Here is a 56995-nt window from a genome sequence, read left to right as displayed (position 1 = left end):
ATCCTCAACGCAGACATCGACGCGTACATCTCGTTTGATAACGAAAAAGTCGGTGAGATGCAGGCCAACGGCGTGCTGCAAGCGGCGCCCAAGGGCAATTACTTCCTGCTCGGCGGCGCACCGACGGACAACAACGCCAAGGTGCTGCGCGAAGGCCAGATGAAGGTGCTGCAACCGGCTATCGACAAGGGCGACATCAGGATTGTCGGCCAGCAGTGGGTCAAGGAGTGGAACCCTACCGAAGCCTTGAGCATTGTCGAAAACGCCCTGACCCGTAATGACAACAAGATCGATGCCATCGTTGCCTCCAACGACGCCACCGCCGGCGGCGCGATCCAGGCCCTGGCCGCACAGAAGCTGGCGGGCAAGGTGCCGATCTCCGGCCAGGACGCTGACCTTGCGGCAATCAAGCGCGTGATCGACGGCACCCAGACCATGACCGTCTACAAGCCGCTCAAGCTGATCGCCACCGAAGCCGCCAAACTCTCGGTGCAACTGGCGCGCAGCGAAAAGCCGACCTATAGCTCGCAGTACGACAACGGCAGCAAGAAAGTCGACACCATCCTGCTCACCCCAACACCGCTGACCAAAGCCAATATCGACGTGCTGGAGAAGGATGGGTTCTACACCAAAGAGCAGATCGGCGGGCAATGACCGCCATGGCCGCCGACTACCTGCTGCAAATGAACGGCATCGTCAAAAGCTTTGGCGGTGTCAACGCCCTCAATGGCATCGATATCAAGGTACGCCCGGGAGAATGCGTCGGGCTGTGCGGTGAGAACGGTGCCGGTAAATCCACCTTGATGAAGGTGCTGTCGGCGGTCTATCCCTACGGCACCTGGGAGGGCGAAATCCTCTGGGACGGGCAACCGCTCAAGGCCCAGTCCATTCGCGAAACCGAGGCCGCCGGCATCGTCATCATTCACCAGGAACTGACCCTGGTGCCCGACCTGTCGGTGGCCGAAAACATCTTCATGGGCCACGAGCTGACCCTGCCCGGCGGGCGCATGAACTACCCGGCGATGCTGCAACGGGCCGAAGCCTTGATGCGCGAACTCAAGGTGCCGGACATGAACGTGGCGCTGCCAGTGTCGCAGTACGGCGGCGGCTACCAGCAACTGGTGGAAATCGCCAAGGCCCTCAACAAGCAAGCGCGCCTGTTGATCCTTGACGAGCCGTCCTCAGCCCTGACCCGCTCGGAAATCGAAGTGCTGCTGGACATCATCCAGGGCCTCAAGGCCAAGGGCGTGGCCTGCGTGTATATCTCGCACAAGCTCGATGAAGTGGCGGCGGTGTGCGACACCATCGCAGTGATCCGCGACGGCAAGCACATCGCGACCACCGCCATGGCGGACATGGACATCGCACAGATCATCACCCAAATGGTCGGCCGCGAAATGAGCAACCTCTACCCCACCGAGCCACATGCAGTGGGCGAGGTGATTTTTGAAGCGCGCAACGTCACCTGCTACGACGTCGACAACCCCAAGCGCAAGCGCGTCGACGATATTTCGTTTGTGCTCAAGCGCGGCGAAATCCTCGGCATTGCAGGGCTCGTGGGCGCCGGGCGCACCGAACTGGTGTCGGCACTGTTCGGCGCCTACCCCGGACGCTACAGCGCGCAGGTGTGGCTGGACGGCCAAATCGTCGATACGCGCACGCCGCTCAAATCGATCCGCGCCGGGTTGTGCATGGTGCCCGAAGACCGCAAGCGCCAAGGCATCATTCCCGACCTGGGCGTCGGCCATAACATCACCCTGGCTGTGCTCGACACCTATGCGCACCTGAGCCGCATCGACGCTGAGGCCGAACTGGGCAGCATCGACCAGCAAATCGCACGTATGCACCTCAAGACCGCCAGCCCGTTGCTGCCGATCACCAGCCTGTCCGGCGGCAATCAGCAAAAGGCCGTGCTCGCGAAAATGCTGATGGCCAAGCCCAAGGTGCTGATCCTCGACGAACCCACACGTGGGGTGGATGTGGGCGCCAAGTATGAGATCTACAAACTGATGGGCGCGCTGGCGGCCGAAGGTGTGTCGATCATCATGGTTTCCTCGGAGCTGGCCGAAGTGCTCGGCGTATCCAACCGCGTGCTGGTAATCGGCGACGGCCAACTGCGCGGTGACTTCATCAACGAGGGGCTTACCCAGGAACAGCTGCTCGCCGCTGCGCTCAGCCAACACCCTAATAATCGGAAGACCGCGTAGATGAATCAGGTCAAACAGCTTTTCACCCGCTACAAAATGCTCGCCCTGGTGATCGCGGTGGCGTTCATCTGGCTGTTTTTCAGTTGGCAGACCGAGGGCGGCTTCGTCACGCCGCGCAACTTGTCCAACCTGCTGCGGCAGATGTCGATCACCGGCATATTGGCGTGCGGTATGGTGCTGGTGATTATCAGCGGCGAGATCGATTTGTCGGTGGGTTCGTTGCTCGGACTGTTGGGCGGGCTGGCGGCGATTCTGGACGTGGTCTATCACGTACCGCTGCTGGCCAACCTCAGCCTGGTGGCGCTGTGCGGGTTGATGATCGGCCTGGCCAACGGTTACATGACCGCCTATCTGCGCATTCCCTCGTTTATCGTCGGCCTGGGCGGGATGCTGGCGTTTCGCGGGATTTTGCTGGGGATTACCGGCGGCACCACCATTGCACCGGTGTCGCCGTCGCTGGTGTATGTGGGCCAGGGGTATTTGCCCCACACCGTCGGTATCGGGCTCGGGGTGTTGCTGTTTGCCCTGACGGTATTCCTCACCTGGAAACAACGGCGCAACCGCGCGCTGCATGGTTTGGCCGCGCACTCGCTGATGCGTGATGGATTGCGCGTGGTGCTGATCGGTGCGGTGCTCGCCGGGTTTGTCACCACGCTGAACCGCTACGACGGCATTCCAGTACCGGTGCTGTTGTTACTGGTGCTGCTCGGCGTTTTCAGCTACGTCACTCGCCAGACCGTGTTCGGCCGCCGCGTCTATGCGGTGGGCAGCAATATGGAAGCCACGCGCCTGTCGGGCATCAATGTGCAAGCGGTGAAACTGTGGATCTTCGGCATCATGGGCGTGATGTGCGCCCTCGCCGGTCTGGTCAACACCGCCCGCCTCGCCGCCGGGTCACCGTCGGCGGGCAACATGGGCGAACTCGACGCCATCGCCGCATGTTTTATTGGCGGCACCTCGATGCGCGGTGGCTCGGGCACGGTGTATGGCGCGTTGCTCGGAGCATTGGTGATTACCAGCCTGGATAACGGCATGTCGATGCTCGACGTGGACAGTTACTGGCAGATGATCGTCAAGGGCAGCATTTTGGTAGTGGCGGTGTGGGTGGATGTGAGTACGCGGGCTGGAAGGCGCTGAGCAAGGGAAGGCGTTGTCTCCTTATCCAAGCGATCAATCATCGCTTGGACGATGATTCGGACTTTACTCAGGTTCGTGATCGCTTTTATAGGCGACCCACAGAGCGTAACCGGCCACCAGCAAAAGGTACGCAAATAGTACCAAAGCGCCCAACAGCTCAACGCTGTAGCGGGCCACTCCCGCGTCAAGTCCTATAACTTGCTCGTACACCCGAATCTTCGCTACACCGTCGCCATAACCGATGTAGACGCCCTGATCCCTTAGCGTGTTCAAGTCACCTTTGAAGTAAATCCAGAGCAGATACTCACCGTTTTGCACAATCGATGGAATCACCACACTGCTGACCGGCTCGGGCTTCACCGTGTCGCTACGCGAATCATCTCTGATTTGTACCAATCCTTTGGCAGGTAGCTTGATGTGCACGTCCTTGACGACCTTACTGCCGGTGTTCTTTAGATGAATAAGCAATCTCACCGGATAATTATCAAGCCCATTTTCGAAAGGCGTATTGAATATAGAAAGATAAGGGGACTGACTCATGTCAACTATCTTATCTATTTGCTCATGGTTGAGCGCACCATTGGCGATACTCTTGATGCCATCATACAGGTTGGTATACTTGAGCTTTTCAACCATACCGTCTAAGCGCTCAGAGAGTTGACGAGGCGCCTGCTGATAACGGTAGGACAGATCTGCTTCAAGTTTAGTGTCGTTCTTAAAAGCCACATAAATCAGCGTCGCGGATGCCAATGCCCCCAGCAACCCCACCAAAAATTTTCCAATTTTTTCCCAGCTCAACGTAATGCTTCCTTATGAAGTATTTAGCTTGATTCGAACCCTGAATGAGCGTGCCAAGTTCCTCTTTACGAAGCAAGCCAATAGGCTGCACTTGCACACTTGGCCATGGACGATTCGAAATATGGCGGGCAAGCAATAGCCCTTTGATCTGTAAACGGTCAGAGAAGATTGCCAAGACCACAGCTGATCGCTCGATCGAGTGCCTGACCGGCACAAAAGCCACAGCCCAAACGCGGTTAAAACGGTGGGAGGGGACTTGCTTCCGATGAGGGAGTGTCAGAAGCACATCTGTGACTGACCCGCCGCATCGGGAGCAAGCCCCCTCCCACATTTGTCTGCATTTCAACGTTAGGATGAGTGGCATTTGGTCATGGTTTTTAAAGGGCCAGCAAGGCGTGTCTCTTTAAATTGCAGGACATTTCCTAGACAATCCCTGCCGCCTTGTGCCTGCTGGAATCGGGGGCTAGTCTGCGCTCCGTCACTGCCAAATCAGTGATCGGGTTTAGTCGCCCGGCTTTAGAACAGGCGCATGCTCCCATGAGGCTTTATGGTGGCTGTGCGCAGGGCGCCCTCGGGCGCGCCGGGTTCCTGTTCTGACCGGTCGACTAACCTGCGTACAGCCGCCACCTTCGTTTAGTCGCGAAACGTGTCAGCTCCTTGATATTCAGACAGGAACTACACCATGAACAAAGTCCTACCCGACCCACCCATCGATCCCGCAAAAGACCGCGCCGCTTTCAACCGCGCCATCGACCACTACCTGCCCACCCAGGGCTTCCATTGCCTCAATGAAGACCTGAGCTTCGAAGACGCCCTGCTCTACACCGCCAGTTTGCTCGACAGCGCATCAGCCACCGCCCTGGATTGCGGCGAGCTCCTGCAAAGCCCCGAACGGGCGAAGATCCTGGCGGTGTGGCATTTGCTCGAAATTGCCAAGACCACGGTTGATCGCTCAATCGAGTGCCTGACCAACACAAAGGCGCCTGCCTAAACGCGGTTAAACACTGTGGGAGGGGCGGTGCGACGATTCGACTTGCCCCCGATGAGGGAGTGTCAGTAAGCACATCTGTGACTGACCCGTCGCCATCGGGGGCAAGCCCCTTCCCACATTCGTCTACATTCCAAAATCGGGATTAGACACCGTTACTGGGACTGATTTTTCCTTGGGTCATTGCGCGCAAAAACTATTTGTCCATAATGGACAAATAAGTTTAACCAGAGGCAACCATGTCCAATACCCCCCTCATCATCGACCAGGCCCAGGCCCGTACCTTGCTGGCTCAAATCGACGTGCCCGCTATCCTGCGCAAGCTGTTTCGCGAGCTCGCCGCCGGGCAGGCGGTGCAGCCGGCGCAGCAGTGGGTGGAGTTTCCCCAAGGCGCGGGAGATTTCATCAATTACCTGGGAGTGCTGGCAGAAGATGGCGTGTATGGCGTCAAGACCTCGCCCTACATCGTGCGTGAACAGGGCCCGCTGGTGACGGCGTGGACCCTGCTGATGTCGATGCACAGCGGCCAGCCGCTGCTGTTGTGCGATGCCGCTGAATTGACCACCGCACGCACGGCCGCCACCACCGCATTGGCAGTCGACGCGCTGGCGCCGCTGTCGGCGCAGCGCCTGGCGATTATCGGCAGCGGCAAGGTCGCCCAGGCACACCTGCGCTATGTGCAAAACCTGCGTGACTGGCAGCACATCCGCCTGTATTCCCCAAGCCTTGGCAGTGCCAGCGCCGAAACGCGCGCGCAACTCAACGCGCTGGACCCGCGCCTGAGCCTCGCCGCCAGCTGCGATGCCGCGCTGCAAGACGCCGATGTGATTCTGCTCTGCACCTCATCGGCAGGCCCTGTGATCGACCCGATGCGCCTGAGCAAGCCCGCGCTGATCACCTCCATCAGTACCAACGCGCCGCGTGCCCACGAAGTGCCTCCGGCGTGCCTGGAACAGATGCAGGTGTACTGCGATTATCGCCAGACCACCCCGGATGCGGCGGGCGACATGCTGATTGCCAGCGAACAGCACGGCTGGGATAAACGTGCGGTACTCGGCGACCTGCCCGAACTGCTCAGCGATATGGCGCAGCGCCCGGACCCTCAGCGCCATGTGTTTTTCCGCTCTATCGGCCTGGGCCTGGAAGATATTGCATTGGCCAATGCCCTGTACCAACGCCAGCGCTAATCAGGAGATTCACATGCACCACGCAGACTTCATCATCATCGGCGGCGGCATTGCCGGCGCGTCCACCGGCTTCTGGTTGTCGCAGCACGCCAAGGTGCTGGTGCTGGAGCGCGAAAACCATCCGGCCTATCACTCCACGGGGCGCTCGGCGGCGCTCTACACCGCTGCATACGGCACCCCGCAAGTGCGCGCGCTGACCCTGGCCAGCCGGGCGTTTTTCGACCAGCCGCCAGCAGGTTTCTGCGAACACCCACTGCTCACCCCGCGGGGCGAAATGACCGTCGATTTCACCGGCGACCCGGCCGAACTCGATAGTCAATACCTGAGCGCCAAAGCCACCGTGGCACAGGTGCAACGCTTGAGCGCCGACGAGGCCTGTAAACGCTTGCCGATCCTGCGCCGGGAAAAAGTCCACGGCGCAATCTATGACCCAACGGCGTGCGACATCGATACCGACGCCCTGCACCAGGGCTACCTGCGCGGCATCCGTCGCAACAATGGCCAAGTGCGCACCGACAGCCATGTGCTGAGCTTGAGCCGCGACATCGACGGCCTGTGGCACGTGCGTACCCAGGATGGGACCTTCACCGCGCCGGTCATCATCAATGCTGCCGGCGCCTGGGCCGACCATATCGGCGGCCTGGCAGGCGCGGCGTCCATCGGTTTGCAACCCAAACGTCGCTCCGCATTTATCTTCGCCGGCCCGGACGGCGTCGATGCCCATGACTGGCCGATGCTGGTGGCCCTTGACGAAGCCTTCTACATGAAGCCCGACGCGGGCATGTTCCTCGGCTCGCCCGCCAATGCCGACCCGGTCCAGGCCCAGGACGTGCAACCCGAAGAGCTGGATATCGCCATGGGCATCTACCAGATCGAGGAAGCCACCACCCTGACCATCCGCCGCCCGACGCGCACCTGGGCCGGCCTGCGCAGTTTTGTGGCCGATGGGGATTTGCTCAGCGGTTTTGACCCACAGGTACCGGGGCTGTTCTGGGTGGCGGCACAGGGCGGTTATGGCATCCAGACCTCACCGGCCATGGGCCAGGCCAGCGCTGCACTGGTGCGCGGCGAGCCGCTGCCCGAGCACCTCGTACAGTTCGGGCTGGACGCTGGTATGCTCTCCCCCGTCCGCCTGGAGCCCCTTTGATGAACACCGCTGAACACGACAACGTCATGCAGAACTTTCGTGCGATTGCCGATGCGATCGCCACGCTGTTCTTTCCCCATGCAGAGGTGGTCCTGCATGACCTGCGCACGCAAACCGTCGATTACATCGCCAACAATCTGTCCAAACGCAGCCTGGGTGACGACTCGTCGCTGGAGGACATGCTCGACGGTGACGTCAGTGAAGTGAATATCGGGCCTTATGAAAAGCTCAACTGGGACGGCCAGAAAATCCGCAGCCTGAGCACCGTGCTGCACGACCACAACGGACGCCGGCTGGCCGTGCTGTGCATCAACCTGAATATCTCACTGCTGGAAAACGCCAAGGCCGCGCTGGATCTGTTCCTGTCGCCGAGCAAGCTGATCGCCCAGCCGGACGCGCTGTTTCGCGATGATTGGCAGGAGCGCATCAACACCTTTCTGCATGGCTGGCTGCGTGAGCGTCAGTTGAGCCTGAACCTGCTGACCCGCGACCACAAACGTGAACTGGTGTTGGCGTTACACGCCGAAGGCGCGTTCAAGGGCAAGAGCGCGTCCAACTATGTCGCCAACGTACTGGGCATGGGGCGGGCGACGGTCTACAAGCATTTGAAGGAACTCAAGGGTTGAGCCCTTTCTGAAGACAGCGCCGCCCCCCTGTGGGAGCTCGACAGCTCCCACATTGACCGCGTATTTCCCTGGATCAGTCGCCGTAGATATCAGCCTTGAAGTACTGCTGTGAAATCTTCTGGTATTCACCACTGGCACGAATGCCGTCGATGGCCGCATTCAATTCGCTGACCAACTCGCCATTGCCCTTGCGCACCGCAATCCCCGCGCCCTCGCCCACGTATTTCGGATCCTTGAGTTCCGGCCCCACAAACGCGTAACCCTGGCCGCGTGGCATCGAGAGGAAGTCACTCAAGGGGATGGTGTCAGCAAAAATCGCGTCCAGGCGCCCTGCGGCCAGGTCCATGTAGATCTCTTCGTTATTGCTGTAGCGCTTGACGTTGATGCCCTTGGGTTCGAACACCTCGGTGGCATAACGGTCGGTGGTGGTGGCGCGCTGTACGCCGACGTTCTTGCCCTTGAGGCTGGCGTACTGGTCATCCACCACTGCGCCGTCCTTCATCACCAGGCGTGAGGAGGTGAAGTAGTATTTGTGGGTGAAATCCACCGACTTCTTGCGGTCCTCGTTGATGGTCATGGACGACAGCGCCAGGTCGATTTTCTTGACCTTGAGGGACGGGATCAAACCATCGAACTCACCTTCAACCCACACGCACTTGACCTTCATTTGCGCGCACAGGGCGTTGCCGATGTCGTAGTCGAAGCCGACGATCTTGCCGTCGCCGGTCTTGGACGCAAACGGTGGGTAAGCGGCCTCGATGCCGATGCGCAGGGTTTTCTCGGCGGCCAGCAGGTGGCTGGCAGCGAACAGACTCAGGGCCAGGGCGGGAATAAGGTGGCGTTTCTTCATGAGCGGGTTCTCGCGGGTTGTTGTTGGTTTGGCAAGAGTGAAGAAAAACGGACAGCAGCTGTTTTGTACTTATAATTCCATACTGGACTTTTATGCTCATCGCGTCAATTCAGAACAAACGCGTACGAAATGTGGGAGGGGGCTTGCTCCCGATAGCGGTGTTTCAGTCACATAGAGACTGACTGACACTCTGCTATCGGGAGCAAGCCCCCTCCCACACTTGGACTTACAGTGCTCGTGAGACCTTACTTCGACACCGGCATCGCAAACTCCGCGCCCTGTTCAATACTCTCTGACCAACGCTGCATGATCGACTTCTGCTTGGTGTAGAAACGCACCCCCTCAGTGCCGTAGGCATGCATGTCGCCAAACAGGCTCTTCTTCCAGCCGCCAAAACCATGCCAGGCCATCGGTACAGGGATCGGCACGTTGATGCCAACCATGCCCACTTCAATGCGCCGGGCGAATTCGCGGGCGATGTTGCCGTCGCGGGTGAAGCAGCTGACGCCGTTGCCAAACTCGTGGTCGTTGACCAGCTTCACCGCTTCGGCGAAATCGTTGACGCGCACGCAGGCCAGCACCGGGCCGAAGATTTCTTCGCGGTAGATGCTCATGTCTTGGGTCACGTGGTCGAACAGCGTGGCGCCAAGCCAGAAGCCGTTTTCCAGGCCGGGTTCGGTTGGCACGTAGTCACGACCGTCGAGCAACAATTGCGCGCCGGCCTGTACGCCCTGCTCGATATAGCCGCTGATGCGCTCCAGGGCGGCCCGCGAAACGATCGGGCCCATCTCGGCTTTCAAGTCGCGGCCGTCGGTAATGCGCAGCGTCTTGGCGCGCTCGCTCAAGGCAGCGATGACCTTATCCCCCACATCCCCCACCAGCACCGCCACCGAAATGGCCATGCAGCGCTCGCCGGCGCTACCGTAGGCAGCGCCCATCAGTGCATCGACGGTGCGCTCGATATCGGCGTCGGGCATCACCACCATGTGGTTTTTCGCCCCGCCCAGGCCTTGTACGCGCTTGCCGTTGCGGGCGCCGCTCTCATAGATGTACTGGGCAATCGGCGTAGAACCGACAAAGCTCACGGCCTTGACGTCCGGGTGTTCGATCAGCGCATCCACCGATTCCTTGTCGCCCTGCACCACGTTGAACACGCCTTTGGGCAAGCCCGCTTCACGCAGCAGCTCGGCCATGAACAACGAAGCGCTCGGGTCGGTGGGGCTTGGCTTGAGGATGAAGGTGTTGCCCGCCGCGATGGCGATCGGGTACATCCACATCGGCACCATCACCGGGAAGTTGAATGGCGTCACGCCGGCCACCACGCCCAGCGGCTGGCGCATGGTCCAGTTGTCCATGCCACGGGAGACCTGGTCGGAATGCTCGCCCTTGAGCAGGTTGGGAATGCCGCAGGCAAATTCGAGAATGTCGATGCCACGGTCGACTTCGCCCTGGGCGTCGGTGAAGACCTTGCCGTGCTCGGCGACAATGATGCGCGCCAAGTCATCCTTGCGCTCACGCAGCAGGTGCAGGTATTCAAACAACACGCGGGCGCGGCGGATCGGCGGGGTGTCGGCCCAGCCGGCGAATGCAGCCTGGGCGGCAGCGACGGCTTCGCCTACGGTCTGGCGGCTGGCCAGGGCCACGCGCGCGGTGACGTCACCGGTGGCCGGGTTGTAGACGTCCTGATAGCGATCATCGCGGCTCACGCGCTGGTCGTTGATGTAGTGCTCAATGGTCGTGGTCATGGCAATGGATCCCAGGTGGGTAGCGTTGGGACACACGATAGGCTTTTGATTTGTTCCAAACCAGAGCAGAATCCAGAACTTATTGTCCTTTTATGCGAACAATATAATCATGGAAAAGGCTGAGATCGAAGGGCTGTGGACCCATATCCACTGGCTGTCGGTGCTGGAAGAACAAGGCACCTACACCGCCGCCGCGGCACGGTTGGGGGTGAGCAAATCGGCGGTCAGCCAGCGCATCTCCGATCTGGAGAAAGCCACCGGTACGCGCCTGGTGACCCGCACCACCCGCAGCGTGCGATTGACCGAAGCCGGGCTGTCTTTGACCCGCGAAGTGCGCAGTGCCTATGCGCAGATTGCCCGCAGCTTCTCGTCGGTGCGCGACTCCGTCGGCGAAATTCGCGGCCTGGTGCGCCTGACCGCCCCCGTGGCGTTTGCCCGGCAACAACTGGTGCCGCACCTTTCCGGTTTTTTGCAGCAGTACCCGCAAGTGCGCATCCAGCTAGACGTGTCCGACGCCTTGAGCTCACTGGCGGCCGAAGGCTACGACCTGGCGGTGCGCCACGGTTTCCAGGTGCCGGAGACGCATGTGGCGTGGAAGCTGTGCGATACCACCTCAGTGCTGGTGGCTACCCAGGACTACCTGCAACGCCACGGTGAACCGCGAACCCCGGCAGACCTGGGCGCCCACAACTGCCTTTACTACCCTCGGGGCAGCGACCAACCGGCCTGGACCTTCGAGCGCGGCAGCAAAAATATCGAGCGCACCACCGTGCCCATCGCCGGCAGCTTTTCAACCAACAACAGCGAGGCCTTGCGCGACGCGGCGCTCAATCACTTGGGCGTCGCCTTGCTGCCGGACTTCAGCGCCCATGCCGCCCTGGCCAGCGGCAAGCTGGTGCAGGTGTTGAAGGGCTGGACGCTCAAGGGCGCGTTTGCCGATGAAATTTATCTGATTCGGCCCTACTCGCCCCATGTGCCCAGGTCCGTGACGGTGCTGGTGGGGTATTTGAAGGAAAAACTGTCAGGCGGGTTTCAATTCACTGGCGGCTGATGAAGGCTCGCTCCTACAGAGGACAGTGACCCAATCCTGTTGAATTCTTGCCTGATCCTCTGAACTTGAAGTCGATTGCATAGATAGCTGTTGCGCGGTGGTCTAGAGTTCGACGATGGGCGACGTACAGTCGCACCGCTCCTATAAGAATTTTGCAGCACCAACCGATGATCAGCAGGTGAGCCAGCCATGGAATTACGTATTAACCAAAAGGCCTATCAAGTCGAGGCCGAGGCAGACACGCCGTTGTTGTGGGTGATCCGCGACAACCTGGGCCTGACCGGCACCAAGTACGGCTGCGGCCTGGCCCAGTGCGGCGCCTGTTCGGTGCTGGTGGACGGCAATGTGGTGCGCTCGTGCGTGACGCCGGTAGCCGGGGTGGTCGGTCGCGAGATCACCACCATCGAAGCCATCGAGGCCGACGAGGTGGGCAAACGCGTGGTCTCTGCCTGGGTCGAGCACCAGGTGGCGCAGTGCGGCTACTGCCAGTCCGGGCAAGTGATGGCGGCCACCGCGCTGCTCAAGCACACCCCCGCTCCGTCGCAAGCGCAGATCGATGCGGCAATGGTCAACCTGTGCCGCTGCGGCACTTACAACGCCATCCATGCTGCCATGGATGGCCTGGCCGCCGGGAAGGAGACCGCCTGATGAATATGTCCGAGATCCTGCCCGGCGTTAAATTGGACGAGCCGATCAACCTGTCGCGTCGGCGCTTTCTCGCCAGTACCGCCGTAGGTGCGCTGGTCATCGGCTTTGGCTTGCCCCTGGGCTCGTCGCGGGTGCAGGCCGCCACCGGCGCTGCTGAACGCGGCACCCAAGTGCCGGCGTTCCTGGAAATTCGCCCGGACGGTAGCGTGCGCCTGCTCAGCCCCTTCATGGAAGGCGGCCAGGGCACCCACACCGCCATGGCACAGATCATCGGCGAAGAGTTGGATGCCGACCCCGCCACCTTCATCGTCGAAGCCGCCCCCCCGGGTGAAGCCTACGTGGTAATGGAAAACGGCCTGCGCATCACCGGCGGCAGCATGTCGGTGCGCATGAGCTACCCGACCATGCGCCGCCTCGGCGCCCTCGCCCGCGCCATGCTGATGCAGGCCGGCGCCGAGCAACTGCGCGTGCCGCTCAGCGAGCTGACCACCCAGCCTGGCCGCGTGGTACACGCCGCTTCCGGCCGCTCCGTGGGCTACGGTGAACTGGCCGGTCGTGCCCTCGATATGCCGGTGCCCGACCCCGCTACCATCACCCTGCGCGACCCTAGCCAGTTCCGTTGGATCGGCAAGCCGGTCAAACGCCTGGATGCCTATGACAAATCCACCGGCAAGGCGCTTTACACCATCGACCTTAAACTCGACAACATGCTCCACGCCGCCGTCCAGCACGCGCCGCGCCTGGGCATGAGCGTGGGCAGCCTGCGCAACCAGGCCCAAGTCGAGGCCATGCCGGGGGTGCATTCGGTTCATACCTTGCCAGGCGCCGTGGCGGTGGTGGCCGAACGCTGGTGGCACGCCAAGCGTGCGGTGGAGGCCATCCAGGTTGAATGGCAGGAAGCCTCTGCCGACTCGACCGTACGGGCGATGCCGGCGGATTTTTCCAGCGACAAATACCTCGACTTCCTCGCCGCCCAGCAGGGCCCGGCCCGCGATGACGAAAACCAGGGCGATGTCGCCGGCGCCCTGGCTGGCGCCAAGACTCGGGTCGAAGCCACCTACCATAACCAATACCTCAACCATGCCCAGCTGGAGCCGCCTTCAGCCTTGGCGCGCTTCAACCCCGACGGCACGCTTGAGGTGTGGCTGCCCAACCAGGCGCCGGATATGTTCCGCGCCGACATTGCCAAGCGCACCGGCCTCGCCACCGAGCAAATCACCCTGCACTCCCCGCTGCTGGGGGGCTTTTTTGGTCGGCATTTCCTGTATGACTCGGCTAATCCGTACCCGCAGGCTATCGCGCTGGCCAAGGCGGTCGGCCGCCCGATCAAGCTGATCTGGAGCCGTGAAGAAGAGTTCCTGCGCGATGTGTTGCGCCCGCTCGCCGTGGTGAAGTTTCGTGCCGCACTGGACGACAAGGGCCTGCCGGTAGCCATCGAAGCGGTGAGTGCCACCGAAGGCCCTACTGAAGCCCTCAGTGGCAAACAGGGCGAGCAGATCGACCCCACCGCCCTGGAGGGCCTGTCGGGCAAGAGTTATGCGATCCCCAACAAGCGTATTGCGCAGATCTACGTCAAGGGCGCGCCCATGCTCGGCTACTGGCGTTCAGTGGGTAATTCCCTTAACGATTTTTTCTACGAATCATTCCTGGATGAGCTGGCGGACAAGGGCGGTCACGACCCTTATGAGTTGCGCCTGCACCTGCTGCGCGACAACCCGCGGCTGACCACCTTGCTGCAAGCGGTGGGCGAGCTGTCCGGTGGCTGGAAGCGTGGCCCCTACACCGCCGAAGACGGCACGCGCCGTGCACGCGGGGTGGCCATGGCTTCGCCCTTTGGCTCTCACGCGGCGGTAGTCGCCGAAGTGTCGATCGAGAACGGCCAGGTCAAGGTTCACCATATCTGGGAGGCCATCGACCCGGGCAGCATCGTCAACCCGGCGATAATTCAAGCCCAGGTCAGCGGCGCGGTAGCCTTGGGGCTGTCGCAAACGTTGCTGGAGGAAGCGGTGTACGTGGACGGTATGCCACGGGCGCGTAACTACGACCTGTATCCGATCCTGCCGCCCTCGCGTATGGCGCAGGTCCACGTGAAGATCGTCGAGAGCGGCGAAAAGATGGGTGGCATCGGTGAACCGCCATTGCCCGCCGTGGCACCGGCGGTGATCAATGCGGTGGCACAGTTGACCGGCCAGCGCATCCGCAGCTTGCCGTTGAGCCGCCACACCTTCAGTTAACCCACAGGGAACGCCCATGAACAACCGCCGATTCGCAAGAACCGCAGGCTGGCTGGCGCTGCCCTGCCTGGTCGCCGCAGGCCTGCTGGCCTGGTACGTCACCCGCGAGCCCGCCTCGCCGTTTGAACAGCAACAGGCCACCAGTTTCGACCCTGCATTGGTCAGTCGCGGCGAATACGTCGCGCGGGTGAGTGACTGTGTGGCTTGCCACAGCCTGGCCGGCAAGCAGCCCTTCGCCGGTGGCCTGGAAATGGCCACGCCCCTGGGGGCGATCCACGCCACCAACATCACCCCCGACCGCGAGCATGGCATCGGCACCTACAGCCTGGCCGACTTCGATCGCGCCGTACGCCAGGGTGTCGCACCGGGCGGCCGCCGGCTGTACCCGGCCATGCCCTACCCGTCTTACGTCAAGCTCAGCGACGACGATGTGAAAGCGCTGTATGCGTTTTTTATGAAGGGCGTGCAACCGGCCAACCAGCCGAACATCCCCAGCGATATTCCCTGGCCACTCAATATGCGTTGGCCCATCGCCCTGTGGAACGGTGTGTTCGCGCCTACCGCCACCTATGCAGCCAAGCCCGGCCAGGACGCGCTGTGGAACCGTGGCGCCTACATTGTCCAGGGCCCCGGCCACTGCGGCAGTTGCCATACGCCGCGTGGCCTGGCCTTCAACGAGAAAGCCTTGGATGAGTCCGGCGCGCCGTTCCTTGCCGGTGCCCTGCTCGACGGCTGGTACGCGCCGAGCCTGCGCCAGGACCACAACACCGGCCTGGGCCGGTGGAGCGAGGCGCAGATCGTGCAGTTCCTCAAGACCGGGCGCAATGCCCATGCCGTGGTTTACGGTTCGATGACCGAAGCGTTCAACAACTCCACGCAGTTCATGCAGGACGAGGACCTGGCCGCTATCGCCCGTTATCTCAAGTCACTGCCCGGCGACCCGCAGCGCGACGGCAGCCCCTGGCAGTATCAGGCGGTGACAGCGAGCCAGGATGCGCCCGGCGCCCACACTTATGCGACCCGCTGCGCCTCCTGCCACGGCCTCGACGGCAAAGGCCAGCCCGAATGGATGCCGCCCCTGGCCGGCGCCACGTCGGCACTGGCCAAGGAAAGCGCCTCGGCGATCAACATCACCCTCAACGGCTCGCAGCGCGTGGTGGCAGCCGGGATGCCGGACGCCTACCGCATGCCGGCGTTTCGTGAGCAGCTGTCCGATCAGGAAATCGCTGATGTGCTGAGCTACGTGCGCGGAACCTGGGGCAACAACGGTGGCGCGGTCGAGGCGAAGGCGGTGAGCAAGTTGCGCGGGCATACTGACCCTGCGAGCAGCAGCCCGATCATCCTGCATATGCGCTGAGGGAAAGCGTGCAACGCCTCGGGCCATTGACGGACCGAGGCGCTGCATTACCGAAGAGAACAGTTACCGCGACGGCTATTTCCGATATTGGGCTTATAGCTAAATAGTTTTCTACTCAGCCTGGCAGGTCATCCGCACCGCGACTAACCTCACCTCAGTATCAGAAAGGACTCAACCCTGCAGCCAAGGAGGCTATCCCCGCCCAATATCATCATGATGCCCACCAACCTCGTGTTGGCACTCATAAACAACACTTTTAGTCTTATAAATGATGTAGGTCTGTGGGCGTTAAGCCGCTCACTCACTTGACAGTAATCAGTAAACAGGGCGCGAGGCGACCTGTTTGATTTCTGCGTTCACCATCGCCTCCGAGCAGTGCAATCAAGTTATGCAGTAAAAAACACTCTGTCGCCAAGAGACAGAGGTCAAACGTGCTCATCTCACATCATTGCTATAGCCGGAGATAACTATGAGACAAGTTCAAAAAATCACCGTCAATAACAAAGGCGGCTACGTATTTAACTTTAAAGTCCAATGGCTCCAGAGCGACGGCAAGTGGTATACGTCGCAATGGGGCAGCGGTGACTACCCGGTGGCGCAATCTCGGACTACACCGAATCTGGAAACGATCGGCGTACCCTCCGACGCGCTGGCTGTCACGGTATATGGGCATGCACTGGCTGGGTCATCAGGTCAAGGCACGCCGTTTGTGGGGTTTGCCGCCAACGGCCAGATAGCAACTTATGATGCAGTAGGAACAACCCTCATTGGTTTTGCAATTAACTTGATCGAATAAAACAAGCTCTTTACGACGGAATACCCGGAACCAACTTTTCGTGACTTGCCGTTAGAAGTTGGCGCCGGCCTCCCCGATTGCACATTCAACCCGTCTGACGTTAAAAATCACGTAACAGGAAACCAAAATGAAACAAGTCGAGCGCATTGGTTGCCTTAATAACGGCCTTTTTGTCATGAACTTCTCAATCCAGTGGCTGGATTCGACAGGCCAATGGCATACCTCCGAATGGAACAGTGGCAACTTCGAAAATGGTTTGTACAAGGTCAGCCCTTCACTTGCATTGCTCGGTATTCCCGCGGATGCAATTGGCGTCGCACCTTATGTGTCCGCCGTCGCTGGCATCCAGAATCAAGGAGAACCTTTAGTCCAGCCGGCCAACAACGGCAGGCTGGCCGCCTATGAAGTAACGGGCACGACCCTGAGTTTCAGGGTTCAGCCGCTACCGTGGAAAAACTGGGCTCAGAACATCGTCGACACCCTGGAAATCGATGGTCAATACTACTTCTCCCCAACCCACCTCGCAGAGCTTCAAGACATCGTTCGCCAGGCCGGCGTGGCAGGCGCGACAGTACGCGTATCGGGCCAACGACATGCACAGCCGGCCTTGGTTGCCGAAGACAATCGCATCGCCCCAAACCCCCTTCGCTGGCTCATCGACCTGTCCTGTTATGCAGACTTGGGTGCCCACGGGGATCAGTCGATTGTGCTCAACGCCAGGGAAAATACGATCACCGTGAACACTGGCGTTCGCGAGGATGAGCTGGATGCCTTCCTCACCGCCCATGACATGATGCTACAGACCGCGACCGCCGGCGGCTTCTTCAGCCTTGGCGGGATGACCGCCGTCGATGTCCATGGCGCCACCATCAGTGCACCGATTTTTGCGGAAACCGCCTCGGCGTTCACCCTCATGGGGCCGGACGGTCAAGTGCGTACCATTGATGCTCAGACGCCTGCAGTCGATGGATGGTCGCCTCTGCAGTTCACACGCGTCTCTCTGGGTGCACTGGGAATCGTCACAGCCGTCACCCTTGAAGTGTTGCCACGTCCGTGGGCCACGACACTGAACTCAGGCAAAGAAAAGAACATTGTCTGTGACAACGAGCAAGCATTCATCGCCAGGTTCAAAGCGCTGCTCACAGATCATGACCGCGTCGAGTCCTTTCTCAACCCCTACACCGACAACTTCCTGGCCTTGTGGTGGGACGTGGTTGCAGCTCCTGCGACACAGATCCCGAACCTGAAAAAAAACGTGCCCAATGCGTGCGCCCTCGCGGGAGAAAACGTGTTCGGCTCGCCCTATCTGATACCGTTTGAACCTATCGTCGAGCCTCCCCTTATCGCCGCTCAGTATGGCGGTAACACAACAATCGCAAGTGCGATCATTGATGCAGGGTTCCTCACGATCGAAACGCTCTTCGATGAAGCCGCGTCGGTCTACTCTGACTTGTGGCTGACCAAGGCATCGCGCGTCATTTTCATGTCTTACTTTATCGAGCTACCGGCGCTGGATGACAGTGGCCTGAGTAAAGCCTGGCAAGGGCTCGATGCGGTTAAAACACGTATCAAGGGCTCCTCCGACTTCCTGGTCGTTGCCCCGCTGGAGTTCCGCTTTGTCCGTGGCGGCGACACGGCCTTGGCCGGGACGTACACGCAAACCCCCAATGCCACTTTTGTAAACCTTGACCTTATCGGGTACGTGCCTGCCGTCGCAGCATCTGACTACCCGGGTCGCCTGCTGGACTTTTTTGCAGAGATCGAAAGAGCCTGGGTTGACCTGGGAGGGATGCCCCACACCGGCAAAATGTTCGGCTTCTATGATCCCGACCAACCCTCACAGACGTCCTCTGCCCCGTTCAATCCGGCCTTCTTGAAGAACCTCGCACAGCGCCGAAGTGAGAGAACCGACGCCTTCAACGCTTTTCGCAAGGTATGCGACCCGCAGGGAGTCTTTCACAACACTTTCGTTTCGACGCTGCTGGGAGATTAAACAATCTCAGGTGCTCTTTTACTTGCTTTGGTCCGCCTTGCCTTCCTGCATCTGTACGGAAGACTTGCTGCCGCTGGTATTGTCTTTGGTGGTGTTATCGGAACTGTCGAAACAGCCGTGGAGCATGAATGCACTGCAAAGGCCCAGGCACATATAGAGCTTCTTCATGAGGTTTTACCTTTAACGGATGGATAAGGCTAAGCGTCAGCCATATCAAATATGGCTGACGCAGGAGGTATGGGTTCAAAAAATAGAGGGAGGCCCTGACGAGTGGCTTGCCATCAACTCGCTAGCCTTTACGCACGACCAATTTGAGCTACCCTTGATCCGTTAAGGCCTGCTATCCGGTGACCCCGTGGACACGTTGACCAAAGCGCAAATCCAGCGCGCGCTTGCGAGGCGGCTGTGCAACTGCCGTGTCTCCTGCACGATCAATCCGGATAACAGCCTGTCGGTGACGGTGCTCGCGCCCGATGCCAACCAGTTCACCATCGCCAACATCAACCGTGCCCAGTATCACGGCGAGCCAGGGATCAATCGGCTCGTTCGGGAAATCCTGGAAGACATGGTGGTTTCGCGACAATCGTCCCGCCTCTCCTCCGTGGAGTAAACGCAAAAAACAACGAGGCTTGCCATGCACGCTGGTGCTGCTACCCCCTTGCAACGCGTCAAAATCGACTACCTTCAAGACACGCTGCTCGGAGTGAACCCCCTGTCTTGCGAGTGCATGGCGAAGGTCATGGAAGCGGGTGCGAGCGTGTCGCTGCAAATCCTGCCGCCGTGGCCGGAACAACTATTGAAGGCCCATACGGTTCAGATCAAAACCGAAGGCCGCACCTATCACGGCGTTGTCGTTGATGCCGGCAAGAACAACGCCAATGAACTGCTGGTGACCATCAAACTCCAGGGCTAGGGACTCGCTACAGATGGTCCCGGCCGGAATGCCGTCCTTGCCGTCAGGCCCCAGCAAACCGGTGGTGGCGACTGCTATTTGCACCGAACTGCACGCTTATGAAAAATGACCCGGTACGCTGAACGCTTGTTCCACAAATCGTCGCAAACCATGCGCCCCCCCTATCCGGTTGAACACCCTCCTCGGCAGGCTTTCTAGATGTTCTCGACAACTGCCCATGGAGGGAATCCCCGATGAACATTCACCGCCTGCAACCTGCACTGCCATCGCTGTGCCTGGCAATTTGCGTCGCCTCGTTGACAGCGTGCGCGGGCAACGACTCAGCCTCAAACGTGGTGGCGCCGGGTGATGCCAAATCGCCAGGCACGCGAGCACTCGATACCGGTGCCGCCCTGCTGCAGTCACGTCCGCCCATCGACGCGCTCAATGCCTACCTGGACGGCTTTCACTTCTACAACGGCCACCCCGACGTGCAGATGGAAGCGCACCACTACTGCGCCATCCTCAATGAGGAGGTGATCCAGTGCGTGATTTACGACGGCAACCGCAAGGACGCCAAGTTGATGGGCGTGGAATACATCATCAGCGAGCAGTTGTTCAACAGCCTGCCGGCACCGGAGAAAGCCTTGTGGCACAGCCATGTGCATGAGGTGAAGTCCGGCCAGCTGGTCGCGCCCGGCATTCCCGCGGTGGCCGAGCACGCGCTGATGGAAAAGCTGGTGCACACCTACGGCAAGACCTGGCACACCTGGCATACCGACCTGCACAAGCGCCTGCCATTGGGTGTGCCTCAACTGATGATGGGGTTTACCGCTGACGGCCAGGCTGATCCAAGGATGGTCGCCGAGCGCGATCAACGCCTGGGTATCGACAGCACCGAGAAGAAGCACTCTCGCGCCGATATAGCCCCACCGGCCATTGCACCCGGGGCGGATGCCTGGCGCCACGGCACGATCATCCAGATCGACGACCCTACCGCAACGCCTCACCGGCACTGACGGCGCCGCCGGGTCATCTGGATTGAACAATCATTGACCCGCGCTTGCCACACAAGAACACGGCTGCATTCGCCGCCCTTTGCATGAGGTATTGCAACATGTCTTACGATTATCAAGGCCCCGCCAGCATCATCACGGCTTCGCGTCACCTCGGAACCCAAGCAGATGAACGCCTCAACGAACACGTTGACGTAAATCTGACAGGTAGTGGTAAACCAACCCTGGTTCGCCTGGACTTTGACACTCCACTGCAGTGGCCCGGCCATCCCAATTTCGTCATGGTGAACTTGCCAGACGGTACCTCCGTCGGCGGTGTAATCGCCGAGATAGAGCGGCCCGCTGACGGAGCCGGGTGGGTAGCGTTTACCGTGGATGACTGACTGCCACAGCGCTGACAGCCCGCCATCGAATTGCCCGACAAGTTCTTTGAATTTTTTTTGACGTCAATTATCTGTAGTTCATGAGCATAGGGAGGCCTCATGAAAACCAACGAGCTATTTACCATCAAGTATCAACTTCACGGCGAGCCGAGGTCCTTTATCGTGCGTACGGCACGCATGAACAATGCTGAAGCATGGCACTGGGCCAGTTGCGATGCCGGCGTGGCGGTCATCCCCAGGTTCGGTCAAAACAACCTCAAGCGCGTGTCCAAGCCGATGGCGGAAAAATACGGCATTACCGATGTGCGCTGGTGCGGGGCGGAAGAAATTCAGTGGGCGGAGGGTGTCACACAATGAACAGTCAGGTGCTGGATTACACAATCAGTCAAAGGTGGGATGAGGAGATTGCGCAGAACACCCAGATGTTTTTCGAAGCGGATCGACTGGATGCGCAGGCGTATAACATCATCGAACACTACAGCGGCGATGCAACGACCTGGGCGCGCTTCACGGAGGCGAAGAAGCTTGCGGATGCGCAGCGGACTGCGGCTTATCGAGAGTGGATGCGTATACGGCGGGCTATGAGAACGTAGGAGCGAGCTTGCTCGCGAAAAACGTCAACGATGATGCGGATAATCTGGACGGACGCGGCGCTTGGGCGTCTTTCGCGAGCAAGCTCGCTCCTACAAAAAAGACACGCCCCGTCCGGGGCGTGTCAGTCAACAAAGCGTGGACTGGTTTGTCGCTATCGGGGCATGGGTGTCTACACACCTTTGGTGTGACGCCGGACCTGTGGGAGGGGGGCTTGCCCCGATGGCGGCCTAAGAGCCGACCAGGATGCTGGACTTTGACCGAGTACATATCCGTTATTTGAGTCACGGCTGCTATTGGTTCCGCTTTTACAGCGGGTCACTTTCGAAAAGCGCGAAAGTAACCAAAGCGCTCTTGCCCCACCACTCGGCACCTCGCCTAGGCTCGGTGTGCCCGTAATCCGCCATGGATTTGGGGGGCCGCCGCCACGCGCCATCCATGGCGCGGGGCGGCTAAACCGGCATCCCTGCCGGTTTACCCCCCAAATCCCTGTCGAATTCCGGCCAGCGTGGTTTAACGGGGCGCCTAAGATCAAGATCAAAAGCAGATCAAGATCAAGAGCGGCTCGCTTCGCATCGTGGTTACTGGTGGCTGCTACGAAGTTGTGTAGATACCCATGGCTATCGGGGGCAAGCCCCCTCCCACATTTTAGAGCTGCTTGAATCAGGGTTATGTGCCTGTTCAAAGAATCGGCTTGCCCCCCGTCACGCCATAGCGCTCGCCAGAGATGTAACTGCCTTCATCCGACGCCAGCAACACATAGATGGGCGCCACTTCCACCGGCTGGCCTGGGCGGCCCAGTGGCGTGTTGCCACCGAAATGCTTCACCGACTCCTCGGGCATGGTCGACACGATCAACGGCGTCCAGATCGGCCCCGGCGCTACGCTGTTCACCCGAATGCCACGCTCGCCCAGCATCTGCGCCAGGCCGGCGGTGAAGTTGGCAATGGCACCCTTGGTGGCCGCATAGGGCAACAGGGTCGGGTTGGGCATATCGGAATTGACCGACGAGGTGTTGATGATCGAACTGCCTTGCGCCATATGCGGCAACGCTGCCTTGCAGATGCGAAACATCGCCGTGATATTGACGTTGAAGGTTTTCACCCAATCCTCGTCGGGAATGTCCTCCAGAGACTTATAGGTCATCTGGAATGCAGCGTTATTGACCAGCACATCGATACGGCCGAATTTCTCGACGGTGTCATTGACGATCGCCGTGCACTGCGCCGCGTCGCCCAGGTCGCCGGGCAGCAACAGGCACTGGCGCCCTGCCGCTTCGACCCAGCGAGCGGTCTCCTTGGCGTCCTCATGCTCGTCCAGATACGACACCGCGACGTCCGCGCCTTCGCGAGCAAAGGCAATTGCCACCGCACGCCCGATACCGCTGTCGGCGCCGGTGATCAACGCAATCTTGTTGGCCAGGCGCCCCGAGCCTTTAGCTTTGCTCACCGCAATCCGGCACCGGGTCCATCTTGCGCTGGTCGCCCGGAACGGGCTGCTGCTGGGGATTGAAGGGTGGTGTTGGGTAGTGGTTCATCGGATTCCCTCCTGTGTATGGATACTGTTGCGAGGGCGTGCCGAGCGCGATAGTTCAGAGCAATTTTCATAAAATCGGATAACCGTTGCCGTGGGTTTGCGCCATTCGGGTAGGCGCATGTCCTCACGCACCGGGGACGGCTCATACCAAACACGACTTCTTTTAACCACTCATCTCGGATGCTCAATATCGCACCAGTAGTATGATAGGTTCACACAAAGATTCTTCTGGAGCCCCCATCATGGCCACTGTACGAAAAACCATCACCGTGACGGATCAACAAGATGGCTGGATAAAAGCACAAATCGAAGCAGGCCATTACACCAATGACAGCGAGTACATCCGGGACTTGATTCGTCGCGAACAAGATCGTAGCGCGCAAGTGGAGGCCATTCGCGCTGCGTTGCTTGAAGGTGAAGCCAGCGGCGAACCTCGGCGCTTTGATCCTGCGGCGTTCAAACAGAGGATGCTGGACGTCCATGGCTGAATACCGTCTTTGGCGCAATACCCTAAGACAGCTCCGGCTTGTGACCAAATCCGTAGTGGCTATCGACGGCGCAGTATTGAGCAGCACATGATTTACTTCAGGATCACTACGTATGGGATTTCAATCATTCGTATCCTCCATGACCGGATGGATACAACCCGCAAGCTATGACACCACGAACCGTCCACTCGGTAGAGTCGAATAGAGATCGAAATGGCTGACGCACAACTACCTCCCGCCACTCCCCAGTGGCTGATCCGCCAGGCCCAACCCGACGACGTACACGCCCTGGTTGAACTGGACGCCTACGCGGCTGCCCATGCCCACCGCCGCGTGTTTATCCACGACGCCGTGGTTAACCAGCAATGCCTGGTGGCAGTCAGCGACCACGCGTGCGCCGGGTACCTGGTGCTCACCCACGACTTTTTCGATCACGGCTTTATTGCCCTTGTGGTGGTATCACCGACCTGCCAGCGCCAGGGTGTGGCCCTGCGCCTGCTGGCGGCGGCCGAGGCGGCCTGCAAGACGCCGAAGTTGTTCGCCTCCACCAACGCCTCCAATCGCGCGTCCCAGGCATTGATGACAAAGGCCGGATTCATACCCAGCGGGCAGATCGAGAACCTCGACGAAGACGACCCCGAGTGCGTGTACGTCAAATTCCTGCGCTGATCTGCATCAGGCCCAGGCGATCACCCACGCCGCCAGGTAAAGGCCCACACCAAACACGCCATGATTGATCAGGCTGCGCAGTCGGTTCTTGCCTGGCGTCGGCGTCCTGGACGATGCAAACCCGGCCCCCATGGCCGGCTGTATCACAAACAGCGGAACGGCCACTGTCACAACACCCCACGCCAGTGCAGGTACAAAGGTCGGCGCCAGCAACCAGGCATCGCCTTCAATCCACACCAGCACCCACGCGAACACCACTCCGGTGACGTAATGCGCGATCCAACCCAGGGCTACTTCACCTCGAACGGGAAGCGCTTGCCCAATGCTTGAATGCGCAAATCGCCCCCGGCACGCATGGCCGACCCAACGCCCAACGAACGCAAAATTCAGGGTCGGAACGCCAAGCACCTTCATCAGCAGCATCCACATATCCATCACCACGGTAGCCCCTGCCCCCAACAACACCACCTGTGCAACCCCTTCCAGCGCTGTCATACCTACCTCTTAGTCATGGACCCATTCAACCTGCGCAGGCATCATAGAAGTTGAAGTCAACTTCAAGTCAATGGTCTGTCTATGGATATCACCGAGGTCGTCAAACGCACGGGCATTGCTGCCCATACGCTGCGTTTTTATGAAAAGAAGGGGTTGATTACATCGACCAGCCCGCCCGGTGCTCGCCGTCATTTCGCAGCAGCGGTCGTTGAGCAGTTGGCGGTCATCGCCCTCGGGCGGGCGGGTGGCCTGTCGCTGGACGAGATACACGCCATGCTGTCACCCAATGGCCAGGCCAATGTGGATAGAGCGGTGCTGCTGGCCAAGGCCGACGAGATTGATGCCACGGTCAAACACCTGCAGGCGATGAGCCGGGGCTTGCGCCATGCGGCCGCCTGCCCTGCCCCCAACCACGCACAATGCCCGACTTTTCGCCGCCTACTCACCATCGCAGCAGCAGGAACCTTCAAGCGCGGCAGCGCCGGTCTCGCCAGGGTTCGGCCTGCTCACTCAAACACTGAGGCACTATGATTCGCCACTTTCAACCTGCCGACCTGGAACCCGTCCTGGATATTTGGCTGCACGCGTCCATCCTGGCCCACCACTTTATCGACCCCCCCTTCTGGCATGACCAACTGGGCGCCATGCGCGAGGTCTACCTGCCCAGCGCCGTGACCCGTGTGTTTGAAGCCGACGGGAAAGTGCTGGGCTTCAGTTGCGTATATGAAGACACCCTGGCGGCGCTGTTTGTCGCGCCTGAGCATCAGGGCAGTGGTATCGGTACACAATTGCTCAAGGACGCGCAGGCATCCAGAACTTCACTTCAACTGAGCGTGTATTCGCAGAATGTTCCCAGCCTTCACTTCTACAACAAGCACGGTTTTATCGCACTCAGAGAGCAACGGGACGAACACACAGGTCACCTTGAAACAGTGATGGGCTGGGCGCCTGATGGATTATTTGACCCACTGCCCTGATTACTCCAGCCCGTATTGCACTCGACCTTTCCCATAAACGCCGCCAGCGCCTCCGGATCAGGCAACGGCGCCGCACTGATCAGCACGTTGGGCACATGGCACCACGCAAGCGCGGGCGAAGCGCGTTCGCCCTGACCATAGATCAACACATGACGAATCTGTGGGTTGTCCCTGATGAACCAGAGCAAATCGAATTTCACGCTGTGCGCCAGGGCGGCATTGATGATCAGCACATCCAGCGGCGTATCGCCGAACTCCACAGCACTGAGGACTTCATCCAGCCGGTGTATCGGCGCGATACGGTAATAGCCCAACTGGTTCAACGCCCGCTCGATTTTCAAGCGGTAGAAGTGCTGCCCATCGGCAATCAGAATACGTAGCGCTTTATTGGTCATGTCCCCACCACTCACTGATAAATGATCGTGAAGGTTGCCGACGCATTCGCCGGCCCCGGCGTAACCTTGGCCCCGGTTTGCAGGTAGCGCGCGCGCAGCGGGATGGAATAACTGCTTTCGGTACTCCTGAGGGACAGGCCCGCATTTCGGTTGCTCGCCAATGGCAGGGCAACGCCGTTGCTGGTGGCGACCTGAATGCCGACGCCAGTCGCGGCAGGCGCATTGCCGGCCGTGCTCGGGTCGAGGCTCAGAATGCCGTTGCTTGCATTGATGGCCGTCCGAGCCGGGTCGATGCGGTATTGCAGTGTGTTGTTGACGCGGGTCCCGCTGGTGCCGGTGCCGGTGGGTGAGTTACCGCTTTGTGAAATCCAGCCGGGACCGGTAGTGGAAAACATGCCGTTGAACGCCGGGCAGTCATTCAAGGCGATGGCAAAATCCGTCCAGCCCGTGCTGCTGTTAAGGCCAGTGAATTTATTGACCAGGTGTGTGCCCATGGGCACCGAGACATCCGGTGTACTGCAGGTTCGCGAAACAATCTGGATGCTGCCGGAAATGCCCATCCTGAAGCCGTTCATTCTGGCGTCGCCGAAATTGCCGAACAGACTCACAATCGGCAATGTATTGCCCACCAGCACACCCGGCGTCACCTCGCCAATCTTGATCAAGATCAGCTCAAAGTTCGAAGGCCCGTCAAACGGCACGAGGCATCGCCACCCGGGCGTACACGTGGTCCATGCCTTGGCGCTTTGCCTGGGCAGCAGGCCACCGTAGCTATTGAAAGCAACGCCCAATCCGGGAACGCTGGTTCTGTAGACCTTATTGGCATAGGTGCCAGTGGTCATATTGGCAAGGGCATAGCTGGATTCAACCGTGAGTTCGGTCCACTGTTGATACGGCGCGAAAAGGCACTCAAGCTTGACCGCCTGGCTTGTCGCCATATTGAATCTTTGACGATAGACCTCAGTGCCCACCGGCACATCACGCCCGACGGTGATCGCCGAGATCTGCAACGGCATGGAGCCAACGGCAGGCCGGACACCGTCCATGTAGGAACAGGTGACCGCCATGGCCGTGCCGGCCGAGGCCCACAAGGCCATGCCCAGCAACCCCAGTTTGATAAAAGAACCGATGTTCATAACGCTACCTTTTGCTGGGTGTTGGGCTGCACGCTGTCAGCGACCTGTTTGCCGGCCGCACACACGGCGTCCACTTGTTGCAGCTGTTGCCCATCGCCAGGGCCTGGCGGGATCGTCAGGGCGCACTGCTGCTGCGCCCGGCTGCCCCAATTGACCAGCAAGCGGCGCGTCTCGGGTTTGATCCGCGCATACAGTTGCCCGCCCTGCCCGACCACGCCCACGGTGGCCCCCTCGCCGTCGGTCACCCCCGCGCCGAACGGCAGGCTGCTGCCGTCGTCCAGGCGCACATTGAGCAACACCGCCCGGCCCTGGTTGGTGGTGTATTTGAGGTGCACGACTGCACCGGCACGCGGCGCGGTCTGCTGGCTGGTTTCGCTCAACTCAACGTCCAGGGAACTGCCGATCGGGTCGATCGCCACCTCGTTCAACTCATACGGGCGCAGGTACGGCACCACGGCGTTGCCGCTGCCGTCGAGCCTCAGGCCCGGGTAGCCGGAGACCTTCGCCCCCTCGGCGCCTGGCGCGCTGACCACGGCCATGGTTTCGCCGCGGTAAGGCGTCATGGTCACACCATCGCCATGGGCCACTACCGTACCGCTCGCGCCCACCGATGCGCTGGTATAGCCATCGCCTCGGCCCAGGGCGGCACTGAGCATGGCGCGGGCGCCGGTGTACTGGCCGTTGAGGGCGGCACTCTTGGTGTTGCTGGCGCCGTCATGACCGAAGGTGGCGCCATAGCCATATTGGCGATCCTGGCCGGCAGTGCCGCTGATACCCGCCTGCTCGCTGTAATTGCCGCGAGTGTCACGGCCCAGTTGTGCGGTGACTTGCGGCCCATAGCCCGAGCCGCCAAATTCGAGCGGCATGCTCATGGTCAGCAGAAAACTGTTTTCCATATCGCCCAGGCCCATGCGGCTGCGGTTGGCATTCACGCTGAAACTCACCCGGTTGAACTGCTTGCTGTAGCTGAACTGGTACTGCACGTCGCTGCCCTGCTGGTTCCAGTAGTTCTGGGCATAGCCGCTGATCGACACCTGGCCCCAAGGCCCGAAGCTCTGGTCGGCGGTGAGTGACAAGCGGCTGCGCGGGCGGCCGAACTGGGTGGTGTCCCAACCGTTTTTCTCGGCATCGAGCAGCTGCACGGCATTGCTGAAATCCAGGTAGTCACGGGTGGAAAAACGGTAGGCCGCCACAGAAAAGTTACTGCCGGTGCTAAGAATGTTCTTGCTGTAGGACAGGCGCATGCTCTGCCCCTTCGCCCGACCGGCAGCCAGGTCGGTCTGGGCGTGTGTCACATCCACCGCCAAAGCGCCGATCGGCGTGCCGAACGCCAAGCCTGTGAGGACAGCCGCGTAGTGATCGCTCGATTGCACACCGCCGAACCCGGTGAAGGTGTTGTTCAGGCCATATTGCAGCGTGCCTTGCAGCAGGCGCGTCTGCTCGTCAACGAAATTGTTGCGGGTTTCACCGGCGGTGACGCTGAAACGTGACGTGCCAGGACGCAGCAACTGACTGACCGAGGCATAGGGCACGATAAAGTTTTGTTCGGTACCGTCCGCCTCGGCCACGCTCACGTTGAGATCGCCGCCGTAGCCGGTGGAGTACAGGTCGTCAATGACGAAGGCGCCGGGGGCGACCGTGGTTTCCAGCAGAACGTTGCCGGCCTGGCGAATGGTGACGCGCGCATTGGTGCGGGCGATGCCACGAATAACCGGCGCATACCCGCGCATGGAATCGGGCAACATGCGGTCATCACTGGCCAATTGCACACCGCGATAAGACAAGGTGTCGAAGATCTCGCCGCTGGTGTTGGACTCACCCACAGTCAGCTGGCTTTTCAGCGCAGTGATATCGCGTTGGGCGTAGCTGTCCAACGCCTGGTACTGGCTACCGTTGCGCGATTGCCAGCCTACCGATGCATTGTGACGCAAGCGCCAATCGCCAAGGTTGAGGCCGGCATTGACCCCCAGGAAGGCCGAGTCATTGTTGCCACTGCGGGTGCGGTTGCGATTGGCATTGAAGTTGTAACTGAGCAGGCCTGCGGTGACGCCGCGGTCCCACAGCTCAGGGCTGACATAACCCCGCGAATTTCGCTTCAAGGCCGCCTGGGGGATGCTGAGGTCGAGCGCCTGGTTCTCCGGGGAAAAGTTCGCACTGGCGCCCGGGATCAAACTGCTCAATGCCGTGCAACCTGGACCGTCAAGCGCCTGGCTGGCTTCGGGCGACAGTTTGGCGATGTTCACGCCCTGGCGTTCCAGCAAGCTATGGTCCATGCACACCACCGGCTTGCTGCCGTCGGGCTGGGCCTCGATACGAATGTCCTGGCGGCTGTTCAACTGGCCATTGAGTACAACGTCTGCACGGTACTGCCCAGGGGTCACCGGGTTACCGGCCTGGTATTTGCTGAGGTCGAGATTGCGTGAGTCTTCCGGCAGGAATGCATCGTTGAACTGCACCTCTTGCGCCATCGCGGCGTGTACGCCCCAGGCGCCTGGCGTGACGGCCAGTACCTTGAGTATCAAGCGGGTGAGCGGATTCAGGGCGAAGCGAGGCTGCGCCCCCAGAGGCGGCCTGGAGCGGGAAGAGGTCTGCATAAATGACTCGCGGGTAAAGACGTCAGGAATTGATCAGGGCTTGAGTGCTTTCCGAGTCGGGATCAGCGCGCCGTAATCGTTGATTGCACTGAACTCCACCTGTGCGCCTGCGGCGGGTGGGGTTTTAAGAGTCGGCAGCGGAAATTGCCGGGTTTGACCCGGGCCCACCATGCCGTCCTCACTGCGCGCGCGCTGACCGCCGGCCACCAGGTCCAACTCGACCAGCGATACGTGAAACGCCGACGGGTTGAACGCTTGCAGGGCCAGGCCCTGGCCATCGCTGGCCGCAACCAGTTGCCATTGCACCTGCTCAATCGCTTCGCTGGCGGTGCCTGCAAGACCGGTCGGGCGATAGAACAATTTGATCCGCGAACGGAAGGCCATTTGCAGGGTGTTCAGGTCTTCCCCGGCTTCGGGTTTAGGCGGAATTTCCAGCACGTTGAGCCAGAACACCGACTCCTTGTCCTGGGGCAGCGCTGTCCCCGTGAATAGCACTCGCAGGCTTTGGCCCTTGGTCGGGTCGATACGCGCCACCGGAGGCGACAGCAGAAACGGCGCCTTGGAGCTGGTGGGGGTGGACTCCACACTGCCGGTGTCAATCCACGCTTGCATCAACGCGGGTTGAGTACCGTTGTTATTGAGTTTTACCGTGACTTCTTTCTGGTCCGCCGGGTAGATCACGCGGGTGCCGGTGATCACTACACCTGCCAGCGCCTGGGAACACCCAAGTGCCACAAGGCTTGCCAGAAGCAATTGTTTAAATGCAAGTATGCAAGGCATGACTTAGTCCCAATGCCGCCCCGAAAACACGCCCTTTAAATAAACAACAGGGCGTGCCTTCATTACCGGCGACTTACTGATAATTGATGGAGTAAGTCACGTTGCTGATAACGGTGCCCGGCGTGGTCGCGGCCTGGGCGTAGTACTGAACTGCGTATGGCAGGTCTGCGCTGAGTGAGGTGGCATCGATGTCGATACGGCTGGTGGACGCCACTTGTGCGGTGTCGCCGGCCTTGATGGCCTTGCCATTGGATGCGTCGACCAATTGCAGTTGGACCTTGGTGGCACCACCGCCGATGTTCTTCAAGTTGCCGCTGGCCGGGTCAACCGAGCCACCGGCTTCAAAGAATGCAGCCGCGGTTTTCAGCGCTGCCGAGCATTTGCTCAACTGAATGCTGAAACCAGTCTGGCCCGCCACCTGACCAGCAGAGGCCAGGGAAGCAGTGGAGATAGTCGGCAGCGTGACGGTGGTGCCTGCCGAGCCGGCCGCCCCATTCACTGCAACCTGGCAGGTCTCGGCCTTCAGTTCACCGTTGAAATTGATGGTGCCATCCGAAGCCATGGCAGCGGAGGTGGCGGTTGCGGCGACCAATGCAGCGAGGACGCGGGCTTTGTAATTCATGAGTAACTCCGAGAGAGCGATATACCAGGTAAGTGAAGAAGTTTCCGGTGCTGGATAACTTCTGTGTTGTTGCGCAGTGAAGTGTAGGGAGTCCGCGCAACACCCAATATAGGAGTGCTCCTAAAAACAACTAAGCCACTCAATATTTTCAACAATTAACGTCTGTTTCGCTCGACAAAAACTTACGCACTTCAACTTATGTTATTTGTTTTGAGAGTCACTATTTCGTCTATAGGAGTGGTCCTAAAAACCAGACTGTCGAGGCAAGACGCGTTATTCAATAACCGGCCGCAGCCCAGTCTTGCGCCATAAGATTGAGTTGATCCGCAACCGCTACGGTTGGCCAGTTCACTTCATCGTGCAACAACGACTCGATCCCTTCGGCGCCGGCCGCTATCGCAGTCCAGCCTACCGTCTGTGCAGCCCCCTTTAGCCGATGCGCCGCCTGCAGGGCAACCGGGCGATCACGCAGGGCAACAGCGCTGAACAGACGGTTCAGATCCTGGCGCAGTGCTTCTTGCTGCCCTTCCCGCTCTTGCCCTGAGGCAGCATGCACCTGCGCCGCTGGTATCAGGACCTGATCGCACCACAGCTCGATCATTTGCTGCAATTTGTCCTGACGCACCGGCTTGCTCAGCACGCCGTCCAGGCCGGCCTCAAAACAGCGTTCAAGATAGTCATTACCTGTTACCTGCGACATCGCAATGATTGGACAATGCCCGCGCTGTTGTTGGCGCTCCACGTCGCGCATAGGGCCGCTCAGGTTGAACGCCTGATGCTCATCGATCAGTACCAGATCGACCCTGTGCTGATTGAAGAGCGCCAGCGTCTCGTCACCCTCGACCGCCAGCCGTACGCCCAGGCCAAAACCTTGAAGCAGGGCCTTTACTGCTTGCTGATCGGCATATTCGCCTCCCGACACCAGCACCCATAATGAAACCTCCCTGGACGCCGCATCAGGATCTGCTGCCCGCACAGGCGGCTCAAGCGCTCCAGCCCACTCGACGGGCAACCTCACTTCGACCTGCGTGCCGCTCCCCGGGACGCTGCTCAAGGTCAGCTCGCCGTGCATCAACTTCACCAAACGGCGACAGATCACCAGCCCCAAACCGGTGCCGCCACTGCGCTTGAATGATTGCCTGGCGCGGGCATAGGGCCGAAACAGAGCAGCTTGCGCCTGGTCGGACAAACCAATGCCGGTGTCGACCACACGCATCAACACGTCTGAACTGGCCCCCGGCTGAGTGTCCGGCGACAGCAATTGCACCTCGACCCGGCCGTGCTCGGTGAACTTGATGGCGTTGGAGATCAGGTTACGCAGCACCTGGGCCACCCGCTGGTCATCGAGCAGTGCTGAAGCGACTGGGCGCTGGCCAGTCAATGTCAACGTCAGGCCCTTTTCCTCGGCATAGCCTCGGTAATCATCCACCTGCTGTTGCAACAGTGACCACAAGTCCAGCGGCTCAGGATTGAGCTGCAATTGCCCGGCCTCCATCTTGGAGATATCCAGCACATCGTCTACCAGGCGCAGCAAGGTATTGGCGCCGGTATTGGCCAGGTCCGTGAAGTGCCGCTGCTGTTCGTCCAGAGGGGTGTGCTCAAGCAGCTCGACCGCCGCCAGCACTGCATTCATGGGCGAGCGCACTTCATGGCTCATGACCGCAAGGAACATCGCTTTCTCGCGCTCACGCTGCACCGCGCGCCGCCGCTGGACCCGGCTTTGCCACACCAGCGTGATGAGCAACAGCACAATGGCCAGCAACAGCCACAACTCACCCGCGTAATGTTCGGCGATGGACCTGATGGTCGGGATATCCAGGTTCATGTCGGCAAACCAGGCATCGAAGATCGCCTTGCGCTCATCCCCGGTGATGGAGGCCAATGCCTTCTCCAGGATCGACAGCAGGACCGCATCGCTATCGCGCACCGCCATGCTAACGCCGGTGTGCAGTTGCGGCACCACGCCGGATATCTGCAAGACGCCCTGGTACTGGCGGGAAAGATACGGGATCAACAACCACTCCGAAGCGATAGCGGCGTCCGCCTTGCCGTCCTTGACCATCGCCATCATGTCGACCGCGTTCTGGGCGGCGATGAGCGTGACCCCTGGCGCCTCTTCGCGCAGGAAGGCGCCATAGACTTCGCGACCCAACATGACCAAGCGTTTGTGGGCAAGCTGTTCCAGGCCTGCCAGGGGCTGATCGCCAAAGCGACTGACAAGGATCGTCGAACTGGTGTTGTAAGGCAGGGTGTAAAGCATCCCACGATCCTGGGCCGGGTCGTCGGAACGACGTCGAGTGGACAATATGTCCACCTCACCGCTGATCAGCATCTCCTTGCGCGCACTGCGCGTGGTGGTCAGCACCGGCTCGAAATGCAGACCGGTACGCAGTCCGATCAGCCTCAGGTACTTGGCCGACAGACCGCGCAATTGGCCGCCGCTCATGTATTCGAATGGCAGCAGGTCCTCGAACACACCCACACGCAGTACCGGATGGGCGGCGATCCAGTCCACCTCCTGCTGCGTCAACACCATCGGTGGCGAACTGGCGTACACGCCTGCCGACGCCGGAAGGCACACCAATGCCAGTACCAGCAGCAGGCGCCTCATCAGCGGGCCGTCCGCTGCGCACGCGTCGCCGGCAGTATGTCGAGCACTGTATCGCCGCTCAACGCGGCCCAATGCTGCAACAACGGCCGCAGGGCTTGGGCGTGCACCGGTCCCCACTCTGTTTCGCCATACAGCAGACGCTCCATGTACTCGGCGGCCTGCGCCAGTGCCGACCACTCCATGATCAACGCCGCACCGTGCAATCGATGAGCCACGTGTTGAGCCGATTCGCGGTCGCACAGGGCGATGGCTTTGACCAGGTTTGCCAGGTCACCGGCCATTTCACGGTTGATTGCGGCTTGATCCAGCAAAGGCGCCATCAAGCTGGTACTGGGGGCGGCCAGCTTGACCCCGCACCAGCGTTCAATGACTTCGCACAGCTGCCCAAGGCGTATGGGCTTGCTCAGCGTCGCGTCCATGCCCGCCTCAATACAGCGTTGAAGATGACGGTCGCCGGTCAGGGCAGAGATCGCGATAATCGGGCTGCGTGTGCGCCCCAGTTGTATTTCCAGGGCGCGCAACCTGCGCACCAGGCCATAACCGTCTTCATCGGGCAAATCACAGTCCATCAGCACCAGGTCGTATACGGTTGCCCTGAACAGCGGCCAGGCTTGCGCGGCGTCGGCAGCGATCACTGGCTGGCAGCCGAATGCACTGATCTGCGCACGCAAAACCTCCTGGTTCGCATAGGTATCTTCCACCACCAGAATCTGCAGGCCGCTTACGGTTGGCAGGGCTGAGGGTGCCGCTTGCGGCATCAAGACCGGTGGCTCCTCGCCGATGCTCACCGGTAAGCGGATAGCCACTGTCGTGCCTGAGCCCTGCTCGCTCGTCAGCGTCAACGTCCCCTGCATCAAACCCACCAGTTGCCGGCAAATCATCAGGCCCAACCCGGTGCCCCCTGTGCGCCGGGAAGACTCTCGGGCCTGGGCATAAGGACGAAACAGGGCGGCCTGCGCTGCGTCTGAAATACCGACTCCACTGTCGCGAACCTCAATCTGCAATTGCGCGGTGCCGTCCGCTGACACCGCTAACGCTACGTCGATGTCGATACCGCCCGTATCGGTAAACTTGATGGCGTTGGATAGCAAGTTATGAAAAATCTGCGTGAGCCGGGAGCTGTCTAGCAACAACAAGGGCAACTGCGCCTGAATATGACAGTTCAAGCTCAGGTGTTTTTCCCGCGCGCGCAGTCGATGCAGCCCGACTACACCTTGAACCAATGCCTCAATGTCGATTGCCTCGACAGCCAGCCTTGGCGATTTGGCAATTGAGCCGGGCCTGTCCAAAACATCATCCAGCAGTCGCCCCAGCGCGTTGGCGCCACTGTTGGCCAAATGGGCCAAATGGCGCTGTTGCTGGTTGAGCCGGGTGTGCCCGAGCAATTCCATTGCCGCCAGCACTGCATTCATCGGTGACCGGATTTCATGCCCCATCACCGCCAGGAACATGGTTTTTTCCTGCTCGTTACGCACCGCCAGGCGCCGTTGACGCTGGCCTCGATACAGCAGTGCGCACAGGCTGACCAGCACCAGCGCGCCAAGGATCAACACATGCAAATAATGGGCGGCGATACTGGGCAGCGATGGAACATTCAGGTCCAGATCCTGGTACCAGCGCCCATACAGCCGGTTGCGTTGCTCGACGGTGATGGAGGCGAACACCTTCTCCAGTATTGAATACAGCATGACCTGGTCTGTACGGGTCGCCATGCTCACATCCAGCACCTGGCTGCCGAGCACACCGGATACTTCCAGAATGCCCTGGAACCGTTGATACAGATAAGGCGTTAGAAAGATGGCTGACGCGATTGCCGCATCGGCACTGCCGTCTTCAACGCTGGTCAGTATCTCCAAGGCTGAAGCGCTTTTTTTGAAAGTGGCCTGCACCCCTTTTCGGCGAAAGATCTGCTGGTAATACGTACCATCGGGTATCGCTACGGTCTTACCATGCAATTGGTCAATATCGAAAACATCGGGGCTCTCGACACGCGTCACAATGACCGGTGAGGTCGATTCGTAGGCAAGCGTTCGAAGCCCCTTGGTAGTGGGTTCAGACCTGAAGCGTAAATAAGACGACAGCAGGTCAACCTGGCCTTCCAGCAACATTTTCTCGCGCTCGGCCAGCGTTTTTCCAGGTACGAACGTGAACTGAAGGCCGGTCGCGGCCGTGACGAATTGCAAATACTCTATCGACCGCCCGCGCATGACTGCGTCGCTGATGTATTCGAAGGGCATCAGGTCTTCGACCACGCCGACCCGTAATACTGGATGCGTCTGGACCCAATCCTTTTGCTCTGCACTCAGCTCGACCGGACCGGCCCTTGCAGCAGGCACCATCATTATCAGCAAGCTACATAACGCCACGGTACACAGCGCCCTTTTCATGGAGTACCGATGATCTTGTTGAGCTTGAACAGCTCATTGTTAGACGTCACCCCAAGCTTGCGGAATGCAGAAGTTTTTTGCGTGCTGATGGTTTTGATGCTGCGATTGAATTTCTCGGCAATTTCACTCACGGTCATGCCTGCCAGATAACAGCGAATGACTTCCTGCTCGCGGCTCGTCAATTCCGCCAGGGCCAGCGCATCGCGCTCCACGTTGGTGCTTTCACGCGTCTCACCCGTGACCGTTTCCGCCAAGCGATAGGTCATGTCGGTGTTCAAATACACGGCGCCCGCTGCGACTTTGCGAATCGCTTTCACCAACTGGCTCATGTCTTCGCCCTTCCCCACAAAACCACGTGCGCCCACGCGCATGGCCAGGCCCACTGTCGCCGGATCATGATGGCTGGACAAGATCAGAATATGGCATTCGGGAAATTTGACGCGCAACGCCCGGATCAGTGATACACCGTCCAACTCATTGGGATTAAGAGAGAAATCCAGCAGTAGTAAATCTGCCGGTGCCGTAACAAGGCCGGCAATCAAGTCGCGACTTTTTTCATAAATGCCAACCACTTCAAAGTTCGCCTCGGCTGCCAACGTATTGGCAAGGCCATGTCGAACGACGGCGTGGTCATCCAATAACGCAATGCGTATGGTTTTCATCGTGATCGTACCCTCTCGGCCCGGCGCGCGCCGCACCGTCGAAACACAGGGATAACTCATCGATACAACGTCTAATACGCACATGAGTATATGCAATAACCGCAAAATGACACGCGCACAGCAGATGAATCCGCACCGCTCAAATTCCTTCGATAATATGCCTGATCCTGAATAACTCATTGTTCGACATCACCCCCAACTTGCGAAATGCGGCGGCTTTTTGCGAACTGATGGTTTTGATACTGCGGTTGAATTTCTCGGCGATCTCGGTGATGGTCATGCCGGCCAGGTAACACCGAATCACCTCCTGTTCACGTGCAGAAAGGCTGACAAAGCGCAGGGCTTCATCCCGGCCGTTAGCCTCGCCGTCATAGCTCACGGCGGTGGCCTCCGCCACGCGGTAGGCCATGTCCGGGCTCAAGTACACGGCGCCTGAGGCCACCAGCCGGACCGCGCAGATCAACTGCTCCATGTCTTCGCCCTTGCCCAGAAACCCGCGTGCGCCCACCCGTAACGCCAGGATTGCGGTCGCTGCGTCATGGTGCGTGGAAAAGATCAGGATCCGGCAGGCTGGAAACTTCACGCGCAGCGCGCGAATCAACGAAATACCATCCAGCTCGCAGGGGCCCAGCACAAAATCCAGCAGCAATATCTCGGCCGGTGCTGTCGCCAGCCCGGTTATCAGGTCACGGCTACGGCTGTACACGCCGACCACTTCAAAATCCGGTTCCTGTACCAGTCGATTGACTAAACCATGTCGTACAATTGCATGATCATCCAGCAAAGCAATGTGTAAACGTTTCATAGATCAAGGAACACTCTTTATAACGAGCAAAAAGACGAGAACAGCAACTTTATTGACTGTTAATTGGTTCTCGACTTCTCAAGCGCAAGTTCGCCAGCCGAGCTGGCCACGCCTCAGCAGCAGGACATTCAAAAGTACTGAACAATTGAAAAATCAGACGATGCGAAACTTAATGCAATTGCATTCAGATGAATATCAGACTGCTCTTAAAAGCGTAGGGCTCACTCAGCCAGCGATGTACCGGGACTGCTCTGTTGAATCACAAAGTTGAGGAAAGCATCGATTTCCATTGGCCGCGCCAAGGCATAGCCTTGTCCGATCCGGCAGCCCAAACGGTGCAGCAGCGGGATCGTCGACTCATCCTCGATCCCCTCCGCCACCAGGCTCAGGTTGAGCAGCCGCGCCCAGTTGACGATGCCGGCGATGACATTGCGCGACGAGGAATGCTGTTCGACACCCCGGACAAACGAGCCATCGATTTTCATCTCGTCAAACGACAGGTTTGCCAGTAAGGCAAAGGTTGCCGCCCCGGTACCGAAATCGTCCATCGACACCTGGAAACCCTTGGCCCGAATCGCAGTTAACGAAGCCGACAGGTGCAGCTCATTGGGTTCAGGGACGTCTTCGGTCAGCTCGATCTTGAGCAGGCGATTGGGCAGCTCTGCCTGGCGCATTCTGGCCGCCAGGCGATCGGCGAAGTTGGGCGTACAAATCGTCTTGGCTGAAGCATTCACGGCGATGGGAATCTGGATGTTCGCGCGTTTGAGCGACAGCATGACCTTGATCGTCCACATCTCCACCAGGCTGAACAACAGCAAATCCAGGCCCAGGCGGTTGACCAAAGGCATCAGCACCGAAGGCGGTACTTCACCAAAGCGTGGGTGCTTCCAGCGCACCAACGCTTCGGCCCCCACAATGCGTCGGCTGAGCAATTCGAACTGCGGTTGAAACACAAAGCGCAGCCCGTCGCCGGTCGTCAGCGCATGGATCACCTCATCTTCGGCCAGGGCGTCGAAGGTGTTTTTGCGTAGCGAGGGGTCGGGTTGCACGCGGGTCAGTACCGTGGCGCGCAATGCATCGCCCAGGTCCAGGGTGCCGCCTTCGCGCACGATCTCGACGAAAATGCCCGCCGCCCTCGCCAAACGGGCATGGGACTCCAGGGCGCTGACGGCGACTCCACCCATGTACTTGACCCACAGCGGCTTGGCCGACCTTTCACGTGCAGACGTACGTGCACCGTCAGCGGCCCCACCCGGCGCGCCCAGCGTGGTTTCGCCCATCCAGAAAATGCCTGGAAACTGGGCCAGTTTGCCAGACTCGTGACGGGCCTTGAGCAAGCTCGGCAACATCAAGCCATCGCCGCATTCAGGACGAATTTCACACACGATGACATCGACCGGATAATCATCCAGCCACGCTTGCAGCGCATCCAGGGAGTCGACGTTGGCCAGAGGCAGAACGCCCAAGCCACTCAAGGCGGATGCAAGCCGATGTGCGCACGCCGCATCGGATGCCAGCGTGATTACACGTAACGCGCTGAACTCGTTGGGCACGGCGACATTTAGGATCATGACAAGGATTTTCCCGAGACTATTTCTTCAGGGAAAAAGCTTATCAGCGCCAAAAAAGAAACAAATAGGACTGGGACTAAAAGCCAGGGTGGCTGCCATCAGCCTTTATTGAGCCGCATCCGCCCCATCACGCATACGCCGGATATCCCGTAAGGGCGGCGCGCCAAACAGTCGCTTGTATTCGCGGCTGAATTGCGAGGCGCTTTCATAGCCCACCAGGCTGCTCGCCTGGCCTGCGTCCAAGGCCTGATTGAGCATCAGTTGCCGCGCTTCCTGCAGACGCATCTGCTTCTGGAACTGCAAAGGACTCATGCCGGTGATATCGCGAAAATGCTGACGGAATGTCGCTGGGCTCATATGCGCGTGTGCCGCCAGAGCGTCCAGGCTCAAGGCTTGCTTGAAGTTTTTCCTGAACCAGGAAAGCGTCTTCGCCATGCGCTGACGCGGCGTACCGTCGCCGATGATATGCCGCAATTGGGCGCCCTGAGGGCCTGCCAGCAAACGCACAATGATTTCCTGTTGCAGCAGCGGTGCGAGCGACGCAACCAGTTGCGGCTCATCCAGCAGCCTCACCAGTCGCAACAAGACATCCAGCAGCGCCGGCTGCAGCACGTTGACGGAGATAGGTTCGTAGCCGGCCTCGGGCGACAGGGTCGACTCCATTTCGAAGGCCACTTGGGCGATCTGCGCAATGTCCAGGGTCAACATCATGCCCAGCAGTGGCTCGCGTCGTGAGGCGCGTGTGACGTGGGCAGTGACCGGTAGGTCGAAGGTCGACAGCATCAGTTGACCAGGGCCGTAATTGAATAACCTGTCACCGACCATGATGTGCTTGTGGCCCTGGGTAATGATGCCCACGCCCAGGCTGTAGATGCACGGCATCGGCTCGCTGACACCGTGCCGGCGGTGCAACGTCAGCGCAGGCAGCGCCGTTGCAAAGTCACCGTCGGTCCTGGCAAAGCGCTCGATAGCGTTAGACAACTCTGCAATCGGGGACATACCTGCGTCTTTCAATCGAATCACCCTGCCTTGGCGAATTACCTGCCTGAATCGACAAAGGGTAGCAGTAAGTATTGCCGGTAAAAATGCTGATTTGCCCAATCCTGCGGTTCAGGCAAGTAATCGTCATTTTTGTGCAAACGCTGGCCGCGCGGCTCACCTAACCTGCCTGTCTTGCACCGTGAGTTCGCCTGAAGGACCATAATTATGAAAACAGGACTGATCGCCTTTCTCCTGGCGTTGCCCATTTCAAGCATGGCGCTGGCCGACAGCACAGGCGCTCCCCTGCCCGCTGCCGGTAGCGTCAGTAAAGCCGAAGGCTTGAAAGCCTGGCAGCGGATCGAGGCGGTGGTGACGCATCCGCGTTGCGCCAACTGCCACGTCGGCCCCGATAACATTCCCATGTGGACGATAGCCGGCGAGAACAAGACCCGCCCGCACGGCATGAACGTCCACGCCGGCGACTCGCGAATCGGCGTGGAGACCCTGTCTTGTTCAAGCTGTCACGCCAGTTCCGCCACGCCGAACGTCGCCGCACATATGCCGCCCCACGTCGGCCTGCCGTGGCAGCTTGCCCCGGTGGCCTTCGAGTGGTTCGCAAAGACCGGCGCCCAAATCTGTACACAACTGCGAGACCCCAAGCGCAACGGCGGTCGGGATGCGGCGGGCCTGGTCGAGCACCTGCACCATGACGCCAAGGTCGACGGCTTCATTCCCTGGGCCTGGGCGCCAGGGCCTGGACGCTCCACCCCACCCGGCAGCTTCGAGACGCACGTGCAGGACATGACCGTGTGGGGCGCCGCAGGCCAGCCCTGCCCTGAATAAGCCGTTGCAATACTAACGAGTCGGAGAACTCCTTGATGATCACGCTTAATATCAATGACCAGGACATGCGTGTCGACGTCGCCCCCGATACGCCATTGCTGTGGGTGCTGCGCGACACCTTGCAACTGACCGGCACCAAATTCGGCTGCGGCATGTCGCTGTGCGGGGCCTGTACGGTACACCTCAATGGCCAGGCCGTACGCGCCTGCGTTACGCCCGTGTCGGCAGCAACCGGGGCCAGGATCGTCACCATCGAAGGTATCGGCCAGACCCCGACTGGCAAAGTGGTCCAGGACACCTGGCAGCGCCTCGACGTGGTGCAGTGCGGTTATTGCCAATCCGGCCAGATCATGAGTGCCGTGGCCTTGCTGCAAACCAATCGCGCACCTTCCGATACCGACATCGACCGGACCATGGGGGGCAACGTCTGTCGTTGCGCCACCTATGTACGTATTCGTGCGGCCATCCATGAAGCGGCCAAGTCGCTGGCCTGAGCAACGAGGTAATCAGCATGATCCGGTCTATCGAAAACCAAAGCCGCCGTCGCTTCCTCAAGGGTACGGCGGGCCTTACCCTGGCCATGTACTTGCCCTGGTCGGTGGCCGATGGCACCAGCGGCAAAGACCGCCAGGGCACGTTCGAGCCCAACGCCTTCCTGCGCATCGGCGAGGACAACGTCGTCACCGTCATCTCCAAGCACCTGGAAATGGGCCAGGGGGCCTACACCGGCCTGGCGACCCTGGTCGCCGAGGAGTTGGATGCCGACTGGGCACAGGTGCGCGTGGAAAGCGCCCCGGCCGAATCGCGTTACAACAACTCGCTGTTGGGCATGCAAGGCACTGGCGGCAGCAGTTCCATCGCCAATTCTTGGGAGCAACTGCGTACAGCCGGCGCCACCGCACGCGCCATGCTGGTGTCTGCCGCGGCCTGGTTGTGGAAGGTGCCGGCGCAGGAAATCGAGGTCGCTGATGGTGTGGTTCGGCACCCGGCTTCAGGCAAACAGGCGACACTGGGCCAGTTGGCCAAGCTCGCCGGCGAACAGCCGGTACCCGCCGAGGTCAAGCTCAAGGAGCCCGGTGCGTTCAAACTGATCGGGCGCCAGCGCCTTGCGCGCAAGGATTCGGCCGACAAGGTCAATGGCAAGGCGATTTACACCCAGGACATTCATTTACCTGGAATGCTCACCGCAGTGGTCGCCCATGCGCCGCGCTTCGGGGCCAAGGTGAAATCCTTCGATGCCAGGGCGGCCCTGGCCCTCCCCGGCGTCATGCATGTGGTGCAGGTCCCCAGCGGTGTCGCGGTGGTGGCAAAAGACACCTGGAGCGCCAAGAAAGGCCGTGGCGCCCTGACGGTTGAGTGGGACGAAAGCGGCGCGTTCAAGCAAAGCTCCGGGCAGATGCTCGAACGTTATCGCGAACTGGCCAAAACCCAGGGCACGATTGCGCGCGACGAGGGTGACGTCGTCGCCGGTCTGGCAGGCGCGGCGCGGACGCTGCACGCCGAGTACGATTTTCCGTTTCTCGCCCATTCGGCCATGGAGCCGATGAACTGCGTGGTCAGCCTGACCAAGGACGGCTGCGACACCTGGCATGGCGCGCAGATGCAGTCACATGTGCAGAAGGTGCTGGCGCAGCTGTTCGATTTGCCGCCTGCGCAGGTTCGCGTGCACACGCTGTACGCCGGCGGCAGTTTCGGTCGGCGGGCGAGCAAGGACGCGGACTACGTGCTGGAGAACGCACACATCGTCAAGGCCATCGATGGCAAGGCCCCGGTGAAGCTGGTGTGGCTTCGCGAGGACGACATGCAGGCCGGCCACTACCGACCGATGTATCACCACCGCTTGAGCGCCGGCCTGGATGAGCAAGGCCGACTGATCGCCTGGCAGCACCGCCTGGTGGGCCAGTCCGTATTCGCCGGCTCGCCCTTCGCCGCCTTCATCAAGGATGGCATCGACTCCACCTCGGTAGAGGGCGGGTCGACGCTGCCGTATAGAATCCCCAATCTGCGCGTGGACCTGCACACCCCCGACGATATCCCGATACCGATACAGTGGTGGCGGGTAGTGGGCCATTCCCATAACGCGTTTTCCACCGAATGCTTTTTCGACGAGCTCGCCCAAATGGCCGGGCAGGATCCGGTGGCCTGGCGCCTGGCAATGCTTGAGGGGCACTCCCGTCACCTTGAAGCGCTCAAGCTGGTAGCGTCGAAGGCCGGTTGGGACCAGCCGTTGGCACCCGGCAAACAGGACGAGCGTCGGGGCCGGGGCGTGGCGTTGCATGAAGCCTTTGGCTCGGTGGTAGCCCAGGTGGCCGAGGTGACCGTGCAACGCGATGGTACCTTCAAAGTGGACCGTGTGGTCTGCGCGGTGGAATGCGGCATTGCGGTCAACCCCGATGTCATTCGCGCTCAGGTTGAAGGTTCGGTGGGTTTCGCGCTCTCCGCGGCCCTGCGTGAAGCGATCACGTTGACCGACGGCAAGGTCGACCAATCCAACTTCCACAACAACGAGCCCCTGCGCATCTATGAAATGCCTGAGGTGCTGGTGCATATCGTGCCGTCGGCAAGCGTGCCGTCCGGCATTGGCGAACCGCCAGTGGCACCGCTGGCGCCTGCGCTGGTCAATGCCCTGGCGGCGGCCACCGGCACGCGTATTCGGCGTCTGCCCATTGGTGATCAGTTATCGGTTTGAAGCCTTGTTCAGGAACCTTTTCTCGAATACACAATCTGTGCATTTCCCTTGCGACCTAATTTGAGAACTGCGCGCATGATTCTGAGAAAAGCCTTCCTGTGCCTTTTACTGCTAAGCGCCGGCTTCATCGCTGGCTATGCGGCCAAGCCCACTGCGCAATTGGAAGTCACGGCAGGCCAACTCATGGAGTGTGGTGAAGTGATGATTCCGACGCTGGGTATGTGAGGTTAGAGCAGACAATCAAGGCCCCGTGGCTTGCAGGGAAAATCCATTGCGTCCCGCAGCCTTCGCCGAGTAAAGCGCCTGATCAGCCGCCTCGATCAATCCGAGCGGCGGTTCCAGACGCAAACCCGTGCCCGTCGCAATACCGATACTCACACTGACGTAACCGAACGGGCTGCCTGGGTGCGTGATGTTTTCGTGCTGCAGCGAGTCAAGGATCCGTTGCGCGACCACCGCCGCGCCTTCGCTGTCGGTGCCGGGCATGATGATCGCCATTTCCTCACCGCCATAACGCGCCACCAGGTCTGACGGTCGTCGCGCGCATCGTTCCAATAGCCTGCTGACCCTCTGCAAGCAAGTGTCGCCGACCACGTGACCGAAGGCATCGTTGTAGCGTTTGAAATGGTCGATATCGATCATCAACAACGCCAGCGACGTGCCTTCGCGCTGCGCCCGGCGTGCTTCCAGAGCCAGTGTTTCATCGAAACAACGGCGGTTCGCCAAACCGGTCAACGCGTCCTTCATCGCCAGGAACGCCAATTGACGATTGGAATCGAGCAACTGTTGCTGGGCGACGCGCAGCGCCTCTTCCGCCGCGGTTCGCCGGCGAATATCCAGGATCAGGAACCAGCCGATCAGCCCGGTCAGCCCCAACAAGCCCGCCACCACGACTGCCGACAGTGCCGCCTCGATGCGCCACGCCGCGAGGGCTTCATGCTTGCCCAGCGCGACGGTGGTAATCAGCGGCAGCGTTTCGCTTTTGCGAAAGGCATATAGCCGCTCCACACCATCCAGGCTGGAGGTATGCGCGGTGGTGCCAAAAGGCTGATCGAAATACTTTGCATAGATAGGCGACTTGGAAAAATTGCGCCCCATGTCCTGTTCACGGAAGGGATAGCGCACCAGCAACGTGCCGTCGGTGTAGGACAAGCCGATGGCACCCTCCTGGCCAACGTCAAGCTTGCCGAACACGCGCAGAAAGTTTTCCACCCCCAGCGTCACCGCGACCACCCCGGCAAAATTGCCCGATGCATCATTGAATCGGCGGCTGACGGTAACCACCCATTCCTGATTGGCACGGCTCTGAATCGGTGGACCAATGAACGGCTCGGGGCTCGGATCGTCGCGATGATGAATGAAATAGGCGCGATCGCTGCTATTGGCCCCCTCTGGAATCCGCCGGTTGGAGGACATCAACCAGCCGCCCTGACGGTCATACACCGTGATGCCACTGAGCTGCGGCATCAGCGGCTGCTGGCGGTTGATCAGCGCATGGATACGCTCGATTTGCACAGGGCCACTGCCTTCGGTTTCGAGGCGCTCGACCAGGCCCAGCAACAACAGCGCGCTTTGCCGGACGATACCTTCGGTATAGGTATTGAGTGCCTGGGTCAGGTTCAAACCATGCACATCCACTTCCGCCAGCGCGCGCTCACGCGAAGACAGAACCTTCCAGATCGTCAACGAGGTCAGGGAGCAACCAATCACCAACAGCAAAAGCATCACAAGGCGGGTATCGCGCTTCACGTCAGCACCTTAAGGAAGTCCGGTTTCCAGTCCAGCCATCATTCGAACGTCGGCACTTACAGAGGCCACCGGTGTCTGGGCGCAAGCATACAAGCACTCTGCTTGCACTGCAGCAATAGCACCCACAGAAATCTCCTACACCAACTGCCTCACCTCGGCTTGAACCAGACCATACGGCTCACGCCCCACCCTGCTGAAAACTCAACAGCGCCTGCTCAAGATCATCTATCGCGCCTTCAACCTCTGCCACACTCGCCTCAAGTGAAACAACCGAGGCTTCAGGGCCAGTGCAAGCAACCTCCAGGGCCCGGCACCGTTCTACCAGTTGCTCACCTTTAACCACACGGGCATCGGGCCGATGGCGTTGACCGCGAAGATGCGCTGCATGCGCTCCAGGCTCAGGTCCTCCAGACGCGACTGAGTCGCCAGCACGCCGGTATTATTGACCAGTACGTCGAGGCGCCCGAACCTGCGGTCGATAGCCGGCCGGTCGCGGCACCCACTCCACGACTGCCACCGGTGATCAGGATCAGCGGTGCCTGCGAGACGTCAACCATTGAAAATACCCCCTTGGATGATGGCTGTATCAGCTGATGATGAGGGTGCCGCCGGCGATCACCACGCACGCCAGGACCCTGCGCGCGGTAAGGGTTTCGCCAAGAAAAAAGTAGCCAATCAACATCGCGAACAACACGCTGGTTTCGCGCAATGCCGATACCGCGCCCAACGGCGCTTCGTTCATCGCGTAGATCACGATTGCATAGGCCAGCAAAGACACCAGCCCGCCGACCACCGCGGCCAAGGTACCGGGGCGCAGGCTTAATAAACTGCGGGCATCGCGCAGGCCGATGTACACCGCTGGCATCATCACGCCCCACAACGCGCACATCCATACGGTATAGGCCAGCGGCGCGCCGGAGAGCCTGGCGCCGATACCGTCGACAACGCTGTAGGCCGCGATGAAACAGCCCGTTCCCAGCGCATAAGGCAGGCTGGGAACCGACAACCGACGCCCGCTGAAAGCCAGGGAAATAATCGCCCCTGACACCAGTGCAATCCCCAGCAACTCGACGGGCGCAATGCGTTCCCCGGCAAATACCGCAGCCCCCAGGGTGATCAGCGCCGGCGACGAGCCCCGGGAAATCGGATAGATCTGCCCCAGGTCGCCCACCCGGTAGCTGCGCACCAGGAACAGGTTGTAACCGACATGCAGCAACGCCGAAAGCACCCCATAGCCCCAGCTCTCAATCGCCGGCGTCACCATGAACGTAGCGGCGATGAGACTGGTGAAGGCAATGGCCATGCACATGACAGTCATCGACCATAGCCGGTCGGCACCACCACGCAATAGCGCGTTCCAGCTGGCATGAAGCAGGGCGGCGAACAGCACCAGGAAGATGATATGAGTAGGCATGCGCCATCTTAGGCAAGCCAAGGCCCCGGCTTACAGCGAAGTCTGCTCATCACAGCATGAACAGATACTCATACCTCATTGATCCGCCCGTTGTACTTTCAGCGCCTCGCTCATCAGCCATTGACGAAAGCTGAAGATATGCGGCTGGGTTTCGATGCCCTTGGGGCACACAAAATAGTAGGCAAGCGGTGACGGGAACGGCACATCGAACAAGCGCACCAGGCGACCGTCACTTATTTCCTGCTCCACATGCCCGCTGCGCACCAACGCGATGCCATGGCCGAGCAGGGCCGCCTCGACGGTCATGTTGGTATCGCCAAACCTGACGCTTTCCCTGAGCGGCGTAAAAGCCAGCCCCACCGCTTGAAACCAGACCTCCCATTTCGGTGCCAGCTCGGCGCCATCGCGGGCCAGCAGCGGGAAGTCCAATAAATGGGCGGGGCTGCCCGGGGTGCCAAGGCGCCGCAACAGTTCGGGGCTGGCCACCGGAAACACCTGCTCGCCGAACAAAAACTCCGAATACAGGCCCGGGTAGTTCCCCTTGCCCAGCCGGACCGCGACATCCGCTTGGGCGTCGGAAAAGTGGATGACGTCGTCCGTGGTGTCCAGCGCAACCAGCAGCTCGGGGTGCTGGCGAGCGAGGTTCGGCAAGCGTGGCAGCAGCCATTTCAAGGCAAAGGAATAGGTGGTGCTGACCTTGAGCCGTACCCTGCCCTTTTGCTCGCGCAGGTCGGCCAGGGTCGCCTCCAGGCTCATGAAGAATTCGCGCACGATGGGCGCCAGGGTAGCCCCCGCCGGGGTCAGGCGTAACGACTGGCCACGCTCGAACAACGCCAGGCCCCACAGCGCTTCCAGGTGTTTGAGCTGGTGGCTGACTGCGCTCTGGGTCACATGCAACTCCTGGGCGGCCGCGGTAAAGGTCGGGTGGCGAGTGGCGGCTTCGAAGGCGCGCAAGGTCGCGGTGGGCGGCAGATCTCTCATAGATAGGGTGTCCGGCGAGTTGGCAGTAAGCGCTGAGCATGAGTATTGACTCATGTTAGCCCTAAAGCACCAGGTTCGCGTATTGCTCCAGCAACCGCGCCAAGTGCTGATATCCGCTCGCCAGATGAGGCGCACCAAGCCTGCTCAACGATCGGGATGTGCGCCGCGCCTGTGCGGCGCCGATCGCGGGATGATGGGCATATCGTGCAACCCGCCGCGCACCGCTTTGCACGCATCGGGCCACGGGAGATGCCGGATCAATACCGCTGGCTTTGCGCTGTAGCCGATTCAATTGCTTGCTCAGTTGCAGCGACAAGTAGCCCGCCGGGTCAGCGTGCGGGTGATCAGCGCCAAGCAAACTCTTCAACGTAACTAACCGGTGTTGTTGCTCCGCTTGCCATTGAGCATGATCGATTGTACGTGCCTGGCGTAACAGCAGGCGTGTATGCCGGCGCAGCGCACGTGTCAATGCGCGTACCTGCCTGGCTGGATCTTTGGGCAGGATCTGAAACGCCAGGAGGCACACAATCATCGCTACGATCCAGGCCAGCGCCTGGTTGGCGAAACCGACGAAATCGTAGGTGGCGGTCATGCCGGTGCTGACCAAGGTGTTGAAGCCGATCAGGTAGGCAACCCCTTGCAGGGCATGGCGCGGCTGGCTCGTGGCATGGATGCCGAACGACCAGAAGCCTGCCATGACCAGCAACAACAGAGGGAAGCCGTTGATCTGTGGCATCAACAGGAATTTGCACAGCGCCGCCGCCACAATCGCGTAGAGCGTGCCGCGGATAAAACCGTTGATACCTTGGGCTGGCGCGGCAGCTGTCGCCACCAGGGTGCAGTACGGCCCCAGCACCGCCAGTAATGTGGGCCCTTGATCCCAGCCGCTGAAATACCAGATCGCACCCACACTCAGTATGGCGAGCAGTGCCCGGATGCCGTTTCGCGCCGCATCCGCGTAATGGCGGTGATACCCCACGGCGCGTACCGGTGCGCGGCGAGCCTGGTCGAGGCTGGCGAAGTTCAACAGGGCCTCGCCCAAGTCCGCCAATTGGTCGTCCAAGCGTTCGCTGCGCAACCGCAGGTGTGGGCTTGAGTGGGCGCAATCATCCACCCAGCGACGCAGTTGCTCCAGTGTCGCGGCCGCGGCGCGAAAGTCGCAGCGAGCCTGCGCCAGGCATTCACTCAGTTGCTGCAAGCCTGTGCTTATGCGGGCGCGCAACGCGGGGTCGATTGCGGGGTCGGGGTCGTCCGGGTGCACGTCGAGCACAGCCGACTGCAGATGCGCCAGGCCGGCCTGAATCGCCAGCTGCCGCGAGCGGATCAGCGACGATTCGCCACGGCCGAGCCCAAGCTGGTCGTCCACCTTGCTGATATCGATCGCGAGCTGGTGCCGTTGCATCGCCAGCTGCGCAGGCTCTTCGCCCACAAGGCTTGCCGCGAGCAGCCGGGCGCTGCGCGCACAGGCGTCGATCAGCGAGCTTCGAACTTTATGCGCCATGGTCTTGGCGCTGAACAGCGTCGCTACCAGGCTCAAGCTGAGCACGCCGAGCGCTACCGCCGTGCCACGGGTGATGATGTGGTCGAAGCCCTGTTCCGGGGCGACGATGGCAGGGCCCAGCGCCAAACACACCGTATAGCCCGCCACCACTGCCGCGGTGGCCTGGTAATGACGCAAAACCGTCATTGCACCGACGCACAGGCCCAGCCATATACCGACGCCCAGTATGAACAACAGCATCTGTTGCGCGAACAGCCCCATCAGCACAAAGGCTGCGACCATGCCGACCAGGGTGCCCAGCATCCGGTACACACCCTTGCCTCGCACTGCCCCTTGGATGGGCTGCACCAGCAACAACACCGTGGACGCACCCGAGAATGGCGAATCCAGATGCAGTTGGAAACCAAGCCAGAGTGCCAGGCTTGCCGCCAGGATACTGCGCAGCACGTAGGCAAGCGTGGCGGACGTCCAGGGCCGAGGGATCGCCGCGAAAAAGCGTGTCGCCAGGCCAGTCATCACATGAACGCCTGCAGCCATTGGGTGAGTCGCCAGCGCGCTGCGGCGCCCGGCTGCGTCACTTCGACACTGGCGGTCATGCCCGCCGCCAACTCTACCCCGTCCGGCACTTTGTCCAACTCGATGCGCACGGGCACTCGCTGGGCCAGACGAATCCAACTGAAGGTCGGGCTCACCTGGGGCAAGCCGCTGTCGTTGCGCAACTCATTGGTGTCGGCAATGCCTCTGCCCAGGCTTGCCACGTGGCCTTCCAGCAGCGGGTCAAAGCCCATCAGCTTGATCGACACCGGTGCGCCGATGAGTACACCCGGCAGCTTGGTCTCTTCAAAATAGCCCGTGATCCAGAAACTATGAGCGTCGACCACGAACAGGTTGGTAGCACCCGCCTGCGCATAGTCACCGGGCTGCAACCGCAGTTGCGTGACGTAGCCGTCCACTGGCGAACGCACAGTCGTGCGGTCAAGGTCGAGCTGGGCCTGGGCCAACTGGCTGCGCGCCGCATCCAGGCGCGCCTGGGCCACGGCCAAGTCACGCGCCGCGTTGTCGATCTCTTCCCGGGCGATGGCGCCGCCCAGTTGCGCGCGCCGCTTGAATTGCGCACTGCGCTGCTCGAACACACTCCGCGCTTCTGCGAATTGCGCTGCGCGCTGCTGCTGGGTCAATCGATAAGCACACGTATCGATGCGATAGAGCAAAGCACCCTTTGCCACCCATTGGTTGTCACTGACCCATAACTGATCGATTTGGCCGGACACCTCGGGCGCAATGCGGATCACCTGTGCACTCACCCGCCCATCCCGCGTCCAGGGCGCCAGCACGTAAGCCCGCCAGAGTTGCAGGCAAAACACCAGGGCCAGCACGCCAAGCCCCACGGTGGCGGCAGTTTTAAGCAGTTTGACGATAGACATGCGCGGCCTCGCTCAGCAATGGACGACCATCGTCGACACGACGATGAGCGAGACAAAAAAACGCGCCAGCGCCGGGTGCCACGCTCGGTCCAGCCAGCGACCGGCCAGACGTTCGATCAGCCGGTAGGCCAGGAGGGACGCACCCAGGTAGATCAACAAGGGCGGAAAGTAGAGGTTGGCAATCGAGATTTCGCTAAGCATGGCAAGCACCGGGATTCGGAAAGTTCTAGCAGTCGCCCGCCCAAGGAAGGCAAGGCTTGTAGGTGATGCTAGGGAATTACTGCCACTGCCGATATTGAGTACACTGCCAAAATATAATCAAATCCGGACAACCCTGGATGACCTTGCATGGCACAGATCCAAGTCGATCAGTTTGAGTACGACACCCTTTCCCAGCCCGCCGTAGCGCTGATGCTGGAACCCCAGCGCAACGACAGCGAGTCTGCCGTACACAAGCACCGCAAGGGGCAACTGGTGGTGGCGTGTTGCGGTGGCATTGTGTGTACGGTGGAAGATGGCGTGTGGATGGTGCCGTCAGGGTTCGGCGTGTGGATCCCGGGGGGCGTCGCCCATAGCAACCGCGTGACAGCCAACGGGCAGGTGTGTTTTCTGTTCGTGGAGCCCGGCGCTGCATCGCTGCCGGATCGCTGCTGTACCTTGGCGCTGTCGCCATTGATCCTTGAGCTGATCCTGCACCTGAGCGGCCAGGCTCAGGATTACCCGGCCGATTCACGCACTGCTCGATTGGCCCACGTACTGCTCGAAGCGCTTGAACTGGCCCCCACCGAACAACTCTACCTGCCTCTACCCGCCTCGAACCCGTTGCGTACCATCGCCCGGGCCCTGGCGCAAGATCCCGCCAACCGCGCCACCATGGCAAACTGGGCACGCCACGTGGCCATGAGCGAACGCTCGCTGGCCCGCCTGGTAAAAGCCGAAACCGGCCTGACCTTCGGACAATGGCGCAAGCAATGGCAGATCATCGTCGCCCTGCAAAGCCTGGCCGAAGGGCAATCAGTGCAGAGAACCGCTGAAGCGCTCGGCTATGAGTCAGTCAGCTCGTTCATCACGATGTTTCGTAAAACCCTGGGCACCTCACCGGCCCGTTACCTGCGCAACACCGTGGGTCTTACCTAAGACTCCAGCGTCAGCGCAATTTTCAACCGCAGATCCTTTTCCGCAAATGGCTTATGCAAGACCGGACAGCCCCTGAACGCTTCCGGCAGGCCACTGCCGCCGTAGCCCGTACTGAACAAAAACGGAATGTGGCGTGCGCGCAGAATCCGCGCCACTGGGAAGACGTATTCTCCAGCCAGGTTCACGTCGAGCATCGCCAAGTCGACATCCACCACCCCTGCCACGTGTATCGCCTTGGCGAGTTGGGCCACGGAGGCGACTACGGTGCACTCCAGGTCTTCGAGCATTTCCTCGATCAACATGGCGATGGTGCCCTCGTCTTCAACCAGGAGCACTCTGGTGCCTGGGAACGTGGTCATGCCGGGTTCCCAGCGAGCATAAACGAGAAGCGGCTGTGAACGCCCTCACGGGCGAAGTCGAGTTCGAACGAACCGCCTAGATCACGCTCGATACAGCGCTTCATCAACCGCGAACCCAAGCCTTCGCGCTCCGGCGTGGATACCGAAGGCCCACCTTGTTCGCGCCAGTCCACGGTGAGCAGCGCGCCGCTGGGCTGGGGTCGCACGCTCCAGCTCACCGAGAGTGTCCCGGTGTCGGTGGACATCGCTCCGTATTTGAGGGCGTTGATCGCCAGTTCGTTGAGCGTCATGGTCAGGTTCAGGGCGACGCGGGTGTCGACCTCAATGGCATCACCGGCGATCACCACGCGGCCGGGGTCATGGCCAAACACCGGCACCAACACTTCCTGGGCCAGCACTTCCAGCGGCGTAAGGCCCCAATGCCGCTTCGTCAGCAGGTCGTGGGCACGCGACAAGGCGAGCAGCCGGGCTTCGAACCGGGTGTAGCCGTCCCTGGCATCCTGCGCGTTACGCGCGGTCTGGGACGCCAGGGACTGGACCGTGGCCAGGGTGTTCTTGACCCGATGATTGAGTTCATCGATCAAGTTCTTTTGTCGGTCTTCGGCCTGCTTTCGCTCGGTGATATCCACAAGCATGTTGATCGCGCCGATCAGATTGCCATCGGCATCGTGCAGCGGGGTCGGATACGGCGTGAAAGACACGCGGGTGCCATCCGGACGCTCGGCGACGGCCTCGACGCCGCGTATGGCGCGGTTTTCCTTGAGTGCCACGGCCATCGGGCATTGGTCGTGAGGCAGAAAAGAGCCGTCAGTGTTGAATAGTTTCCAGGTGACACACCACAGGTCGCCCAGTTGCGGCGTGCGCCCCGACAACTCGACGGCCGCACGATTATAAAAAGTGATACGCCCTTCGGCGTCGGTGGTGTAGACCGCTGCCGGCAGCGCCTCGAGCAGATCGCGCATGTGCCGTTCGCTTTCACGCACCCGGTTTTCCATTTTTCGGGCCAGCGTGACGTCCTGAATGACTCGCACGCCATAGCGGAACCGGCCATCCGGCGCCCTGACCGACGAGCTATGAACATCCAGATAAAGCGCCTGGCCATCGAGCTTGAACGCGCGTTTGCGCAACACGTAGTTGTCCAGTTCACCCGCCACCTGCCGTGCGTATAACGCCGCGTCCTGCTCGACACTGTCTGGGTGGGTGTAGTCCAGGAAGGTCATCGCCAGCAATTGCTCACGAGGGCGCCCGAGCATGGTGCAAAGGGCATCGTTGACCCGCAGCAGGCGACCGTCCTCGCCAGCCTCGGCAATGCCGATGGTCGCCGCCTCGTAGGTCGCCGCCAGCCGGTCATCGCTCTCCTGGCGCCCGGTTTCGGCGTCGTGCACGCGGGTCACGTCAATCGTGAAGCAACGTGTGTTGAAGAACTTGCCGTCTTCGAATCGCCCATTCGAGGTAATCGCTACGTGCCTGATGCTGCCGTCCTTGGCCCGCAGGCGCGCCGGGTAGCTGTTCAGGCAATCACCGCTGCCGAGTTTATGGAGGATGTCGCCGATGACCGGTTCATCCACATGAAATTCAGTGATATGACGGCCGATGTATTCGTCCGCGCAATAGCCCAGCAGCGATAACTCGGCTTTATTAGCGCGCAGGATAATGCCTTCGCCGCTGACAATATGCAGGCCCACGGCGCTGTTTTCGAAAAAGTCTTCGAGGTCGGAACTTTTGCGTCGCAGCTCTTCGGATATTGCGTGGTGCGCCGAGACGTCCTGAAAGCAATTGATCGCGCCCTGGATTCGTCCATGGCGATCGCTAAGCGTGCGGACATTCATGAGCGCTACGAAGCGAGATCCGTCAGGGCGCTCGATCAAGACTTCCTGATTACGCGCACACAGGCCAGCGTTGAGCGTGGAAGCCATCGGACATTCGTCGACCGCCAATGGCGCGCCGTCCGTCGTATAAAGTCGATATGAGCCGCAATAGCGGTCGCCATGCTTACCGAGGGCTGGTGTTCGTCCCCACAAACTAACCGCTTCGCTGTTGAACCTGACGAGCCACCCGTCGCGGTCACAGAGGTAAATTGCCCCCGGAATCACATCGAGCAAGTGAGTCCCCATCGCGACCAGGCTCCCGTATTCACTGGGTTCGCGTGTGGTTGTGGGGGGCTGGTCAGCATTCAACATACTTGATCCTCAATGCACCTGTGTTGAAAAACGCGACTGCTATTGCCGCCTTTCGCTCTTCCCTGAGTGTATGTACCGAGAAAGCATTCCACCTTGGATAAATTTCATTCACACGCAAGACTTTGCCTCGGACGCTGGAAGCGCCGAATGGGAACGAAACATGAAGCCTACCGCTCAGTATAGTGTTGCCGCTTCGAGTTTATCAGCCGACGTAGCATGAGGAGAGACTGTGTCCACTTCCAAGCTGACCTCGCGTGTCCTCAATACCCCGCGCCATACGACGCACTATGTAGAGATGGGACCGGCCGATGGGCCATTGATGCTGTTCCTGCACGGTTGGCCGGAGCTCAGCCTGATCTGGCGCGCACAGATCCAAGCATTCGCGGCACACGGCTGGCACTGCGTTGCACCCGACATGCGCGGTTATGGTCGTTCTTCTGCACCCGCGCCCACGCAGGCGTACACCCTTGAAAACATCGTGGCCGACATGGCAGAACTTCACGACCATCTCGGTGGCAGGCCCGCCATTTGGGTAGGCCACGATTGGGGCAGCGTCGTGGCGGGTGAACTGGTCGCTCATGAGCCTCAGCGCAGTCGCGGTGTTGTATTGATTTCGGTCCCGTACTTCCCCACCACTAACGCGCTGCCAACGCTCGTCCCACTGGTTGACCGCTCGATCTACCCGGCGGACACGTATCCGGACGGTCAATGGGATTATTACCGCTACTACAACACACACTTTGCGTGCGCTGTCGCTGACCTTGATGCGGATAAAGCCGCATCGCTGGCGTCGATTTATCGCCGAGGCGACCCGGCGAATATCGGCAAGATTGCAGCGAATGCCGAAGTGACCCGCAAGGGCGGGCGGTTCGGCCAAGCGCACCGGGCCCCCCTCACCCAGCCAGACCTTGCACTCTGGCCGCCTGCAGACTTCGCGCAATTGGTGCGCAGTTTCCAGGCGCATGGTTTCCGCGCTCCCTGCGCCTGGTATTTAAACGACGATGCCAACATTGAATATGCGCACCGGGCGTTAAATGGCGGCCTCTTGTCATTGCCCGTACTGTTTGTGAACGGCGACTACGATCAAATGAACACCATCAAAGGTAATCAGCTGGGCGATCCAATGCGGGCGGCCTGCGTAGATCTCACCGTGGCAAGCCTACCCGGCGGGCATTGGTTGCCGGTGGAATGCAAGGTCGAACTCGTTGAAGCCATAAGCACCTGGCTACGCAAGCTCAGGTCCCACTCTTGACCTTGCTCCAGACCCGCGTACGCACGCGCTCCAGTTTCAAGGGCAGCGGCTCCAGCGCAAATAGCGTATCCAGCACTGCCTTGGAAGGATAAACCCCAGGATTATCGCGCACCTTCGCATCAACCAGCCCTTTGGCGTCCTTGTTGGCATTGGCATAGCTGAGGTAATTGGACGACGCGGCAATCACCGGCGGGCGCAGCATGTAGTCGATGAACGCCAGGCCCTGCTGGGGATTCGGTGCATCGTTGAGCAGCACCAGGTTTTCCACCCAGATCGGCGCGCCTTCCTTGGGAATGCTGTACTGGATCCGGCGACCATTGCCGGCGGCATCGGCAGCTTTGCGAGCGTCCATCACGCCCCCCGCCCAGCCGACGACGGCGCAGATATCGCCGTTGGCCAAATCGGTGATAAAGCGCGAGGAGTCGAAGTAGCGAATGTGCGGGCGCAGTTTCAACAGCAGGGCCTGGGCCTTCACATAGTCGTCCGGGTTCTGGCTGTTATAGGGCAGCCCCAGATAGTGCAAGGCGATCGGGATGATTTCAGCGGGCGCATCCAGCATCGCCACGCCGCACTCGCCCAGCCTGGCGAGGTTTTCTTCTTTGAAAATCAGGTCCCAGGAATCTACCGGTGCGTTGTCACCCAGGAGCGCGTGGACTTTGGCGACGTCGTAACCAATGCCGGTGGTGCCCCACAGATAAGGCACGGCAAAACGATTACCGGGGTCGTTGCTGCTGACCTTGGCCAGGATATCCGGATCCAGATGTGACAGGTTGGTCAGTTGCGAGCGATCCAGTTCCTTGAGTACACCGGCCTTGATCAGGTTCGGCAACAGGTCGCCGGTAGCGACTACCACGTCATAGCCGCTACGCCCGGCCATAAGTTTGCTTTGCATGACCTCGCTGTTGTCGAACACGTCGTAGGCCGATTGAATGCCGGTCTGCGCCTGGAAATCCTTCAGCGTGTTGGGTGCAATGAAGTCATACCAGTTATAGATATTGACCTTCGGCTCCGCCGCCTGAGCGCATGCCATTGCGCCGCTGATAACGGCAGCCAGCCCCCATTGCATGCATCGAATAGCGATCATCACGAACTCCTGGGCCGGCACCTGCGC

General features: G+C 60.2%; 54 protein-coding genes and 3 pseudogenes (1 of these 57 cut by a window edge). 30 read left to right on the top strand and 27 right to left on the bottom strand.

The window, feature by feature from the left end; genetic code table 11:
- The 3 genes in view from xylF to E4P01_RS14895 are tightly spaced (each overlapping or abutting the next) and all read left to right on the top strand, a layout consistent with a single transcriptional unit that may run on beyond the window.
- Nucleotides 1-654, top strand: the 3' portion of a protein-coding gene (xylF, locus tag E4P01_RS14905) for a D-xylose ABC transporter substrate-binding protein (RefSeq protein ID WP_216091167.1). 348 nt of this gene lie to the left of the window's left edge; only the last 654 of its 1002 coding nucleotides appear in the window; its start codon lies beyond the left edge, outside the window; the stop codon is at nt 652-654.
- Entirely contained in the window at nt 651-2207 is a 1557-nt protein-coding gene (gene xylG, locus E4P01_RS14900) for a D-xylose ABC transporter ATP-binding protein (protein ID WP_216091166.1), read from the top strand. The genes xylF and xylG overlap by 4 nt, the downstream gene beginning before the upstream one ends.
- A complete protein-coding gene (locus E4P01_RS14895; RefSeq protein ID WP_078821023.1) occupies nt 2208-3344 on the top strand; it encodes a sugar ABC transporter permease in 1137 nt (378 codons plus the stop codon).
- A gap of 63 nt (nt 3345-3407) precedes the next feature.
- On the opposite strand, the gene E4P01_RS14890 is transcribed toward E4P01_RS14895, so the two are convergent.
- Nucleotides 3408-4142: a hypothetical protein gene (locus tag E4P01_RS14890; RefSeq protein WP_078821022.1), complete on the bottom strand. Its 735-nt coding sequence runs from the start codon at nt 4140-4142 to the stop codon at nt 3408-3410.
- A 682-nt stretch (nt 4143-4824) separates the two neighbouring features.
- Here E4P01_RS14890 and E4P01_RS14885 point away from each other — a divergent pair.
- From E4P01_RS14885 to E4P01_RS14870, 4 genes are all read left to right on the top strand, one after another.
- A complete protein-coding gene (locus E4P01_RS14885) occupies nt 4825-5133 on the top strand; it encodes a hypothetical protein (RefSeq protein ID WP_078821021.1) in 309 nt (102 codons plus the stop codon).
- 236 nt (nt 5134-5369) lie between these two features.
- On the top strand, nt 5370-6317 hold the full coding sequence (locus E4P01_RS14880) for an ornithine cyclodeaminase family protein (RefSeq protein WP_216091165.1): 948 nt from the start codon (nt 5370-5372) through the stop codon (nt 6315-6317).
- Nucleotides 6318-6330: 13 nt separating this feature from the next.
- A complete protein-coding gene (locus E4P01_RS14875) occupies nt 6331-7464 on the top strand; it encodes an FAD-binding oxidoreductase (protein WP_216091164.1) in 1134 nt (377 codons plus the stop codon).
- Entirely contained in the window at nt 7464-8090 is a 627-nt protein-coding gene (locus E4P01_RS14870) for a PAS domain-containing protein (protein ID WP_005787407.1), read from the top strand. The genes E4P01_RS14875 and E4P01_RS14870 overlap by 1 nt, the downstream gene beginning before the upstream one ends.
- Before the next feature lie 73 nt (nt 8091-8163).
- On the opposite strand, the gene E4P01_RS14865 is transcribed toward E4P01_RS14870, so the two are convergent.
- Complete coding sequence (locus E4P01_RS14865; protein WP_032876562.1) at nt 8164-8940, bottom strand: ABC transporter substrate-binding protein; 777 nt, start codon at nt 8938-8940, stop codon at nt 8164-8166.
- Between the two features lie 245 nt (nt 8941-9185).
- A complete protein-coding gene (locus E4P01_RS14860; RefSeq protein ID WP_032876565.1) occupies nt 9186-10685 on the bottom strand; it encodes a CoA-acylating methylmalonate-semialdehyde dehydrogenase in 1500 nt (499 codons plus the stop codon).
- A gap of 109 nt (nt 10686-10794) precedes the next feature.
- On the opposite strand from E4P01_RS14860, the gene E4P01_RS14855 reads away from it, so the two are divergent.
- The 6 genes from E4P01_RS14855 (at nt 10795) to E4P01_RS14830 (ending at nt 18764) form a co-directional block, all read left to right on the top strand.
- Entirely contained in the window at nt 10795-11736 is a 942-nt protein-coding gene (locus E4P01_RS14855; protein WP_216091163.1) for a LysR family transcriptional regulator, read from the top strand.
- Between the two features lie 189 nt (nt 11737-11925).
- Nucleotides 11926-12384, top strand: a complete 459-nt coding sequence (locus tag E4P01_RS14850; RefSeq protein ID WP_078821018.1) for a (2Fe-2S)-binding protein — start codon at nt 11926-11928, stop codon at nt 12382-12384.
- Nucleotides 12384-14618: a xanthine dehydrogenase family protein molybdopterin-binding subunit gene (locus tag E4P01_RS14845; protein WP_103735315.1), complete on the top strand. Its 2235-nt coding sequence runs from the start codon at nt 12384-12386 to the stop codon at nt 14616-14618. The genes E4P01_RS14850 and E4P01_RS14845 overlap by 1 nt, the downstream gene beginning before the upstream one ends.
- A 16-nt stretch (nt 14619-14634) precedes the next feature.
- On the top strand, nt 14635-15975 hold the full coding sequence (locus E4P01_RS14840; RefSeq protein ID WP_216091162.1) for a cytochrome c: 1341 nt from the start codon (nt 14635-14637) through the stop codon (nt 15973-15975).
- A gap of 469 nt (nt 15976-16444) precedes the next feature.
- Nucleotides 16445-16771: a hypothetical protein gene (locus E4P01_RS14835; protein WP_078821015.1), complete on the top strand. Its 327-nt coding sequence runs from the start codon at nt 16445-16447 to the stop codon at nt 16769-16771.
- 127 nt (nt 16772-16898) lie between these two features.
- The gene (locus tag E4P01_RS14830; protein ID WP_078821014.1) at nt 16899-18764 is read left to right on the top strand and encodes a D-arabinono-1,4-lactone oxidase; all 1866 of its coding nucleotides are present in this window, start codon (nt 16899-16901) and stop codon (nt 18762-18764) included.
- 18 nt (nt 18765-18782) lie between these two features.
- Here E4P01_RS14830 and E4P01_RS14825 read toward each other — a convergent pair whose 3' ends face one another.
- Complete coding sequence (locus E4P01_RS14825) at nt 18783-18932, bottom strand: hypothetical protein (protein WP_179119819.1); 150 nt, start codon at nt 18930-18932, stop codon at nt 18783-18785.
- Nucleotides 18933-19119: 187 nt separating this feature from the next.
- On the opposite strand from E4P01_RS14825, the gene E4P01_RS14820 reads away from it, so the two are divergent.
- The 6 genes from E4P01_RS14820 to E4P01_RS14795 all read left to right on the top strand — a co-directional run bounded on the left by E4P01_RS14820 (nt 19120) and on the right by E4P01_RS14795 (nt 21648).
- Entirely contained in the window at nt 19120-19374 is a 255-nt protein-coding gene (locus E4P01_RS14820; protein ID WP_005787385.1) for a hypothetical protein, read from the top strand.
- A 24-nt stretch (nt 19375-19398) separates the two neighbouring features.
- Nucleotides 19399-19677 (top strand): hypothetical protein, encoded by a 279-nt coding sequence (locus E4P01_RS14815; RefSeq protein ID WP_216091161.1) that lies wholly within the window; start codon nt 19399-19401, stop codon nt 19675-19677.
- 233 nt (nt 19678-19910) lie between these two features.
- Nucleotides 19911-20675 (top strand): OBAP family protein, encoded by a 765-nt coding sequence (locus tag E4P01_RS14810; protein ID WP_216091160.1) that lies wholly within the window; start codon nt 19911-19913, stop codon nt 20673-20675.
- 98 nt (nt 20676-20773) lie between these two features.
- The gene (locus E4P01_RS14805; RefSeq protein WP_078821011.1) at nt 20774-21055 is read left to right on the top strand and encodes a hypothetical protein; all 282 of its coding nucleotides are present in this window, start codon (nt 20774-20776) and stop codon (nt 21053-21055) included.
- 99 nt (nt 21056-21154) lie between these two features.
- The gene (locus E4P01_RS14800; RefSeq protein ID WP_005787382.1) at nt 21155-21412 is read left to right on the top strand and encodes a DUF6555 family protein; all 258 of its coding nucleotides are present in this window, start codon (nt 21155-21157) and stop codon (nt 21410-21412) included.
- On the top strand, nt 21409-21648 hold the full coding sequence (locus E4P01_RS14795; protein ID WP_005787380.1) for a hypothetical protein: 240 nt from the start codon (nt 21409-21411) through the stop codon (nt 21646-21648). Before E4P01_RS14800 ends, E4P01_RS14795 begins: the two co-directional genes overlap by 4 nt.
- Nucleotides 21649-22327: 679 nt before the next feature.
- Here E4P01_RS14795 and E4P01_RS14790 read toward each other — a convergent pair.
- Nucleotides 22328-23183: pseudogene (locus E4P01_RS14790) on the bottom strand (SDR family oxidoreductase).
- 241 nt (nt 23184-23424) lie between these two features.
- On the opposite strand from E4P01_RS14790, the gene E4P01_RS14785 reads away from it, so the two are divergent.
- From E4P01_RS14785 to E4P01_RS14775, 3 genes and pseudogenes are all read left to right on the top strand, one after another.
- The gene (locus E4P01_RS14785) at nt 23425-23670 is read left to right on the top strand and encodes a type II toxin-antitoxin system ParD family antitoxin (RefSeq protein WP_216091159.1); all 246 of its coding nucleotides are present in this window, start codon (nt 23425-23427) and stop codon (nt 23668-23670) included.
- A gap of 9 nt (nt 23671-23679) precedes the next feature.
- Nucleotides 23680-23841, top strand: a pseudogene (locus E4P01_RS14780) (type II toxin-antitoxin system RelE/ParE family toxin); the annotation flags it as partial.
- Nucleotides 23842-23883: 42 nt separating this feature from the next.
- Nucleotides 23884-24339: a GNAT family N-acetyltransferase gene (locus E4P01_RS14775; protein ID WP_078821009.1), complete on the top strand. Its 456-nt coding sequence runs from the start codon at nt 23884-23886 to the stop codon at nt 24337-24339.
- 6 nt (nt 24340-24345) lie between these two features.
- Here the strand turns inward: E4P01_RS14775 and E4P01_RS14770 are convergent, their stop codons facing one another.
- Entirely contained in the window at nt 24346-24834 is a 489-nt protein-coding gene (locus tag E4P01_RS14770) for a DUF2938 domain-containing protein (protein ID WP_078821008.1), read from the bottom strand.
- Nucleotides 24835-24915: 81 nt separating this feature from the next.
- Between E4P01_RS14770 and E4P01_RS14765 the strand changes: the two genes are divergently transcribed.
- Together E4P01_RS14765 and E4P01_RS14760 are read left to right on the top strand one after the other, a co-directional pair.
- The gene (locus E4P01_RS14765) at nt 24916-25365 is read left to right on the top strand and encodes a helix-turn-helix domain-containing protein (RefSeq protein WP_078821007.1); all 450 of its coding nucleotides are present in this window, start codon (nt 24916-24918) and stop codon (nt 25363-25365) included.
- Nucleotides 25362-25811 carry an N-acetyltransferase gene (locus E4P01_RS14760; RefSeq protein ID WP_216091158.1) on the top strand — a complete coding sequence of 150 codons (450 nt, stop codon included), beginning with the start codon at nt 25362-25364 and terminating at the stop codon, nt 25809-25811. Before E4P01_RS14765 ends, E4P01_RS14760 begins: the two co-directional genes overlap by 4 nt.
- On the opposite strand, the gene E4P01_RS14755 is transcribed toward E4P01_RS14760, so the two are convergent.
- The 11 genes from E4P01_RS14755 to E4P01_RS14705 all read right to left on the bottom strand — a co-directional run bounded on the left by E4P01_RS14755 (nt 25754) and on the right by E4P01_RS14705 (nt 40373).
- Nucleotides 25754-26206, bottom strand: a complete 453-nt coding sequence (locus tag E4P01_RS14755) for a response regulator (RefSeq protein WP_179119818.1) — start codon at nt 26204-26206, stop codon at nt 25754-25756. The two genes, E4P01_RS14760 and E4P01_RS14755, sit on opposite strands and share 58 nt — an antisense overlap.
- 11 nt (nt 26207-26217) lie before the next feature.
- Nucleotides 26218-27342: a fimbrial protein gene (locus E4P01_RS14750; protein ID WP_216091157.1), complete on the bottom strand. Its 1125-nt coding sequence runs from the start codon at nt 27340-27342 to the stop codon at nt 26218-26220.
- Nucleotides 27339-29936 (bottom strand): fimbria/pilus outer membrane usher protein, encoded by a 2598-nt coding sequence (locus E4P01_RS14745; protein WP_216091156.1) that lies wholly within the window; start codon nt 29934-29936, stop codon nt 27339-27341. Before E4P01_RS14745 ends, E4P01_RS14750 begins: the two co-directional genes overlap by 4 nt.
- A gap of 33 nt (nt 29937-29969) precedes the next feature.
- Nucleotides 29970-30671, bottom strand: a complete 702-nt coding sequence (locus E4P01_RS14740) for a fimbria/pilus periplasmic chaperone (protein ID WP_348983565.1) — start codon at nt 30669-30671, stop codon at nt 29970-29972.
- Nucleotides 30672-30789: 118 nt separating this feature from the next.
- Nucleotides 30790-31338: a fimbrial protein gene (locus E4P01_RS14735; RefSeq protein WP_078821002.1), complete on the bottom strand. Its 549-nt coding sequence runs from the start codon at nt 31336-31338 to the stop codon at nt 30790-30792.
- A gap of 277 nt (nt 31339-31615) precedes the next feature.
- The gene (locus E4P01_RS14730; RefSeq protein ID WP_216091154.1) at nt 31616-33949 is read right to left on the bottom strand and encodes an ATP-binding protein; all 2334 of its coding nucleotides are present in this window, start codon (nt 33947-33949) and stop codon (nt 31616-31618) included.
- A complete protein-coding gene (locus tag E4P01_RS14725; protein ID WP_248130080.1) occupies nt 33949-36291 on the bottom strand; it encodes an ATP-binding protein in 2343 nt (780 codons plus the stop codon). Before E4P01_RS14725 ends, E4P01_RS14730 begins: the two co-directional genes overlap by 1 nt.
- 41 nt (nt 36292-36332) lie before the next feature.
- A complete protein-coding gene (locus tag E4P01_RS14720) occupies nt 36333-36998 on the bottom strand; it encodes a response regulator transcription factor (RefSeq protein ID WP_078820999.1) in 666 nt (221 codons plus the stop codon).
- A gap of 139 nt (nt 36999-37137) precedes the next feature.
- Nucleotides 37138-37803, bottom strand: a complete 666-nt coding sequence (locus tag E4P01_RS14715; RefSeq protein WP_078820998.1) for a response regulator transcription factor — start codon at nt 37801-37803, stop codon at nt 37138-37140.
- Nucleotides 37804-38024: 221 nt separating this feature from the next.
- Nucleotides 38025-39374, bottom strand: a complete 1350-nt coding sequence (locus tag E4P01_RS14710) for an EAL domain-containing protein (protein ID WP_078820997.1) — start codon at nt 39372-39374, stop codon at nt 38025-38027.
- Between the two features lie 105 nt (nt 39375-39479).
- Complete coding sequence (locus E4P01_RS14705; RefSeq protein WP_122735686.1) at nt 39480-40373, bottom strand: AraC family transcriptional regulator; 894 nt, start codon at nt 40371-40373, stop codon at nt 39480-39482.
- 207 nt (nt 40374-40580) lie between these two features.
- On the opposite strand from E4P01_RS14705, the gene E4P01_RS14700 reads away from it, so the two are divergent.
- The 4 genes from E4P01_RS14700 (at nt 40581) to E4P01_RS14685 (ending at nt 44112) form a co-directional block, all read left to right on the top strand.
- Nucleotides 40581-41198 (top strand): hypothetical protein, encoded by a 618-nt coding sequence (locus tag E4P01_RS14700; protein ID WP_078820995.1) that lies wholly within the window; start codon nt 40581-40583, stop codon nt 41196-41198.
- Nucleotides 41199-41233: 35 nt separating this feature from the next.
- Nucleotides 41234-41692, top strand: coding sequence for a (2Fe-2S)-binding protein (locus tag E4P01_RS14695; RefSeq protein ID WP_078820994.1), 459 nt, complete (start codon nt 41234-41236; stop codon nt 41690-41692).
- A gap of 17 nt (nt 41693-41709) precedes the next feature.
- Nucleotides 41710-43887: a xanthine dehydrogenase family protein molybdopterin-binding subunit gene (locus tag E4P01_RS14690; RefSeq protein WP_216091152.1), complete on the top strand. Its 2178-nt coding sequence runs from the start codon at nt 41710-41712 to the stop codon at nt 43885-43887.
- Nucleotides 43888-43962: 75 nt separating this feature from the next.
- Entirely contained in the window at nt 43963-44112 is a 150-nt protein-coding gene (locus E4P01_RS14685; RefSeq protein WP_164699489.1) for a hypothetical protein, read from the top strand.
- A 15-nt stretch (nt 44113-44127) separates the two neighbouring features.
- Here E4P01_RS14685 and E4P01_RS14680 read toward each other — a convergent pair whose 3' ends face one another.
- From E4P01_RS14680 to E4P01_RS14650, 7 genes and pseudogenes are all read right to left on the bottom strand, one after another.
- Nucleotides 44128-45636, bottom strand: coding sequence for a sensor domain-containing diguanylate cyclase (locus tag E4P01_RS14680; RefSeq protein WP_078820992.1), 1509 nt, complete (start codon nt 45634-45636; stop codon nt 44128-44130).
- A 313-nt stretch (nt 45637-45949) separates the two neighbouring features.
- Nucleotides 45950-46193 (bottom strand): annotated as a pseudogene (locus tag E4P01_RS14675) (SDR family NAD(P)-dependent oxidoreductase); the annotation flags it as partial.
- A 29-nt stretch (nt 46194-46222) separates the two neighbouring features.
- Nucleotides 46223-47050, bottom strand: a complete 828-nt coding sequence (locus E4P01_RS14670) for a DMT family transporter (protein ID WP_216091151.1) — start codon at nt 47048-47050, stop codon at nt 46223-46225.
- Nucleotides 47051-47125: 75 nt separating this feature from the next.
- Nucleotides 47126-48031 carry a transcriptional regulator GcvA gene (gene gcvA / locus E4P01_RS14665; protein ID WP_032876613.1) on the bottom strand — a complete coding sequence of 302 codons (906 nt, stop codon included), beginning with the start codon at nt 48029-48031 and terminating at the stop codon, nt 47126-47128.
- A gap of 61 nt (nt 48032-48092) precedes the next feature.
- The gene (locus E4P01_RS14660) at nt 48093-50048 is read right to left on the bottom strand and encodes an FUSC family protein (RefSeq protein ID WP_216092157.1); all 1956 of its coding nucleotides are present in this window, start codon (nt 50046-50048) and stop codon (nt 48093-48095) included.
- Complete coding sequence (locus tag E4P01_RS14655; protein WP_216091150.1) at nt 50048-50956, bottom strand: HlyD family secretion protein; 909 nt, start codon at nt 50954-50956, stop codon at nt 50048-50050. The genes E4P01_RS14660 and E4P01_RS14655 overlap by 1 nt, the downstream gene beginning before the upstream one ends.
- Before the next feature lie 12 nt (nt 50957-50968).
- A complete protein-coding gene (locus E4P01_RS14650; protein WP_032876622.1) occupies nt 50969-51157 on the bottom strand; it encodes a DUF1656 domain-containing protein in 189 nt (62 codons plus the stop codon).
- Between the two features lie 147 nt (nt 51158-51304).
- Here E4P01_RS14650 and E4P01_RS14645 point away from each other — a divergent pair, with 147 nt between their 5' ends.
- Entirely contained in the window at nt 51305-52093 is a 789-nt protein-coding gene (locus E4P01_RS14645; protein ID WP_078820987.1) for a helix-turn-helix transcriptional regulator, read from the top strand.
- On the opposite strand, the gene E4P01_RS14640 is transcribed toward E4P01_RS14645, so the two are convergent.
- Both E4P01_RS14640 and E4P01_RS14635 read right to left on the bottom strand, forming a co-directional pair.
- Nucleotides 52090-52452 carry a response regulator gene (locus E4P01_RS14640; RefSeq protein WP_216091149.1) on the bottom strand — a complete coding sequence of 121 codons (363 nt, stop codon included), beginning with the start codon at nt 52450-52452 and terminating at the stop codon, nt 52090-52092. The genes E4P01_RS14645 and E4P01_RS14640 overlap by 4 nt on opposite strands.
- Entirely contained in the window at nt 52449-54632 is a 2184-nt protein-coding gene (locus E4P01_RS14635) for a PAS domain S-box protein (protein WP_216091148.1), read from the bottom strand. The genes E4P01_RS14640 and E4P01_RS14635 overlap by 4 nt, the downstream gene beginning before the upstream one ends.
- Nucleotides 54633-54861: 229 nt before the next feature.
- Between E4P01_RS14635 and E4P01_RS14630 the strand changes: the two genes are divergently transcribed.
- Nucleotides 54862-55884, top strand: a complete 1023-nt coding sequence (locus tag E4P01_RS14630; protein ID WP_216091147.1) for an alpha/beta hydrolase — start codon at nt 54862-54864, stop codon at nt 55882-55884.
- On the opposite strand, the gene E4P01_RS14625 is transcribed toward E4P01_RS14630, so the two are convergent.
- Nucleotides 55868-56968, bottom strand: coding sequence for a polyamine ABC transporter substrate-binding protein (locus E4P01_RS14625; RefSeq protein ID WP_216091146.1), 1101 nt, complete (start codon nt 56966-56968; stop codon nt 55868-55870). The two genes, E4P01_RS14630 and E4P01_RS14625, sit on opposite strands and share 17 nt — an antisense overlap.
- Nucleotides 56969-56995 lie beyond the last annotated feature (27 nt).

The sequence above is a fragment of the Pseudomonas sp. NCIMB 10586 genome, assembly GCF_023127895.1.
Taxonomy (GTDB): domain Bacteria; phylum Pseudomonadota; class Gammaproteobacteria; order Pseudomonadales; family Pseudomonadaceae; genus Aquipseudomonas; species Aquipseudomonas synxantha_A.
This window is presented reverse-complemented; position numbering and strand designations above follow the sequence as displayed.

Bases quoted from the DNA above. Each gene is read 5' to 3' on its own strand.
- xylG (WP_216091166.1), top strand. From the start codon at position 651: ATGACCGCCATGGCCGCCGACTACCTGCTGCAAATGAACGGCATCGTC.
- E4P01_RS14895 (WP_078821023.1), top strand. From the start codon at position 2,208: ATGAATCAGGTCAAACAGCTTTTCACCCGCTACAAAATGCTCGCCCTG.
- E4P01_RS14885 (WP_078821021.1), top strand. From the start codon at position 4,825: ATGAACAAAGTCCTACCCGACCCACCCATCGATCCCGCAAAAGACCGC.
- E4P01_RS14880 (WP_216091165.1), top strand. From the start codon at position 5,370: ATGTCCAATACCCCCCTCATCATCGACCAGGCCCAGGCCCGTACCTTG.
- E4P01_RS14875 (WP_216091164.1), top strand. From the start codon at position 6,331: ATGCACCACGCAGACTTCATCATCATCGGCGGCGGCATTGCCGGCGCG.
- E4P01_RS14870 (WP_005787407.1), top strand. From the start codon at position 7,464: ATGAACACCGCTGAACACGACAACGTCATGCAGAACTTTCGTGCGATT.
- E4P01_RS14865 (WP_032876562.1), bottom strand. From the start codon at position 8,940: ATGAAGAAACGCCACCTTATTCCCGCCCTGGCCCTGAGTCTGTTCGCT.
- E4P01_RS14860 (WP_032876565.1), bottom strand. From the start codon at position 10,685: ATGACCACGACCATTGAGCACTACATCAACGACCAGCGCGTGAGCCGC.
- E4P01_RS14855 (WP_216091163.1), top strand. From the start codon at position 10,795: ATGGAAAAGGCTGAGATCGAAGGGCTGTGGACCCATATCCACTGGCTG.
- E4P01_RS14850 (WP_078821018.1), top strand. From the start codon at position 11,926: ATGGAATTACGTATTAACCAAAAGGCCTATCAAGTCGAGGCCGAGGCA.
- E4P01_RS14845 (WP_103735315.1), top strand. From the start codon at position 12,384: ATGAATATGTCCGAGATCCTGCCCGGCGTTAAATTGGACGAGCCGATC.
- E4P01_RS14840 (WP_216091162.1), top strand. From the start codon at position 14,635: ATGAACAACCGCCGATTCGCAAGAACCGCAGGCTGGCTGGCGCTGCCC.
- E4P01_RS14835 (WP_078821015.1), top strand. From the start codon at position 16,445: ATGAGACAAGTTCAAAAAATCACCGTCAATAACAAAGGCGGCTACGTA.
- E4P01_RS14830 (WP_078821014.1), top strand. From the start codon at position 16,899: ATGAAACAAGTCGAGCGCATTGGTTGCCTTAATAACGGCCTTTTTGTC.
- E4P01_RS14825 (WP_179119819.1), bottom strand. From the start codon at position 18,932: ATGAAGAAGCTCTATATGTGCCTGGGCCTTTGCAGTGCATTCATGCTC.
- E4P01_RS14815 (WP_216091161.1), top strand. From the start codon at position 19,399: ATGCACGCTGGTGCTGCTACCCCCTTGCAACGCGTCAAAATCGACTAC.
- E4P01_RS14810 (WP_216091160.1), top strand. From the start codon at position 19,911: ATGAACATTCACCGCCTGCAACCTGCACTGCCATCGCTGTGCCTGGCA.
- E4P01_RS14805 (WP_078821011.1), top strand. From the start codon at position 20,774: ATGTCTTACGATTATCAAGGCCCCGCCAGCATCATCACGGCTTCGCGT.
- E4P01_RS14800 (WP_005787382.1), top strand. From the start codon at position 21,155: ATGAAAACCAACGAGCTATTTACCATCAAGTATCAACTTCACGGCGAG.
- E4P01_RS14795 (WP_005787380.1), top strand. From the start codon at position 21,409: ATGAACAGTCAGGTGCTGGATTACACAATCAGTCAAAGGTGGGATGAG.
- E4P01_RS14785 (WP_216091159.1), top strand. From the start codon at position 23,425: ATGGCCACTGTACGAAAAACCATCACCGTGACGGATCAACAAGATGGC.
- E4P01_RS14775 (WP_078821009.1), top strand. From the start codon at position 23,884: ATGGCTGACGCACAACTACCTCCCGCCACTCCCCAGTGGCTGATCCGC.
- E4P01_RS14770 (WP_078821008.1), bottom strand. From the start codon at position 24,834: ATGACAGCGCTGGAAGGGGTTGCACAGGTGGTGTTGTTGGGGGCAGGG.
- E4P01_RS14765 (WP_078821007.1), top strand. From the start codon at position 24,916: ATGGATATCACCGAGGTCGTCAAACGCACGGGCATTGCTGCCCATACG.
- E4P01_RS14760 (WP_216091158.1), top strand. From the start codon at position 25,362: ATGATTCGCCACTTTCAACCTGCCGACCTGGAACCCGTCCTGGATATT.
- E4P01_RS14755 (WP_179119818.1), bottom strand. From the start codon at position 26,206: ATGACCAATAAAGCGCTACGTATTCTGATTGCCGATGGGCAGCACTTC.
- E4P01_RS14750 (WP_216091157.1), bottom strand. From the start codon at position 27,342: ATGAACATCGGTTCTTTTATCAAACTGGGGTTGCTGGGCATGGCCTTG.
- E4P01_RS14745 (WP_216091156.1), bottom strand. From the start codon at position 29,936: ATGCAGACCTCTTCCCGCTCCAGGCCGCCTCTGGGGGCGCAGCCTCGC.
- E4P01_RS14735 (WP_078821002.1), bottom strand. From the start codon at position 31,338: ATGAATTACAAAGCCCGCGTCCTCGCTGCATTGGTCGCCGCAACCGCC.
- E4P01_RS14730 (WP_216091154.1), bottom strand. From the start codon at position 33,949: ATGAGGCGCCTGCTGCTGGTACTGGCATTGGTGTGCCTTCCGGCGTCG.
- E4P01_RS14725 (WP_248130080.1), bottom strand. From the start codon at position 36,291: ATGATGGTGCCTGCTGCAAGGGCCGGTCCGGTCGAGCTGAGTGCAGAG.
- E4P01_RS14720 (WP_078820999.1), bottom strand. From the start codon at position 36,998: ATGAAAACCATACGCATTGCGTTATTGGATGACCACGCCGTCGTTCGA.
- E4P01_RS14715 (WP_078820998.1), bottom strand. From the start codon at position 37,803: ATGAAACGTTTACACATTGCTTTGCTGGATGATCATGCAATTGTACGA.
- E4P01_RS14710 (WP_078820997.1), bottom strand. From the start codon at position 39,374: ATGATCCTAAATGTCGCCGTGCCCAACGAGTTCAGCGCGTTACGTGTA.
- E4P01_RS14705 (WP_122735686.1), bottom strand. From the start codon at position 40,373: ATGTCCCCGATTGCAGAGTTGTCTAACGCTATCGAGCGCTTTGCCAGG.
- E4P01_RS14700 (WP_078820995.1), top strand. From the start codon at position 40,581: ATGAAAACAGGACTGATCGCCTTTCTCCTGGCGTTGCCCATTTCAAGC.
- E4P01_RS14695 (WP_078820994.1), top strand. From the start codon at position 41,234: ATGATCACGCTTAATATCAATGACCAGGACATGCGTGTCGACGTCGCC.
- E4P01_RS14690 (WP_216091152.1), top strand. From the start codon at position 41,710: ATGATCCGGTCTATCGAAAACCAAAGCCGCCGTCGCTTCCTCAAGGGT.
- E4P01_RS14685 (WP_164699489.1), top strand. From the start codon at position 43,963: ATGATTCTGAGAAAAGCCTTCCTGTGCCTTTTACTGCTAAGCGCCGGC.
- E4P01_RS14670 (WP_216091151.1), bottom strand. From the start codon at position 47,050: ATGCCTACTCATATCATCTTCCTGGTGCTGTTCGCCGCCCTGCTTCAT.
- gcvA (WP_032876613.1), bottom strand. From the start codon at position 48,031: ATGAGAGATCTGCCGCCCACCGCGACCTTGCGCGCCTTCGAAGCCGCC.
- E4P01_RS14660 (WP_216092157.1), bottom strand. From the start codon at position 50,048: ATGACTGGCCTGGCGACACGCTTTTTCGCGGCGATCCCTCGGCCCTGG.
- E4P01_RS14655 (WP_216091150.1), bottom strand. From the start codon at position 50,956: ATGTCTATCGTCAAACTGCTTAAAACTGCCGCCACCGTGGGGCTTGGC.
- E4P01_RS14650 (WP_032876622.1), bottom strand. From the start codon at position 51,157: ATGCTTAGCGAAATCTCGATTGCCAACCTCTACTTTCCGCCCTTGTTG.
- E4P01_RS14645 (WP_078820987.1), top strand. From the start codon at position 51,305: ATGGCACAGATCCAAGTCGATCAGTTTGAGTACGACACCCTTTCCCAG.
- E4P01_RS14640 (WP_216091149.1), bottom strand. From the start codon at position 52,452: ATGACCACGTTCCCAGGCACCAGAGTGCTCCTGGTTGAAGACGAGGGC.
- E4P01_RS14635 (WP_216091148.1), bottom strand. From the start codon at position 54,632: ATGTTGAATGCTGACCAGCCCCCCACAACCACACGCGAACCCAGTGAA.
- E4P01_RS14625 (WP_216091146.1), bottom strand. From the start codon at position 56,968: ATGATCGCTATTCGATGCATGCAATGGGGGCTGGCTGCCGTTATCAGC.